56 protein-coding genes (2 of these 56 cut by a window edge) are annotated in these 55391 nt (G+C 68.4%); 18 read left to right on the plus strand and 38 right to left on the minus strand.

Annotated features, from left to right (window positions below; all coding sequences use genetic code 11):
* On the minus strand, positions 1–288 hold the 5' end (the start) of the coding sequence (locus MKD38_RS00805) for a ferritin-like domain-containing protein (protein WP_252674246.1). 567 nt of this gene lie to the left of the window's left edge; only the first 288 of its 855 coding nucleotides appear in the window; it begins with the start codon at positions 286–288; its stop codon lies beyond the left edge, outside the window.
* Between the two features lie 158 nt (positions 289–446).
* Between MKD38_RS00805 and MKD38_RS00810 the strand changes: the two genes are divergently transcribed.
* The 3 genes from MKD38_RS00810 (at position 447) to MKD38_RS00820 (ending at position 2588) form a co-directional block, all read left to right on the plus strand.
* A complete protein-coding gene (locus tag MKD38_RS00810) occupies positions 447–971 on the plus strand; it encodes a gamma carbonic anhydrase family protein (RefSeq protein WP_018006882.1) in 525 nt (174 codons plus the stop codon).
* Positions 972–1008: 37 nt separating this feature from the next.
* Positions 1009–2010 (plus strand): Hsp33 family molecular chaperone HslO, encoded by a 1002-nt coding sequence (gene hslO / locus MKD38_RS00815; protein WP_252674247.1) that lies wholly within the window; start codon positions 1009–1011, stop codon positions 2008–2010.
* A gap of 155 nt (positions 2011–2165) precedes the next feature.
* Entirely contained in the window at positions 2166–2588 is a 423-nt protein-coding gene (locus MKD38_RS00820; protein ID WP_252674248.1) for a hypothetical protein, read from the plus strand.
* A gap of 60 nt (positions 2589–2648) precedes the next feature.
* Here MKD38_RS00820 and ftsB read toward each other — a convergent pair whose 3' ends face one another.
* The 12 genes from ftsB to edd form a co-directional block, all read right to left on the minus strand.
* Positions 2649–2990, minus strand: a complete 342-nt coding sequence (gene ftsB / locus MKD38_RS00825) for a cell division protein FtsB (protein ID WP_025582264.1) — start codon at positions 2988–2990, stop codon at positions 2649–2651.
* A gap of 167 nt (positions 2991–3157) precedes the next feature.
* Positions 3158–4447, minus strand: coding sequence for a phosphopyruvate hydratase (gene eno / locus MKD38_RS00830; protein WP_252674249.1), 1290 nt, complete (start codon positions 4445–4447; stop codon positions 3158–3160).
* 116 nt (positions 4448–4563) lie between these two features.
* Positions 4564–4857, minus strand: coding sequence for a DUF1330 domain-containing protein (locus MKD38_RS00835; RefSeq protein ID WP_111519669.1), 294 nt, complete (start codon positions 4855–4857; stop codon positions 4564–4566).
* A gap of 91 nt (positions 4858–4948) precedes the next feature.
* Positions 4949–5818 (minus strand): 3-deoxy-8-phosphooctulonate synthase, encoded by an 870-nt coding sequence (gene kdsA / locus MKD38_RS00840; RefSeq protein ID WP_252674250.1) that lies wholly within the window; start codon positions 5816–5818, stop codon positions 4949–4951.
* Positions 5819–5845: 27 nt separating this feature from the next.
* Complete coding sequence (gene pyrG, locus MKD38_RS00845; protein ID WP_171517329.1) at positions 5846–7498, minus strand: CTP synthase; 1653 nt, start codon at positions 7496–7498, stop codon at positions 5846–5848.
* A gap of 128 nt (positions 7499–7626) precedes the next feature.
* The gene (locus MKD38_RS00850; protein WP_252674251.1) at positions 7627–8433 is read right to left on the minus strand and encodes an alpha/beta fold hydrolase; all 807 of its coding nucleotides are present in this window, start codon (positions 8431–8433) and stop codon (positions 7627–7629) included.
* A gap of 13 nt (positions 8434–8446) precedes the next feature.
* A complete protein-coding gene (locus MKD38_RS00855) occupies positions 8447–9268 on the minus strand; it encodes a proteasome-type protease (RefSeq protein WP_240074097.1) in 822 nt (273 codons plus the stop codon).
* A gap of 114 nt (positions 9269–9382) precedes the next feature.
* Positions 9383–10222 carry a transglutaminase family protein gene (locus tag MKD38_RS00860; RefSeq protein ID WP_252674252.1) on the minus strand — a complete coding sequence of 280 codons (840 nt, stop codon included), beginning with the start codon at positions 10220–10222 and terminating at the stop codon, positions 9383–9385.
* Between the two features lie 46 nt (positions 10223–10268).
* The gene (locus tag MKD38_RS00865; protein ID WP_252674253.1) at positions 10269–11240 is read right to left on the minus strand and encodes an alpha-E domain-containing protein; all 972 of its coding nucleotides are present in this window, start codon (positions 11238–11240) and stop codon (positions 10269–10271) included.
* Between the two features lie 22 nt (positions 11241–11262).
* Positions 11263–12738 (minus strand): circularly permuted type 2 ATP-grasp protein, encoded by a 1476-nt coding sequence (locus MKD38_RS00870; protein WP_252674254.1) that lies wholly within the window; start codon positions 12736–12738, stop codon positions 11263–11265.
* Positions 12739–13080: 342 nt separating this feature from the next.
* Positions 13081–13587: a gluconokinase gene (locus tag MKD38_RS00875; RefSeq protein WP_252674255.1), complete on the minus strand. Its 507-nt coding sequence runs from the start codon at positions 13585–13587 to the stop codon at positions 13081–13083.
* Between the two features lie 70 nt (positions 13588–13657).
* A complete protein-coding gene (gene edd, locus MKD38_RS00880) occupies positions 13658–15550 on the minus strand; it encodes a phosphogluconate dehydratase (RefSeq protein WP_252674256.1) in 1893 nt (630 codons plus the stop codon).
* A gap of 264 nt (positions 15551–15814) precedes the next feature.
* Between edd and MKD38_RS00885 the strand changes: the two genes are divergently transcribed.
* Positions 15815–16759 carry a MurR/RpiR family transcriptional regulator gene (locus MKD38_RS00885; RefSeq protein ID WP_252674257.1) on the plus strand — a complete coding sequence of 315 codons (945 nt, stop codon included), beginning with the start codon at positions 15815–15817 and terminating at the stop codon, positions 16757–16759.
* Between the two features lie 22 nt (positions 16760–16781).
* Here MKD38_RS00885 and MKD38_RS00890 read toward each other — a convergent pair whose 3' ends face one another.
* From MKD38_RS00890 to MKD38_RS00905, 4 genes are all read right to left on the minus strand, one after another.
* Complete coding sequence (locus MKD38_RS00890) at positions 16782–19211, minus strand: DNA internalization-related competence protein ComEC/Rec2 (protein ID WP_252674258.1); 2430 nt, start codon at positions 19209–19211, stop codon at positions 16782–16784.
* A 72-nt stretch (positions 19212–19283) separates the two neighbouring features.
* On the minus strand, positions 19284–20144 hold the full coding sequence (locus tag MKD38_RS00895) for a TatD family hydrolase (RefSeq protein ID WP_252674259.1): 861 nt from the start codon (positions 20142–20144) through the stop codon (positions 19284–19286).
* A 13-nt stretch (positions 20145–20157) separates the two neighbouring features.
* Positions 20158–20898 carry a lipoprotein-releasing ABC transporter ATP-binding protein LolD gene (lolD, locus tag MKD38_RS00900; RefSeq protein ID WP_252674260.1) on the minus strand — a complete coding sequence of 247 codons (741 nt, stop codon included), beginning with the start codon at positions 20896–20898 and terminating at the stop codon, positions 20158–20160.
* Positions 20891–22141 (minus strand): lipoprotein-releasing ABC transporter permease subunit, encoded by a 1251-nt coding sequence (locus tag MKD38_RS00905; RefSeq protein WP_252674261.1) that lies wholly within the window; start codon positions 22139–22141, stop codon positions 20891–20893. Before MKD38_RS00905 ends, lolD begins: the two co-directional genes overlap by 8 nt.
* A gap of 148 nt (positions 22142–22289) precedes the next feature.
* On the opposite strand from MKD38_RS00905, the gene MKD38_RS00910 reads away from it, so the two are divergent.
* Together MKD38_RS00910 and recJ are read left to right on the plus strand one after the other, a co-directional pair.
* Positions 22290–23417 (plus strand): hypothetical protein, encoded by a 1128-nt coding sequence (locus MKD38_RS00910; protein ID WP_252674262.1) that lies wholly within the window; start codon positions 22290–22292, stop codon positions 23415–23417.
* Between the two features lie 43 nt (positions 23418–23460).
* The gene (gene recJ, locus MKD38_RS00915) at positions 23461–25167 is read left to right on the plus strand and encodes a single-stranded-DNA-specific exonuclease RecJ (protein WP_252674263.1); all 1707 of its coding nucleotides are present in this window, start codon (positions 23461–23463) and stop codon (positions 25165–25167) included.
* A gap of 27 nt (positions 25168–25194) precedes the next feature.
* Here the strand turns inward: recJ and MKD38_RS00920 are convergent, their stop codons facing one another.
* Complete coding sequence (locus MKD38_RS00920; RefSeq protein ID WP_252674264.1) at positions 25195–25920, minus strand: M23 family metallopeptidase; 726 nt, start codon at positions 25918–25920, stop codon at positions 25195–25197.
* Between the two features lie 203 nt (positions 25921–26123).
* Between MKD38_RS00920 and prfB the strand changes: the two genes are divergently transcribed.
* From prfB to lysS, 3 genes are all read left to right on the plus strand, one after another.
* A protein-coding gene (prfB, locus tag MKD38_RS00925) for a peptide chain release factor 2 (protein WP_252674265.1) occupies positions 26124–27228 on the plus strand; the annotation gives its coding sequence in 2 pieces (ribosomal slippage) (positions 26124–26204 and positions 26206–27228; 1104 coding nt in all).
* A gap of 100 nt (positions 27229–27328) precedes the next feature.
* Positions 27329–28087, plus strand: coding sequence for an SDR family oxidoreductase (locus tag MKD38_RS00930; RefSeq protein ID WP_252674266.1), 759 nt, complete (start codon positions 27329–27331; stop codon positions 28085–28087).
* A gap of 48 nt (positions 28088–28135) precedes the next feature.
* Positions 28136–29689: a lysine--tRNA ligase gene (gene lysS / locus MKD38_RS00935; protein ID WP_252674267.1), complete on the plus strand. Its 1554-nt coding sequence runs from the start codon at positions 28136–28138 to the stop codon at positions 29687–29689.
* An 82-nt stretch (positions 29690–29771) separates the two neighbouring features.
* Here lysS and iscX read toward each other — a convergent pair whose 3' ends face one another.
* From iscX to uvrB, 14 genes are all read right to left on the minus strand, one after another.
* Positions 29772–29966: a Fe-S cluster assembly protein IscX gene (iscX, locus tag MKD38_RS00940; RefSeq protein WP_252674268.1), complete on the minus strand. Its 195-nt coding sequence runs from the start codon at positions 29964–29966 to the stop codon at positions 29772–29774.
* Between the two features lie 34 nt (positions 29967–30000).
* Positions 30001–30339 (minus strand): ISC system 2Fe-2S type ferredoxin, encoded by a 339-nt coding sequence (gene fdx, locus MKD38_RS00945; RefSeq protein ID WP_063238412.1) that lies wholly within the window; start codon positions 30337–30339, stop codon positions 30001–30003.
* Between the two features lie 40 nt (positions 30340–30379).
* The gene (hscA, locus tag MKD38_RS00950; RefSeq protein WP_252674269.1) at positions 30380–32245 is read right to left on the minus strand and encodes a Fe-S protein assembly chaperone HscA; all 1866 of its coding nucleotides are present in this window, start codon (positions 32243–32245) and stop codon (positions 30380–30382) included.
* A 108-nt stretch (positions 32246–32353) separates the two neighbouring features.
* Positions 32354–32872 carry a Fe-S protein assembly co-chaperone HscB gene (hscB, locus tag MKD38_RS00955; protein WP_252674270.1) on the minus strand — a complete coding sequence of 173 codons (519 nt, stop codon included), beginning with the start codon at positions 32870–32872 and terminating at the stop codon, positions 32354–32356.
* A gap of 55 nt (positions 32873–32927) precedes the next feature.
* On the minus strand, positions 32928–33152 hold the full coding sequence (locus tag MKD38_RS00960) for a DUF3565 domain-containing protein (RefSeq protein WP_252674271.1): 225 nt from the start codon (positions 33150–33152) through the stop codon (positions 32928–32930).
* A gap of 24 nt (positions 33153–33176) precedes the next feature.
* Positions 33177–33497, minus strand: a complete 321-nt coding sequence (iscA, locus tag MKD38_RS00965; protein ID WP_115706499.1) for an iron-sulfur cluster assembly protein IscA — start codon at positions 33495–33497, stop codon at positions 33177–33179.
* Positions 33498–33538: 41 nt separating this feature from the next.
* Positions 33539–33937 (minus strand): Fe-S cluster assembly scaffold IscU, encoded by a 399-nt coding sequence (iscU, locus tag MKD38_RS00970; RefSeq protein ID WP_252674272.1) that lies wholly within the window; start codon positions 33935–33937, stop codon positions 33539–33541.
* A gap of 74 nt (positions 33938–34011) precedes the next feature.
* Positions 34012–35235, minus strand: a complete 1224-nt coding sequence (locus MKD38_RS00975) for an IscS subfamily cysteine desulfurase (protein WP_371925613.1) — start codon at positions 35233–35235, stop codon at positions 34012–34014.
* Between the two features lie 52 nt (positions 35236–35287).
* Positions 35288–35842, minus strand: coding sequence for a Fe-S cluster assembly transcriptional regulator IscR (gene iscR, locus MKD38_RS00980; RefSeq protein ID WP_011614910.1), 555 nt, complete (start codon positions 35840–35842; stop codon positions 35288–35290).
* Positions 35843–35974: 132 nt separating this feature from the next.
* Positions 35975–38071 (minus strand): site-specific recombinase, encoded by a 2097-nt coding sequence (locus MKD38_RS00985; protein WP_252674274.1) that lies wholly within the window; start codon positions 38069–38071, stop codon positions 35975–35977.
* Between the two features lie 88 nt (positions 38072–38159).
* Positions 38160–38648, minus strand: coding sequence for a low molecular weight protein-tyrosine-phosphatase (locus tag MKD38_RS00990; RefSeq protein ID WP_240074079.1), 489 nt, complete (start codon positions 38646–38648; stop codon positions 38160–38162).
* A gap of 94 nt (positions 38649–38742) precedes the next feature.
* Complete coding sequence (locus MKD38_RS00995) at positions 38743–38985, minus strand: hypothetical protein (protein ID WP_115706495.1); 243 nt, start codon at positions 38983–38985, stop codon at positions 38743–38745.
* A 40-nt stretch (positions 38986–39025) separates the two neighbouring features.
* A complete protein-coding gene (locus MKD38_RS01000; protein WP_111519641.1) occupies positions 39026–39247 on the minus strand; it encodes a hypothetical protein in 222 nt (73 codons plus the stop codon).
* Positions 39248–39337: 90 nt separating this feature from the next.
* Positions 39338–41422 (minus strand): excinuclease ABC subunit UvrB, encoded by a 2085-nt coding sequence (gene uvrB / locus MKD38_RS01005; protein WP_252674275.1) that lies wholly within the window; start codon positions 41420–41422, stop codon positions 39338–39340.
* A gap of 172 nt (positions 41423–41594) precedes the next feature.
* Here uvrB and MKD38_RS01010 point away from each other — a divergent pair, with 172 nt between their 5' ends.
* Positions 41595–42791: an amino acid aminotransferase gene (locus MKD38_RS01010; protein ID WP_092313889.1), complete on the plus strand. Its 1197-nt coding sequence runs from the start codon at positions 41595–41597 to the stop codon at positions 42789–42791.
* Between the two features lie 309 nt (positions 42792–43100).
* Positions 43101–44369 (plus strand): polyhydroxyalkanoate depolymerase, encoded by a 1269-nt coding sequence (locus MKD38_RS01015; RefSeq protein WP_252674276.1) that lies wholly within the window; start codon positions 43101–43103, stop codon positions 44367–44369.
* Positions 44370–44419: 50 nt separating this feature from the next.
* Here the strand turns inward: MKD38_RS01015 and MKD38_RS01020 are convergent, their stop codons facing one another.
* Positions 44420–45055 carry a TetR/AcrR family transcriptional regulator gene (locus MKD38_RS01020; RefSeq protein ID WP_252674277.1) on the minus strand — a complete coding sequence of 212 codons (636 nt, stop codon included), beginning with the start codon at positions 45053–45055 and terminating at the stop codon, positions 44420–44422.
* 333 nt (positions 45056–45388) lie between these two features.
* On the opposite strand from MKD38_RS01020, the gene rsxB reads away from it, so the two are divergent.
* Together rsxB and nth are read left to right on the plus strand one after the other, a co-directional pair.
* Positions 45389–46210, plus strand: a complete 822-nt coding sequence (rsxB, locus tag MKD38_RS01025; protein ID WP_252674278.1) for an electron transport complex subunit RsxB — start codon at positions 45389–45391, stop codon at positions 46208–46210.
* The gene (gene nth, locus MKD38_RS01030; protein WP_252674279.1) at positions 46207–46851 is read left to right on the plus strand and encodes an endonuclease III; all 645 of its coding nucleotides are present in this window, start codon (positions 46207–46209) and stop codon (positions 46849–46851) included. The genes rsxB and nth overlap by 4 nt, the downstream gene beginning before the upstream one ends.
* Here nth and MKD38_RS01035 read toward each other — a convergent pair.
* On the minus strand, positions 46820–47497 hold the full coding sequence (locus MKD38_RS01035) for a TetR/AcrR family transcriptional regulator (RefSeq protein ID WP_252674280.1): 678 nt from the start codon (positions 47495–47497) through the stop codon (positions 46820–46822). The two genes, nth and MKD38_RS01035, sit on opposite strands and share 32 nt — an antisense overlap.
* Positions 47498–47582: 85 nt before the next feature.
* Here MKD38_RS01035 and MKD38_RS01040 point away from each other — a divergent pair, with 85 nt between their 5' ends.
* From MKD38_RS01040 to MKD38_RS01050, 3 genes are read left to right on the plus strand one after another with little or no spacing between them, the layout of a single operon-like run.
* On the plus strand, positions 47583–49136 hold the full coding sequence (locus MKD38_RS01040) for a flavin-containing monooxygenase (protein ID WP_252674281.1): 1554 nt from the start codon (positions 47583–47585) through the stop codon (positions 49134–49136).
* The gene (locus MKD38_RS01045; RefSeq protein ID WP_252674282.1) at positions 49133–50116 is read left to right on the plus strand and encodes an alpha/beta fold hydrolase; all 984 of its coding nucleotides are present in this window, start codon (positions 49133–49135) and stop codon (positions 50114–50116) included. The genes MKD38_RS01040 and MKD38_RS01045 overlap by 4 nt, the downstream gene beginning before the upstream one ends.
* Before the next feature lie 16 nt (positions 50117–50132).
* Entirely contained in the window at positions 50133–50858 is a 726-nt protein-coding gene (locus MKD38_RS01050) for a Coq4 family protein (protein WP_252674283.1), read from the plus strand.
* A gap of 77 nt (positions 50859–50935) precedes the next feature.
* Here MKD38_RS01050 and MKD38_RS01055 read toward each other — a convergent pair whose 3' ends face one another.
* Complete coding sequence (locus tag MKD38_RS01055; RefSeq protein WP_092313907.1) at positions 50936–51523, minus strand: malonic semialdehyde reductase; 588 nt, start codon at positions 51521–51523, stop codon at positions 50936–50938.
* Between the two features lie 88 nt (positions 51524–51611).
* Positions 51612–52550, minus strand: coding sequence for a DMT family transporter (locus MKD38_RS01060; RefSeq protein ID WP_252674284.1), 939 nt, complete (start codon positions 52548–52550; stop codon positions 51612–51614).
* Between the two features lie 100 nt (positions 52551–52650).
* Between MKD38_RS01060 and MKD38_RS01065 the strand changes: the two genes are divergently transcribed.
* On the plus strand, positions 52651–53082 hold the full coding sequence (locus MKD38_RS01065) for a DUF1841 family protein (protein ID WP_116330608.1): 432 nt from the start codon (positions 52651–52653) through the stop codon (positions 53080–53082).
* A 134-nt stretch (positions 53083–53216) separates the two neighbouring features.
* Entirely contained in the window at positions 53217–54512 is a 1296-nt protein-coding gene (locus MKD38_RS01070; protein ID WP_252674285.1) for a phospholipase A, read from the plus strand.
* A 20-nt stretch (positions 54513–54532) separates the two neighbouring features.
* On the opposite strand, the gene MKD38_RS01075 is transcribed toward MKD38_RS01070, so the two are convergent.
* Both MKD38_RS01075 and grpE read right to left on the minus strand, forming a co-directional pair.
* Positions 54533–54964, minus strand: a complete 432-nt coding sequence (locus tag MKD38_RS01075) for a thioredoxin family protein (protein WP_252674286.1) — start codon at positions 54962–54964, stop codon at positions 54533–54535.
* Between the two features lie 108 nt (positions 54965–55072).
* Positions 55073–55391: the 3' portion of a nucleotide exchange factor GrpE gene (grpE, locus tag MKD38_RS01080; protein ID WP_252674287.1), read on the minus strand. Its footprint extends 257 nt past the window's final position; 319 of the gene's 576 nt are visible here — the last part of the coding sequence; its start codon lies beyond the right edge, outside the window; the stop codon is at positions 55073–55075.

A 55391-nucleotide genomic window follows, 5' to 3' on the forward strand; every position in this document is an offset into this window, starting at 1 on the left:
CATCGCCGCGCGCCCGGCCGCGGTCTGCAGCGAGCGGCGCCGCTCGACGTGCTGGGGCGCCACCAGGGCGGGCCGCGCCGGTCGGCCAGGGATCGCGTGGGTGGCCTCGGCATGGATCGCCTCGCCCGCTTCCAGGGCGGCATCGGGCAACGTCATCACATGGCGATAAAGTGCGCGCGCCGCCACGGCCTTGTCGCGCGGATCCGTCCGGCACAGCACCGCCAGCGCCTGCCGGCGTGGCGAAGGAGACGGGTCAGGCGGCGCGGCGTCGGGTGTTTTTTCTGGCATGGGCGTAAAATCCGGGTCTGCCGCCATTGTAGGGCCTGGCCGGCGCCCGCCTGCCGCGCCAGCCGCGCAGCGCGGCGCCGCCCCGTTCCCCGGCACCGGCCCTTTAAAGTCCGGCGGCAACCCCCACTTCAACCAAAGCCATTCGTGCAGGAGACCTCATGGCGCTTTACCAGCTCGGCGACGTCAAGCCCAGTATCGACAGCGAAGCCTACGTGGCCCCCGAAGCCACCATCATCGGCAACGTGACCCTCAAGTCCCGCGCCAGCGCCTGGCCCGGTGTCGTGATCCGCGGCGACAACGAGCCGATCGTGGTCGGCGCGGACACCAATATCCAGGAGGGTTCGGTGCTGCATACCGACCCGGGCTGTCCGCTAACGCTGGGCGACAAGGTCTCGATCGGCCACCAGGCCATGCTGCACGGCTGCACCGTGGGCGAAGGCTCGCTGATCGGGATCCAGGCCGTGGTGCTGAACCGTGCCGTGATCGGCAAGGAATGCCTGGTGGGCGCCGGCGCCGTGGTGACCGAGGGCAAGGTGTTCCCGGACCGCTCGCTGATCCTGGGCGCGCCCGCCAAGGTGGTGCGCCAGCTGACCGATGCGGATGTCGCCAACCTTTACCGCAATGCCGAGACCTACGCCACGCGGCAGGCCCTGTACAAGCAACAGCTCAAGCGGATCGGCTGACGACCGCCGAGCCTCTACCGAAACCCGACCGATTATTGTGACCGATACCACCACCCCCGACACCCTGCAGAAATTCCTGTTCGACGCGGCCCCCGTGCGCGGCGAGCTGGTGCGCATGGAAGCCACCTGGCAAGAAGTGCTCGGCCGCCACAGCTACCCTGCCCCGGTGCGCCGGCTGCTGGGCGAGATGATGGCCGCCGCGGCGCTGCTGTCGGCCAACCTGAAGTTCAACGGGGCGCTGGTGATGCAGCTGCACGGCGACGGCCCGGTGCGCATGCTGGTGGTGGAATGCCTGTCCGACCTGTCGATGCGCGCCACCGCCAAGCTGGCCGAGGGCGCGCAGCTGGCCGACGATGCCACGCTGGCGCAGATGGTCAACGTACACGGCCACGGCCGCTTTGCCATCACGCTGGACCCGAAGGACAAGCTGCCGGGCCAGCAGCCGTACCAGGGCATCGTGCCGCTGGCCGATGCGCACGGCCCGCTGGGCTCGATCAGCGCCGTGCTGGAGCACTACATGCAGGCCTCCGAACAGCTCGACACGCGCCTGTGGCTGGCCGCGGACGATCATGTCGCCGCCGGCATGCTGCTGCAGAAGCTGCCGGCCTACGGCGGCACCGCCGAAGTCGGCGAGACCGGCGCGCCGCTGGCCAGCCACGCCAAGGCGCAGGACCTCGACACCTGGGATCGCGCGGTGCAGCTCGGCACCACGCTGAAGGCCGAAGAACTGCTGGCCGAGATGCCCGACACGCTGCTGCGCCGCCTGTTCTGGGAAGACCTGCAGGACGCCGGCCTGCGCGTGTTTGAGCCGCTGACGCCGCATTTTTACTGCAGCTGCTCGCGCCCGAAGGTGGCCGGCATGCTGCAATCGCTGGGCCACGCGGAGATCGAAAGCATCATCGCCGAGCGCGGTCAGGTCGAGATCCACTGCGACTTCTGCGGCCAGCGCTATGAGTTCGACCCGGTCGACTGCGCGCAGCTGTTCTCGGCCACGCCAGTCGCCACTGGCGCCGGCGCCGGCGCAACCCAGCACCACTGATCCGCCTTCGGCAGCGCCTGCGTGCGCTGCCGCACCGGCGCGGGCAATGCGGGGCAGGTGGCGGGCGGCGCGATGGAAACATCGGTGTTGCCGCCCGGTCCAACGGCTGTACGATGGCAGCATCCAGCTGCCGGCCAGCGAGCCTGAGAACCGCCATGTCCGCCCGAGCCAACCCTCCCCTGCCTGACTTCGCCTGCCGCGCCCGTTATCCGTGGCGCGGCGCGGCAGCATGCGCCGCGCTAGGCGCGCTGCTGCTGGCCGCCGGGTGCGCGCAGATCCCGCGCGACGCCAATGGCTCGCCGCCCACCGCGCGGCTGGCGCCGAATGCGCTGCCACCGGCGCCACTGAGCGCCGAAGACAACCAGAAGCTCGACGCGCTCAACCAGCAGGTGCTGCGCGACCAGGCCGCGGCGATCGCGCTGGACCAGCAGGCCGCGGCCGCGCGCGCGGCCTATGCCTATCCCAACACCAGCTGGAACCTGTTTTACGGGGGATGGGGTGGCGGCCACTGGGGCGGCGGCGTCAGCGTCGGCATGCCCGGCTGGGGCTGGGGCGGCTATCCGTACGGCTGGTGGTGAACGAGTTGCGGCTGGCTTGATGCAAGTAGAAGCAAGCCGCCGGCAGTCATGGTGAACGGCTTAGTGGCCACCCCGGCCGGCAACCGAATTCGGTGGCGGCGGGAGCGGCGGCGTGGCGCTGACCTTGGGCGCCGGCGCGACGAACTGCACGAAGACCTCGCCTTCGCGCACCATGCCCAGCTCATAGCGGGCGCGTTCCTCGATGGCGCCGGTACCGTCCTGAAGGTCGGCCACTTCGCCTTCCAGCTTGGCGTTGCGCAGCTTGAGCGTCTGGTTGCGGGCGCCCTGCTCGGTCAGCTGGCGGTTCAGATCCCACACGCGCAGCCAGCCGCCCTTGCCGAGCCAGAGCGGGTACTGGATGGCAAGCAGCAGCACGAACAACAGCAGCGAAATCAGGCGCATGAAAGGTGGCGGACAGGAATTTCCGCACAATGATCTGCGAACTCCGCCTGGAAGGCAATTGCCAGGCAGATTTCGATACAAAAACGGCGGCGGCCAGGAAGTCCCGACCGCCGCCATGCCATTCGCCCGCAGCCGCTCCCGCTGGCGCGGGAACGACGCGGCAAACCTCAGCGCAGGTTGTAGAACGCGCCCTTGCCCGGGTAGCTGGCGATATCGCCCAGGTCTTCCTCGATGCGCAGCAGCTGGTTGTACTTGGCCATGCGGTCCGAGCGCGACAGCGAGCCGGTCTTGATCTGGCCGGCGTTGGTGCCCACGGCGATGTCGGCAATGGTGCTGTCCTCGGTTTCGCCCGAGCGGTGCGAGATCACGGCGGTGTAGCCGGCGCGCTTGGCCATCTCGATGGCGGCGAAGGTCTCGGTCAGGGTGCCGATCTGGTTGATCTTGATCAGGATCGAGTTGCCGATGCCCTTCTCGATGCCTTCCTTCAGGATCTTGGTGTTGGTGACGAACAGGTCGTCGCCGACCAGCTGCACGCGCTTGCCGAGCTTGTCGGTCAGGGTCTTCCAGCCGTCCCAGTCGCCTTCGGCCATGCCGTCCTCGATCGACACGATCGGGAACTTGTCGCACAGGTTGGCCAGGTAGTCGGCGAACTGCGTCGAGCTCAGCTTCAGGCCTTCGCCTTCCAGCTGGTACACGGCTTCGCCTTCGTGGTAGAACTCGCTCGCGGCGCAGTCCAGCGCCAGCAGCACGTCCTCGCCGGCGCGATAGCCGGCCTTCTCGATGGCCTGCACGATGGTGTTCAGGCACTCCTCGTTGGACGAGAAGTTCGGGGCGAAGCCGCCTTCGTCGCCCACCGCGGTGGACATGCCCTTGTCGGCCAGGATTTTCTTCAGCGCGTGGAAGATCTCGGCGCCGCAGCGCAGCGCTTCGCGGAAGCTGGTCTGCGACACCGGCATGACCATGAATTCCTGGATGTCCAGGCTGTTGTTGGCATGCGCGCCGCCGTTGACGATGTTCATCATCGGCACCGGCAGCTGCATTGCGCCCGAACCGCCGAAGTAGCGGTACAGCGGCAGGCCGGCTTCTTCAGCGGCGGCCTTGGCGACAGCCATCGACACCGCCAGCATGGCGTTGGCGCCCAGGCGGCCCTTGTTCTCGGTGCCGTCGAGGTCGATCAGGGTGCGGTCCAGGAAGGCCTGCTCGGAGGCGTCCAGGCCCATGATGGCTTCGGAGATCTCGGTGTTGATATGCTCGACCGCCTTCAGCACGCCCTTGCCCAGGTAGCGGCCCTTGTCGCCGTCGCGCAGCTCGATGGCTTCGCGCGAACCGGTCGACGCGCCCGACGGCACCGCGGCGCGGCCCATCACGCCGGATTCCAGCAGCACGTCGCACTCGACCGTGGGATTGCCGCGCGAGTCGAGAACCTCGCGACCGATGATATCTACGATTGCACTCATGAATTCCTCTCTGACTGTTGATTCTTGCTGCTGCGGATCACTTCAACCTGCGCGCGTGTCAGGCGCGTGTCATGTGCGCAAGTCCTGCGCGCATGACGGCTGCCGGGGCTGCCGGCTCAGGCGGCGCCTTCGACCACGATCATATTCATCTTCGCCGCATGCTCGCGCGACTTGCGCGCGGCGCGGTAGGCCTCGCCGTCGTGGAAGGCCTTGGCGGCGTCATAGCTGGGGAATTTCAGCACCACCACGCGCGTCGGCGCCCAGTCGCCCTCGAGCGGCTCGGTCTTGCCGCCGCGCACCAGCACCTCGGCGCCATGGATCTGCATGGCCTTGCTCGAAAGCACCTTGTATTGCTCGTACTGCTGGGGGTCGGTCACGTCGACGTAGGCGATGATAAAGCCCGCGGCCATGGAGAATCTCCCGATTTTTTGTATTGTCTTTCGATATGGTTTGTCACCGCCGGCATCCGTGACCGGCGCGGCGGCGACAAGCCGGGCTGGCTCAGGCGCAGGCCGGCCAGCCGAAGTTGTCTTCCAGGAAGCCGGCGCGCTTGACCAGCGTGTCGAGTTCCTTGAGCACGGACAGCAGTTCCTTCATGCGCGACAGCGGCACCGCGTTGGGGCCGTCGGACATGGCCTTGCTCGGATCCGGATGCGTCTCCATGAACAGGCCCGCGACGCCGGTGGCAACCGCGGCACGCGACAGCACCGGCACGAACTCGCGCTGGCCGCCGGAGCTGGTGCCCTGCCCGCCGGGCAGCTGCACCGAGTGGGTGGCGTCGAACACCACCGGGGCGCCGGTCTCGCGCATGATCGCCAACGAGCGCATGTCCGACACCAGGTTGTTGTAGCCGAACGAAACGCCGCGCTCGCAGGCCATGAAGACGTCGTCGGGCAGACCGGCTTCGCGTGCGGCATCGCGCGCCTTGTCGATCACGTTCTTCATGTCGTGCGGCGCCAGGAACTGGCCCTTCTTGACATTCACCGGCTTGCCGCTCTGCGCGCAGGCACGGATGAAATCGGTCTGGCGGCACAGGAACGCGGGCGTCTGCAGCACGTCGACCACGGCGGCGACGGGCTTGATCTCGTCGATCTCATGGATGTCGGTCAGCACCGGCACGCCGATCTCGCGCTTGACGTGGGCCAGGATCTCCAGGCCCTTCTCCATGCCAAGGCCGCGGAACGACTTGCCCGACGAGCGGTTGGCCTTGTCGAACGACGACTTGTAGATGAACGGGATGCCGAGCTCGGTGGTGATGGCCTTGAGCTCGCCCGCGGTATCCAGCGCCATCTGCTCGGACTCGATCACGCACGGACCGGCGATCAGGAAGAACGGCTGGTCGAGGCCGGCCTCGAATCCACAGAGTTTCATGACTGTCTCTCCTGCTTGCGCCGGGCCTTACGCGCCCTTGCGCTGCTGGCTGGCCAGCGCGGCTTCGACGTAGGCCTTGAACAGCGGGTGGCCGTCGCGCGGGGTCGAGGTGAATTCGGGGTGGAACTGCACGCCGACGAACCACGGGTGCATCGACTCGGGCAGCTCCATCATTTCCGGCAGGTTCTCGGTCGGCGTGCGCGCCGAGATCACCATGCCGGCCTTTTCCAGCGTCGGCACGTAGTGGTTGTTGACCTCGTAGCGGTGGCGGTGGCGCTCGTTGACCTCGGCGCCATAGATGGCGTTGGCCTTGGTGCCTTCCTTGACCGGCACGCGCTGCGCGCCCAGGCGCATGGTGCCGCCCAGGTCGGAATCGGCCGAGCGCTGCTCGACCTTGCCTTCGCGGTCGACCCACTCGGTGATCAGCGCGACCACCGGGTGTTCGGTTTCCAGGTTGAACTCGGTCGAGTTGGCGTCGGCCATGCCGGCCAGGTGGCGCGCAAACTCGATCACCGCCAGCTGCATGCCCAGGCAGATGCCCAGGTAGGGGATCTTGTTCTCGCGGGCGTACTGGATCGCGCGGATCTTGCCTTCGGTGCCGCGCTTGCCGAAGCCGCCCGGCACCAGGATCGCGTCCAGCGGGGCCAGCACTTCGAGGTGGCCCGATTCCAGTTCCTCGGAATCGATGTACTCGATATTGACGCGCGTGGCGGTGTGCATGCCGGCGTGGCGCAGCGCCTCGATCAGCGACTTGTACGACTCGGTCAGGTCGACATACTTGCCGACCATGCCGATGGTGATTTCATGCTCGGGATTTTCCTGGGCGTTGACCAGCTTTTGCCACATCGACAGGTCGGCCGGCTTCGGATCCAGGCGCAGCTCCTCGCAGATCAGGCGGTCCAGGCCCTGCTCGTTGAGCATCTGCGGGATCTTGTAGATGCTGTCCGCATCCCACACCGAGATCACGGCGTCTTGCGGGATATTGGCGAACAGCGAGATCTTGGCGCGCTCGTCGTCCGGGATCGGGCGGTCGGCGCGGCACAGCAGCGCGGTCGGCGAGATGCCGATTTCGCGCAGCTTCTGCACCGAGTGCTGGGTCGGCTTGGTCTTCAGCTCGCCGGCGCTGGCAATGAACGGCACCAGCGTCAGGTGCACGAAGGCGCAGTGGTTGCGGCCCATGCGCAGGCTCATCTGGCGCGCGGCTTCCAGGAACGGCAACGACTCGATGTCACCCACGGTGCCGCCGATTTCCACCAGCGCCACGTCGGCCTTGCCGTCGTGCGACGCGGCCGCGCCCTTCTCGACGAAGGCCTGGATCTCGTTGGTGATATGCGGGATCACCTGCACGGTCTTGCCCAGGTATTCGCCGCGGCGCTCCTTGCGGATCACCGATTCGTAGATCTGGCCGGTGGTGAAGTTGTTCGACTTGCGCATCTTGGCCGAGACGAAACGCTCGTAGTGGCCGAGATCGAGGTCGGTTTCCGCACCGTCTTCCGTGACAAACACCTCGCCATGCTGGAAAGGGCTCATCGTGCCGGGATCGACGTTGATGTAGGGATCGAGCTTGAGGAGGGTGACTTTGAGACCGCGCGACTCAAGAATGGCCGCGAGCGAGGCAGCAGCGATGCCCTTGCCGAGAGAAGAGACGACGCCACCGGTGACGAAGACGAATTTGGTCATAAACCGAGCTTGCCGGGGAAATCGGGATTATACATGAGAGCCCGTTCCCCGCCGACCCGGAAATTGTGACAGCAGCCCGTCCCCGGCGCGCCGCGCGCCCCGTTGGGGCGCATGCGCCGCACGCCCGCTCAGCGCCCCTGCTCGCGCATCGCGCCGATCAGTTCGCGCACCAGTTGCGCGGTCTGCTGCGGCCGTTCCATCGGGTACAGGTGGCCGCCCTCGATAAAGCGCAGGTTGGGCCCGACCAGCCGCCGCGTCGCCCCCAGGCCGCACTGCCGCAACTCGCGCGAGCGCGTGCCGGCGACGAAGCCGACCGGCACCGGCGCGCCGCGCGCGACCTTGCGTCCGAGGCTGGTCGGCAGCGTGCGGTAGATCCAGTATTCGACCTCGCGGTCGAAGCGCAGCCGGCGCTCGCTGTCCTTGCCGGTGGGCTCGGTGCCGTGGATGGCATAGTCGCGTAGCACTTCCTGATCCCACACCGCGAAGTTGGGCTTGGCGCGGAAGTGTTCCCACACCGCCTCGGCGTCCGGCCAATGCGTGCGCCGGTTCCTGGTCACCGCCGCCGGGCCGGGCTTCTCATCGATGCCCAGCATCTGGGCGGTTTTCAACAGCGACGCGCGCCAGCCGGCGATGATCGGCGAGTCCAGCATGACCACGCCGCGCACCCGCTCCGGGCGGCGCAGTGCCGCCATCAGCGACAGGAAGCCGCCCAGCGAATGGCCCACCAGCCACACCGGCTGGCGGTACTGGCGGTCGATGTCGCCCAGCAACTCTTCCACCAGGTGCGGCCAGCCGCGTGTCACCGGGAATTCCGGCTTGTGGCCGTAGCGGTCCACGGCGCGGAACTCGAACTCGCCGTCGAGTTCGCCGAACAGCTTGCGGTAGGTCGTTACCGGGAAGCCGTTGGCGTGGGAAAAATGGATGATCTCGCGCATATCCGCCGTCGCCTCAGTCCGGCTTGCGCGGATGGACGCGCCTGGCCCGCACCGGCTGGGCCCAGCGGTCGGCCTCGCCGGAGCGCGCCAGCGAGAATTCCGCGGGCGCGGCCGGATCCCACTCCGGGTTATGGATCTCGCCGAAGACCTGGCGCAGGCGATGACCCCAGGTGTCGCGGATCATGCGGAAATAGGCGTTGCGCTCGTCGATATTGACAAAGCGGGTCACCTGCAGCGAATCGGCTTCATAGACCAGCAGGTCCAGCGGCAGGCCCACCGAGATATTCGACTTCAGCGTCGAATCCATCGAGATCAGCGCGCACTTGGCCCCTTCCGCCAGCGGCAGCGACGGATGCACGACGCGGTCGACGATGGGCTTGCCGTACTTGGCCTCGCCGATCTGGAAGTAGCAGTTCTCGGGCGTGGCTTCGACGAAATTGCCAGCCGCGTAGATATTGAACAGCCGCACCCGCTCGCCGCGCACCTGGCCGCCGAAGACCAGGCTGACATTGAACTCGATGCCGGCGTCGCGCAGCGCGTGGGCGTCGCGCCGGTGCACCTGGCGCACCGCCTCGCCGACGATCGAGGCGGCCTCGAACATGTCGCGCGCGGTCCACAACGAACGCTTCTCGTCATGGTCCTCGATCAGGATCTGGCGCACCGACTGGCTGATGGCCAGGTTGCCGGCGGTCATCAGCACCATCACCCGGTCGCCAGGCTCCTCGAACACGGTCATCTTGCGCGCGGTGGAGATGGCGTCTACCCCGGCATTGGTGCGGGAGTCGGACAGGAATACCAGGCCGGCATCCAGCCGCATGGCTACACAATACGTCATGGTTTGTCTTGATGTTCTTGGTGGCGGCCGGCATGGGCCGGCAGTGGCCTGCATCACTCTGGATTCTAGCGCCCGTGCACCGGCACCGCGCCACGTCTGGAAGCAAGCACCTAATCAGTTAGAAAGTGGCGTGATTGTTACATTGACTTCCAGCGTCTCGCCGGCGCCGCCGTCCAGAATGCCCCGCACTGGTGCCGCCGACGCGTAATCGCGCCCCACCGCCAGCCGGATATGGCGCTCGTCGGTCAGGCAGCCGTGCGTGATGTCGATGCTGCACCAGATTTCGCCGGCCGGGTCCAGGCATATGTCGGCCCAGGCATGGCTGGCCAGTTCAGTGGCGGCCGGGTCGTAGAAATATCCGCTGACATAGCGCGCCGGGATGCCCAGCGCCCGGCACGCCGCCACCATCACCTGCGCCTGGTCCTGGCACACTCCGCTGCCCAGCGCGAAGGCCTCCGCCGCCGAAGTGCCGACATCGGTGGTGTTGGGCTTGTAGCGCACGCGCTCGCCGATGCCGCGCGCCAGCGCCAGCAGCGCATCGATATCATGCCCGGCCGCCAGGAATGGCGCGGCAAACGCCCGCATCGGCGCCGGCGCCGAGGTCAGCGGCGTGCTGCCGAGGAAGTACAGCGGCGAGACCCGCGCCTCGCCGTCCGGCGGCGCATCGCAGAACGCATGGTGCCCGTCGCGGTCGAGCTCGCCATGCGGCGGCAGCACTTCAACCTCGCCGCTGGCTTCGATGGCGATGGTGCTGGCGGGCCCGGCCACCGTGAAGTTGTGCACGATGTTGCCGAAGCCGTCGCGCGCCGCCGACGGGTTGCCGGGCGTCGACAGCTGCCAGTAGTCCACGGTCTGCAGCGGGCCCGAGCGCGGCTGCAGACGCACTTCGTGCACGCTGCGCCGCACCGGTTCGGTGTAGCGGTAGACGGTATGGTGGTGGATCTTGTATTTCACGGTATCAGGGCGCGGCGGCGGCACGGGGGACTGCCGGCGGCCCGGCTCAGGCTGCCTGCAACGGCACCAGGAAGTCCCGGCTGATGCCGTTGCCGAGGTCGCCGATGCGCTCCAGGAAGCTGGTCAGGTACGCATGCAGGCCGACGGCAAAGATATCGTCGATGCGCGCGTACTTCAGGTCGGCGTGGAGTTTACCAGCCTGCCGCTCGGTTTCCGCCGAATGCTGGTTGCGCACCGTATGCAGGATGGCCACCACCTCGTCCATGCTCGACACCAGCGAACGCGGCATGTCCGGGCGCAGAATCAACAGTTCGGCCACGCGCTGCGGCGTGATCACCGCGCGATAGACCTTGCGGTAGACCTCGAAGCCCGACACCGAGCGCAGGATCGCCGCCCAGTGGTAGAAATCGTTGTGGGCGCCCTGGTCGGGATTGGCCTCGCGCTCCTCGCCCTCCCGGCCGTTAGACGCCTGGAACTTGACGTCGAGAATGCGCGCGGTATTGTCGGCGCGCTCCAGGAAGGTGCCCAGGCGCATGAAGTGGAAGGCATCGTCCTTGAGCATGGTGCCGAACTGCACCCCGCGCGCCAGGTGCGAGCGGAACTTGACCCATTCGAAGAAGCGCGCCGGATCTTCCTTCAGCACGCCATCGGCAATCAGGCGCTGCACCTCCAGCCAGGTGGTGTTGACGGTTTCCCAGACCTCGGTGGTGAGCGAGCCGCGCACCGCGCGCGCGTTCTCGCGCGCCGCGCGCAGGCAACTCATGATCGACGAGGCATTGGTCATGTCGCGCACCATGAAGTCGATCACGTCGTCGCGCGACAGCAGGCCGTACTTGTGGTCGAAGACCTCGGTCAGCTCAGAGATATCGAGCATGGCCCACCAGCCCTGCTCGGCCACTTCGGCCGACTGCGGCAGCAGCGAGGTCTGGTAGTTGACGTCGAGCATGCGCGCGGTATTCTCCGCGCGCTCGGTGTAGCGGGCCATCCAGAACAGGTGGTCGGCGGTGCGGCTCAGCATGCGGGCTCTCCCGAATCGGCGTTCATCGTTCCAGCACCCAGGTGTCCTTGGTGCCGCCACCCTGCGAGGAATTCACCACCAGCGAGCCCTCGCGCAGCGCCACGCGCGTCAGCCCGCCCGGCACCATGCGCACCTCCTTGCCCGACAGCACGAACGGGCGCAGGTCGATATGGCGCGGCGCGATACCGGCGTCGACATAGGTCGGGCAGGTCGACAGCGCCAGCGTGGGCTGTGCGATGTACTGCTCCGGCCTGGAGCGGACCACCTCGCGGAAGGCATCGATCTCGGCGCGCGTCGCTGCCGGCCCGACCAGCATGCCGTAGCCGCCGGCGCCGTGGGTTTCCTTGACCACCAGTTCGGACATATGGTCGAGCACGTACTGCAGGTCCTCGGCGCGCCGGCACATATAGGTCGGCACGTTGCTCAGGATGGCCTCTTCACCCAGGTAGAAGCGGATCATGTCCGGCACATACGGATAGATCGACTTGTCGTCGGCGACGCCGGTGCCGATCGCATTGCAGATGGTCACGTTGCCGGCGCGGTAGACCGACAGCAGGCCCGCGGCGCCGAGCGCGGAATCGGGGCGGAACGCGAGCGGGTCGAGGAAGTCATCGTCGACGCGCCGGTAGATCACGTCGATGCGTTGCGGGCCCTGCGTGGTGCGCATGAACAGGTGGTTGTCCTCGACGAAGAGATCGCTGCCTTCGACCAGCTCCACCCCCATCTGCTGCGCCAGGAAGGCGTGCTCGAAGTACGCCGAGTTGTACATGCCCGGCGTCAGCACCACCACGGTGGGATCGGCGATCGCCTGCGGCGAGACCCCGCGCAGCATGTCGAGCAGCAGGTCGGGATAGTGCGCCACCGGCGCCACGCGGTTGCGCGCGAACAGGTCCGGGAACAAGCGCATCATCATCTTGCGGTTCTCGAGCATGTACGACACGCCGGACGGGACGCGCAGGTTGTCTTCCAGCACGTAGAACTCGCCCTCGCCGGCACGCACCACGTCGATGCCGGCGACATGCGCATAGACGTCGTGCGGCACGTTGACGCCCAGCATCTCGGGCCGGTACTGGGCGTTGTTGTAGATCTGGTCGGGCGGGATCACGCCGGCGCGGATGATGTCCTGGCCGTGGTAGATATCGTGGATAAAGCGGTTCAGCGCGGCCACGCGCTGGCGCAGACCCTTTTCCAGCAGCGCCCATTCGCTCGCCGGGAATATGCGCGGGACCACGTCGAACGGAATGGTGCGCTCGGTGCCGCTGTTGGCTTCGTCCTTGTCGCCGTAGACGGCAAAGGTGATGCCCACGCGCCGGAACACCAGGTCGGCCTCGGCGCGCTTGTTGGCCATGGTGCTTTCGGTCTGCCGCCCCAGCCATTCGGCGAAATGCCGGTAGTGCGGGCGTACCGCCCCTTCAGGCAAGGCCTGTCCCGCATGGATCAGCGCCGGCGCACTGCCGTCGCGCCAGTCCAGCATCTCGTCGAAGTACCGCGCCGCCATGATGGCCGCTCCTCCATGTCGCGGGCGCCGCTGCCGGCCGCCCTGGTTGCCCTGGCTGTCTTGCCCTGCCGCGCGGCCGCGCCGGTTGGCGCAAGCCGCGGTGATGCCGTCGAGTCACCGGCCCTTCCAGCATACCCGTGCCGGCGAAAGCCGCAAGGTGGCCGACGGGCCGCCCGTGCCACCGCTCCCGCGCCGCATCGGCACCGAAACCAGGCTAGCAAGATGCCTGCCAGCGCACGCAAAAACGGCCGCCGGCGAGGCCGGCAGCCGTGGTTGCGAACCATGGAAAAAGCGGGATGCTCGCCCTGGACCATGCCCCTCCGTGGGCACGTTGGCGCAAGGTCAGCGCGCCGCGCCTGCCCCCTGCCGCACGGTGGCCTGCAGGATGGTGTCGACCAGCGCTTCGGGTGACTGGCGGATATCGAGCGCCAGCGCGTCGCCGGGTTCTTCGAGCGTATTGAACTGGCTTTGCAGCAGCTCGGGGTTGAAGAAATGCTCGGTGCGCGCGGACAGGCGCTGGCCGATCAGTTCGGCATCCCCCTTCATGAACACGAAGGTCACGCCGCCGTCGGGCGGAGTCAGGCGGTCGCGGTAGGCCTGGCGCAGCGCCGAGCAGGTGAACACATGGGTGCGGCCTTCGGCTCGGGCGGTGTCGATGGCCGCGCGCATCGCCGCCAGCCAGGGCCAGCGGTCATCGTCGGTCAGCGGGATGCCGGCGTGCATCTTGGCCTTGTTGGCGTCGCTGTGGAAGTCGTCGGCGTCATGGAAGCCGCAGCCCAGCCGCTGCGCCAGCAGCTGGCCGACCGTGGTCTTGCCGCTGCCGGAAACGCCCATCAGGATATAGATCATGTCTGCTCCGTCGGTCTTGGTATCGGATGGTGGGACCATCCTTGTCGGTTGATTGCCTGTCCTGGTCCGGTTATTGTGCGACGGATCGCAACTCGGCGGTACGGCCGTCGGCGCCGGCCGCTGCGGCATCCAGTTCGGACAGGTCGAGTGCGCTGCCGCCCTCTTCCGCGACCCGTGCGTGGCGCCGGAACAGGCCGAACAGGCCGCGCCCCAGGCTGAACTGCGCGAACGGATCGGCAGGCGCGCGTGCCGGCGCCCGCGCCGCGAATTCGGCCTCGTCGCCCAGCCATTGCAGCGTGCCGGCGACGGCGTCGACGCGGATGCGATCGCCATCACGCACGCGCGCCAGCGCGCCGCCTGCCAGCGCCTCGGGGCCGACGTGGATCACCGCCGGCACCTTGCCCGAGGCGCCGGACATGCGCCCGTCGGTCACCAGCGCCACCTTGTGGCCGCCGTCCTGCAGCGCGCCCAGCACCGGGGTCAGCCGGTGCAGCTCCGGCATGCCGTTGGCATTCGGCCCCTGGAAACGCACCACCGCGATCAGGTCGCCTCCCAGTTCGCCAGCGTCGAACGCCGCCTGCAGCGCCTCCTGCGAATCGAACACCCGCACCGGGGCCTCGACCACACGGTGCTCGGGCGCCACGGCCGACACCTTGATCACGCCGCGACCCAGGTTGCCCTGCATCAGCCGCAGGCCGCCCTCGGCGGAGAACGGCGCGGCGGCCGTCGCCAGCACCTGCGGGTCGCCGCTCCGCGCGGCGCCGTCGCGCCAGTGCAGCACGCCGTCCGTCATCACCGGTTCCTGCGCGTAACGGGCCAGGCCCGGGCCCGCCACGGTCTGCACGTCCTCGTGCAGCAGGCCGGCCTGCAGCAGCTCGCGGATCACGAAGCCGGCGCCGCCGGCGGCATGGAAGTGGTTCACATCGGCCGAGCCATTGGGATAGACGCGCGCCAGCAGCGGCGTGATGCGCGACAGCAGGTCGAAATCGTTCCAGTCGATGACGATGCCGGCGGCGCGCGCCATCGCCACCAGGTGGATGGTGTGGTTAGTCGAGCCGCCCGTGGCCAGCAGGCCGACCATGGCATTGGCGATGGCGCGTTCGTCGACGATGCGCGCCAGTGGCAGGTAGTGATCGCCGCGCGCGCGCAGCGCAATCGCGCGCTGCGCCGCCGCGGCCGTCAGCGCATCGCGCAGGCCGCTGTCGGGGTGGACGAAGGCCGCGCCCGGCAGGTGCAGGCCCATGATTTCCATCAGGAACTGGTTGCTGTTGGCGGTGCCGTAGAAGGTGCAGGTGCCGGCGCCGTGATAGGCCTGGCATTCGGCTTCCAGCAGCGCATCGCGCCCGACCTGCCCGGTGGCGTAGAGCTGGCGCACGCGCGCCTTTTCCTTGTTGGGCAGCCCGCTGGCCATCGGGCCCGCGGGCACGAACACCATCGGCAGGTGGCCGAACTGCAGCGCGCCCATCAGCAGGCCCGGCACGATCTTGTCGCACACCCCCAGCATCAGCGCCGCATCGAAGGTGTTGTGCGACAGCGCCACCGCGGTGCCCATGGCAATCGCATCGCGCGAGAACAGCGACAGCTCCATGCCGGCGTTGCCCTGCGTGATGCCGTCGCACATCGCCGGCACCCCGCCCGCCACCTGCGCCACCGCGCCGACCGCGCGCGCGGCCTCGCGGATCACGGCGGGATAGCGCTCGTAGGGCTGGTGCGCCGACAGCATGTCGTTGTACGAGGTCACGATGCCCAGGTTGGGCGCATGCTCGACGCGCAGCTTCAGCTTGTCGCTGGCCGGCAGCGCGGCAAAGCCGTGCGCCAGGTTGGCGCAGGACATGCCGTGCAGCGGCCCCAGCTCCGCCTGCGCTCGGTCGCAGCGGGCAAGGTAGGCGGCACGGCTGGCGCGGCTGCGCGCAACGATGCGGTCGGTAACGGCCTGAAGCTCGGCATGGACGGCGGAAGGCATGGCGTGACGGTCCTTGTGGGCGGAATGAGGCGTAGCGAGGGGCGCCGCAGCGCCGCTATCGTCTGTAGATTTTCTACAGATTGGCCGCCATTATACCCAGCGCCTGCCGCCCGTCGACCCGCAAGCGTAGCAAAATCACGCAGAAAATTCTGTAATCAGGACAAACCCGGAGAGCCAGCCTGGCCTCATCTCAGGCAAGATTCGGCGCCAATCGATGTAGAATCTCTACATATCCTTTCCACGCCGACACCGCCGCCTGCCGCCATGCGCGACCGCATCCTTGCCGTCTACGACACCCTTCGTCCTTCAGAACGCCGCCTGGCCGACTATGTCGCCCGCCACGGCGCCGCCGTGATCCGGCTGTCGATGCCGGAACTGGCCGAGCGCGCCGGGGTATCGCAACCCACCATCGCGCGCTTCTGTGCGGCGCTGGGCTACGACGGCTTCCGCGAATTCAAGCTGCAGTTCGCGCAGAACGTCGGCGGCGGCACCCCTTTCGTGCACCAGGATGTCGCCGCCGACGACCGCCCGGCGGACATCGCCGGCAAGGTGTTCGACCGCACCATCGCCACGCTGATGAGCGTGCGCAACGCGCTGTCGGCCGACCAGATCGAGCATGGCATCCAGCTGCTCGCCGGCGCGCGGCGCATCGAGTTCTATGGCTGCGGCAACTCCGGCATTGTCGCGCTGGACCTGCAGCACAAGTTCTTCCGCCTGGGCATGCCGACCGTCGCCTATGCCGACCCGCACGTGTTCAGCATGTCGGCGGCGCTGCTGGCGCCGGGCGACGTGGCCGTGCTGGTCTCCAACAGCGGCCGCACCTGGGACATGCTGACCGCCGCCACGCTGGCACGCGGCAGCGGCGCGAGCGTGCTGGCGCTGACCCACAGCGGCTCGCCGCTGGCCCGGCTGGCCGATGTCTGCGTGTTCTCGGACGTCGAGGAAGACAGCGAGGTCTACACGCCGATGACCTCGCGCATCAGCCACCTGGTACTGGGCGACGTGCTCGCTGCCGGCGTTGCGCTGGCGCGCGCTGACACCGTCGCGCCGCGCCTGCAGCGCGCCAAGGCGCATCTGCGCGAGCGGCGCATCGCCGGTGCGGAGCCTGCGCCGGCACGCAGCCGGGGCCGCACCGCGGCGACGAAGCCCGCCATGCCTGCCCAACCTGTACCGCCCGCGGCGCGCCCCGGCCGCCGCAAACCCGGTTGACCGCCCGCGGCACCGGCGCGCCCTAGCGCGGCGCCGGCGGCCGTTCCCGCCAGTAGCGCGGCTCGGCCTGCCGGAACATCGACAGCGCGTGACCCGCGCGCGTCGTGTCCATGGTCACCGCGCCGGTTTCGTCGGTGCGATAGCGCAGGATGCCCGCGCGGCCAAAGCGCTCCCAGACTTCGGCGTTCGGATGGCGATAGCGGTTGCCATAGCCAAGTTGGAACACCGCAGCCGCGGGCCCGACCGCCTCGATCCAGTCCGCGCCGGACGACGTAATGCTGCCGTGATGCGCCACCACCAGCACGTCGGCGCGCAAGGCCCCGGCTGGCAAGCGCCCGATCAACGCACGCTCCTGCGCCAGGCCGATATCGCCGGTCAGCAGCAGACTGTGCGCGGCAGTGTCCACGCGCAGCACGCAACTGCGCGCATTGCTGGCGATGGCGGCCTGCTGCGACTGCTCAGGCAACGGGTGCAGCACGGCAAAGCGCACGCCGTCCCACTCCCATCGCTGTCCCGCTGCGCATGGGCTCCATTCGGCTGGACCGGCCCCAGGATGGTGAGCTCCCAGCAGCGGGTGGCCAGCAGGCGCACCGGTGCTACGTGCCACCACGTCGACCGTTCCCACAATGTCCGCCACGCCGCCGGCATGATCGATGTCTTCATGGCTGACCATCAGGTGGTCGAGCCGCGCCACCCCCTCGGCGCGCAATAGCGGCACCACTACCTGCGCGCCCGCGCTGGAACCGCTGGCATAGCCTGGCCCCGCGTCGTACAGCAGTGCGTGCGTGCGCGTGCGCACCAGCACCGCCGTGCCCTGCCCGACGTCGAACATCACCGCGCGGAACTGGCCGTCGGCCACCGGCGGGCCGCGCGCCACCAGCATCGGCAGCATCAGCAGTCCGCCATGCCGGCGCAGGCGCGCCGAAGCCACGGGCGCCACCAGCAGCGCCACGCCGAGCGCGGCCAGCAGCAGCGCCACCGGCCCCGCGCTGGCGGCCTCCCACATCGCCCCGGGCAGCATGGCAAACCATTGCAGCACGGCAGCCAGTCCCTGCATGGCAAAGTGGGCGAGCGCCATGACCGGCACGGCCAGCCACAGCGGCAGCGCGGCGCCCAGCAGCGCCAGCGGCGTCACCAGCAGGCTGACCACGGGAATCGCCAGCGCATTGGCGAACGGCGACACCACCGAGACCTGGCCGAACAGCAGCAGCGTCAGCGGCACCAGCCCGATGGTCACGGCCCACTGGGTGCGCGCTGCCGCGGCAAGCGCGGCCCGCAGCCGTTGCCAGCGCCCTGCGATCGCAGCGTCGCGTCCCGGCCGGGCAGCGAAGAAGATCACCGCGACGGCACCGAAGGACAGCCAGAAGCCGGGCAGCATCACCGCCCACGGATCCAGCAGCAGCGCCACCAGCGCCGCCCACGCCAGCACCACCGACGCCGGCGGCGCGCGTGCTCCCCACACCGCAACCGCCGCGACGCAGAGCATGGCGACGGTGCGCAGCGCCGGGATCTGCATGCCGGCCAGCATGCCGTAGCCCAGCGCGGTGGCCACTGCCATCACCAGCGCGGCTTGCCGCGCCGGCAGCCACAAGGGCAGCGGCCGGCGCAGGCAGCGGCCGCAGCCGAACGAGTGGCGCCACAACAGTCCGGCAAGCGACGCAGCCATGCCGGCCACCATGGTGATATGCAGCCCCGAAATGGCCACCAGGTGGCTCACCCCGGTGCGCCGGAACAACTGCCAGTCTTCCGCCTCGATGCCGCGCTGGTCGCCGATCACCAGCGCGACCAGCACCGCGCCATAGCGCGCTCCGGCCGGCAGCGCGGCGCGCAAGTGGTCGCGCACGGCGGCGCGCCAGGCTTCGATGCGCCAGGCCAGCCGCTCGCCGGCAGCCTCCTGCGGCGGACCCTGGGCGCGGCGCACGTAGCCGGTCGCGCCATAGCCTTGCGCCAGCAGCCAGTAGGCGTAATCGAAGCCGGACGGATTGGCGAGCCCGCGCGGGCGCCGCAGGCGCAGCGTCAGCGTGAAGCGTTGCCCTGGGCTCAACGCTGGCGGCGCGTCGCGCCAGCTGAGGATGACCCGGCCCGGCAGCGGCGGGGCCGAACCGGCTGACTGCTCGACAGTGAACGCGAAGCGTGTGCCGGTGGCGGTTTGGGTGGGCAGGCCCGAGACCACCCCGCGCACGTCGAGGTCGCGCGCTTCCAGCGCCATGGGCAGCCATTCGCGCAGGCGCAGTTCGGCGCGCCAGGCGGCCCAGCAGTACGCCATGGCAAAGGCCAGCGCCACCAGTACCAGGCCTTGCAGCATGGCAGGCAGGCGCCTGCCCCACAGGGCCACGATGGCGCACAAGGCCAGCAGCGCGGCGCCCAGGCGCAGTCCGTGCGCCTGCGGCAGCGTCGACTGCTGCTGCAGGGTCCAGGATCCGGCTACGAATGCCACCACGAAGCGACGCACGGCACCTCCTCCGATGATCTTGCATGACCTGGAGTTGTACCCGCGCGCAGGCGCGGCAAGCTTGTCAGCCTGTCAAGAAGGCGTGGAAGTTGTGTGACCGCCAGCGAGCGGAGGCGCCATGGTGTCGGCGAACGCCGCCAGCCGCGGCAGCGCCGCCACGGCATTGCGCCAGGTCGCCTGCGCCAGCGTCAGGGCATCGATGCCACGCAGTTCCGCCATCACGCGCGCCACGCCCGCCACCTCGGCCGGCGTATTGCGCGCCTTGTGCTGTTCGCCGAACTGGTCATCCGACAGCCAGGCCGGCGCGATGTCCGGCGCATCGGTTTCCAGCACCAGCGCCTCCAGCGGCAGCTCCGTCGCCAGCCGGCGGATCTGGCGCGCGCGGCTGAAGGTGACATTGCCGCCGAAGCCCAGCTTCAGGCCCTGCTCGACGAAGCGCCGCGCCTGTTCGTGGCTGCCGTTGAAGGCATGGGCGATGCCGCGTTTGACGCCGAGCTTGCGCAGCTGCGCGCCGACCTGGTCCTGCGACTTGCGCACGTGCAGCAGCACCGGCAGGTCGAACTCGCGCGCGATCTTCAGTTGTTCGACGTAAAGCCAGGTCTGGTGGTCCGCATCCAGCCCCGCGACGAAGAAGTCGAGCCCGATCTCGCCGATGCCGACGAAGCGCGGGTCGCCCATGCTGGCGGCGACCTGGCGCCGCAGCGTGTCGAGCTCGGGCTGGCCCGCGCCAGGCGAGCACAGCGGATGGATGCCCAGCGCATAGACGCAGCGCGCGTCGCGCTGCGCCAGCGCGCGCACGGTGTCGAAGTTCCACGCCGCCACCGCCGGCACCACGATGCCGCGCACGCCGGCGGCCTCGGCCGCGTCGGTGACCTGCTCGCGGTCCGCGTCGAACTCGCCGGCGTCGAGGTGGCAATGGGTGTCGATCCACATGGCCGCGGGCGCTTCAGCGTTCCTGGTGCAGGTGGCCGTCGCGCAGCCGCAGCACGCGGTCGCAGCGGCCGGCCAGGTCGAGGTCGTGGGTGACGATGACGAAGCTGGTGCCGAGCGTGCGCGACAGTTCCAGCATCAGGTCGTAGACGCCGCCGGCGGTGTGGTCGTCGAGATTGCCGGTGGGCTCGTCGGCCAGCACGCATGCCGGCTGGCCCACCAGTGCGCGCGCAATGGCGACGCGCTGGCGCTCGCCGCCGGACAGCTCGCCCGGCCGGTGCCGCGAGCGCCCGCCCAGCCCGACGCGCTCCAGCATCGCCTGCGCCACCTCGCGCGCGGCGGACTGGGTCAGGCCACGGATGCGCAGCGGCATCGCCACGTTGTCGAGCGCGGTGAATTCCGGCAGCAGGTGGTGGAACTGGTAGACAAAGCCCAGCGAGCGGTTGCGCACCACGTTGCGCTCGCGCTCGCGCAGCGCGGTGAAGGGCTTGCCGTGCAGCGCGACACGGCCGGAATCGGGCTCGTCGAGCCCGCCCAGCACATGCAGCAGCGTGCTCTTGCCCGAGCCCGAGGCGCCCACGATGGCCACCTTCTCACCCGCGTTGACGCGCACGTCAACGCCGCGCAGCACGTCGACGTCGAGCTCGCCCTGGCGGAAGCGCTTGGTCAGGCCCTCGGCCACCAGCACCGGCGCACCGGTGCGCGGCTGGCCCGGCGCGGGCGTGGAAGTATCGGCTTGCAGCACGGCTTCACTCATAGCGCAACGCCTCCGCCGGGTTGACGCGGGCGGCGCGCCAGCTGGGATAGAGCGTGGCCAGCGTGGCCAGCACGAAAGAGATGATGCCGATGGTGGCGATGTCGTTCACGCGGGGATCGGAAGGCAGTTGACTGATGAAATAGATGTCGCGCGGCAGGAACTGCACGTGCAGCAGCCGCTCGATGAAGGGCACGATCACGTCGATATTGGTGGCGATCAGCGTGCCGCCGGCCACCCCCAGCAGCGTGCCGATAAAGCCGATGGCCACGCCCTGAACGATGAAGATCTTCATGATCGAGCCCGGCTGCGCGCCCATGGTGCGCAGGATGGCGATGTCGGCCTGCTTGTCGGTGACGGTCATCACCAGCGTCGACACCAGGTTGAACGCGGCCACCGCGATGATCAGCGTCAGGATGATGAACATCATCCGCTTCTCGGTCTGCACCGCGGCAAACCAGTTGCGGTTCTGCTTCGACCAGTCGCGCAGGTAAAGCTCGCCCGACATGGTGCCGGCCAGCTCCTGCGCCACCAGCGGCGCGCGCTGCATGTCCTGCAGCTTCAGGCGCACTCCGGTGGGACCGCTCAGGCGGAACAGGGTCTCGGCATCCTGCAGGTTGACCAGCGCCAGCGCGCTGTCGAACTCGAAGTGTCCGGAGGAAAACACGCCCACCACGGTGAACTGCTTGAGCCGCGGCAGCACGCCCGCCGGCGTGATGGTGCCCTGCGGCGCCAGCAGCGTGATCTTGTCGCCGACCTGGACGCCCATGGCATTGGCCAGCTCGTTGCCCAGCGCGATGCCGAAGCTGCCCGGCACCAGCGCCGCCATGCTGCCGGCGCGGAACTGGCTGCCGATCTCCGACACCTTGGGCTCCTGCGACGGCTCCACGCCGCGCAGCAGCACGCCGCGCACCGCATCGTCGCGGGTCACCATGGCCTGCGCCGCCACGTAGGGCGCGGCCCCGACCACCTCCTTGTTCTGCAGGGCCTCGGCCGCGGTCCTCTGCCAGTCCGGCAGCGCCGACGGGCCGATCACCTCGATATGCGCCAGCACCGACAGCATGCGGTCGCGCACTTCCTTCTGGAACCCGTTCATCACCGACAGCACCACGATCAGCGCGGCCACGCCGAGTGCGATGCCCAGCATCGAGATCATCGAGATAAACGAAATGAAGGTGTTGCGGCTGGCGCGCTTGCTTGCGCGGGTATATCGCCAGCCGATCTGCCACTCGTAGGGAAATTTCAAGAGGATTCCTGTTGTTTCGGAAAAGCGCCAGTGCCCGTCGGGGCGCCGCCGGCGGCACGCAGGCGAGCCGTGGCGGGCGGCGCCGCGCTCACGTTGCGGTCCAGTTCGGGCTGGCGCGAGCCAGCCGGGAGTTTACAATCTCGCCACCATGATGACGCACCTGACCCTGATTGTGCCCTTTTCCGTCCCGCCCGGCGCCGGCGACGACGGCCGCGACGACGTCGTGCCCGGCGCGCTGCTGCGGCAATTGGAGCTGCCAGCGCTCGGAAAGTTGCTGACCCGGGCCGCGCCCGGTCCGCGCGAGCGGCACGATGACCCGTTCCTGCGCAGCCTGCCGCAGGAACGCTGGCTGGCCGGCAAGGCCGGGCTGGACACGGTGCGGGTGCCGCTGGCGCCCTATATGCGGCTGGCCGACAGCGCCGGCGCGGCCACGGCCACCCCGGCGGGCACCCCGGCCGCCGACGGCCAGTCCTGGGCGTGCCTGCAGCCGGTGCACATCCATGCCGCGCGCGACCACCTGGTGCTGATGCCGCCGGGCCAGCTCGGCCTGCGGCCGCAGGAAGCCACCGCGCTGCGCGAGGCCATCGACGCGCTGCTGCAGGAATCCGGCATCGCGCTGGAAACGCCCTGCCCGCAGCGCTGGTACCTGCCCGAGGCCGTGTTCGGCCCGCTCGAGGCGACCACGCCGCTGCGCGCGGCGGGCCGCAATATCGACATCTGGATGCAGGCCGGCGAACGCGCGCGCGACTGGCGCCGGCTGCAGAACGAAATCCAGATGACGTGGTTCGACCACCGCGTCAACCAGGCCCGCGAGGCCGCCGGCGAGGTCCCGGTCAATTCGGTCTGGCTGTACGGCGGCGGCGCGCTGCAACCGGTGCCGCGGCTGGCCGACACGGTGCTGAGCAACGACCCGTTCCTGAGCGGCCTGGCGCTGGCCGCCGGCAGCCGCGTGCTGCCGGTGCCGGCGGGCCTGGCCGGCGCGGCCGCGCTCGAGGGCCCGGTGCTGGCCTTGCTCGACAGCGCCACCGAGGCGCATATCGCCGAGGACTGGGGGCTGTGGCTGGACCGCATGCACGCGCTCGATGCGGACTGGTTCGGTCCGGCGCTGGAAGCGCTGGCGGCCGGCCGGATCGGCGCCATCACGCTGGTGCTGGGGGGCGAGAACCACTTTGCCGAGTTCACCGTGCGGCGCGCCGACCTGCGCAAGTTCTGGCGCGGCATGGGCCAGCGCGGCGACTGGCGCGCGCTGCTGTCCGACCTCGCCCTCGCCGCCTGAAGCCTGAAGCCATCGCTCCCTACACCCCACTGCCGCCCCGCCCATGACCCGGATCGCCATCCGCCAATATTCTCCCGAACACGCCAGCGCGCTGGCCGCCGCCGGCCTGCACCCGACCCTGGCGCGCATCCTGGCCGCGCGCGGCGTGGCCCGCGCCGCCGAGCTCGCCACCGATTTGCCCGAACTGGTGCCGCCCGCGGCCATGAAGGGCATCGACCACGCCGCGGCCTACCTGGCCGACGCCATCGCTGCCGGCAAGCGCCTGCTGATCGTTGCCGACTATGACTGCGACGGCGCCACCGCGTGCGCGGTGGGCGTGCGCGGGCTGCGCATGCTGGGCGCGCGGGTCGAGTACATCGTGCCCAATCGCTTCGAGTACGGCTATGGCCTGACGCCGGAGATCGTCGCGCTGGCGGCGAAGCAGAATCCGGACGTGATCGTCACGGTCGACAACGGCATTGCCAGCGTCGATGGCGTCGCCGCGGCCAATGCGCTGGGCATCGACGTGGTGGTGACGGACCACCACCTGCCCGGTTCGGAACTGCCGCAGGCCGCGGTGATCGTCAACCCGAACCAGCCGGGCTGCGCATTCCCCAGCAAGAACCTGGCGGGGGTGGGCGTGATGTTCTACGTGCTGCTGGCGCTGCGCGCCGAGCTGCGCCGCCGCGGCGTGTACACCCCGCAGAGCCAGCCGCCGCTGCAGACACTGCTGGACCTGGTGGCGCTGGGCACCGTGGCCGACGTGGTCAAGCTGGACACCAACAACCGCATCCTGGTCGCGCAGGGCCTGCGCCGCATGCGCGCCGGCCGGATGCAGCCCGGCGTGGCCGCGCTGTTCCGTGCCGCCGGCCGCGAGGCCGCGCGCGCCAATACTTTCGACCTTGGCTTCGGCCTGGGCCCGCGCCTGAATGCGGCCGGCCGGCTGGCCGACATGTCGCTGGGCATCGAGTGCCTGCTGACCGACGATGCCAACCGCGCCTGGGAAATCGCCCAGGAGCTGGACAGCATGAACCGCGAGCGCCGCGACATCGAGGCCGGCATGCAGCAGGAGGCGCTGCAGATCCTGGAGCAGCCCATGGCCGGACTGGCGGGGCCGGACGCGTCGGGGCGTTTTACCGTCAGCGTGTTCAACGATACCTGGCACCAGGGCGTGATCGGCATCGTGGCGTCGCGGCTGAAGGACAAGTTCCACCGCCCCACCATCACCTTCGCGCCAGGCGACGACACCACCGTCAAGGGCTCGGGCCGCTCGATCCCGGGCTTCCACCTGCGCGATGCGCTCGACCTGGTGTCCAAGCGCCACCCCGGCATGCTGCTCAAGTTCGGCGGCCACGCCATGGCGGCGGGGCTGACCGTGCGCGCCGAGCGCTTTGCCGAATTCCAGGAAGCCTTCGAGGCGGTCGGGCGCGAATGGCTGACCGACGACCAGCTGGCGCGCGTGATCGAGACCGACGGCGATATCGAAGAGCAGTGCTTCAGCCCGGAGTTCGTCACCCTGCTCGAGCAGCAGGTGTGGGGCCAGGGCTTCCCGGCACCGACCTTCTGCGGCGAGTTCGATGTGCTGCGCCAGAGCGTGCTCAAGGGCAAGCACCTGAAGCTGCAGCTCGGGCGCGGCAGCCAGCGCTTCGACGCGATCTGGTTCAACCATGCCGACTCGCTCGGCGCCAGCGCGCAGGTGGCGTACCGGCTCGACAACAACACCTTCAACGGCGTCACCCGCGTGCAGCTGGTGATCGAGCACGCGCAGTAGCGTGCCCGGGGGCGCAGTGCGCCCCGCTCAGCCGCGCGACGGCAGGTAGCTGGCCGGGTTCACCGGCTTGCCGTTGCCGCGCACTTCGAAGTGCAGCTCGCTCGGGCTCGCGCCCATGCGGCCCACGTCCTGCCCCGCCGACACCTGCGTGCCCTCGCTGACCAGCGGCTGGTCCAGGTTGCCGTACACCGTGAGCCAGTCGTCGTTGTGCTTGACGATCACCAGCATGCCGTAGCCGCGCAGGTTGCCGACGTGGATGGCGCGGCCGGCGGCAGCGGCGCGCACCGTGCCGTTGGCCGGCACGGCGATGCTCAGGCCCTTGCTGGCGGGCGGGGAGAAGCCGGCCGTGACGCGGCCGTCGGCCGGCCACTGCAGGCGGATGCTGCTGGCCGGCGGCCGGGATGCCGCGGCGCTGTCGACACGCGGCGTATCGGTCACGGCCTGGCCGGTGCCGGTCGACGCGGTCGCGCTGCCGGCCGCGGCGCCGGGCGGCCGCACCCGGATCAGCTGCCCCACCTCGATCTGGCTCGGGCTGGTGATGTCGCTGTTCCAGCGGGTCAGATCGCGCACGCTGCGGCGGTGCTTGCGGGCGATCGAATACAACGTGTCGCCCCGCTCGACGCGGTAGAAGCCGTCCGGCGCGGGGCCGGTGTCCATGGTGCCGCAGCCCGCGGCGACCATAGCCGTGGCCGCCAGCAGCAGGCCCAGCGCGCGGCGCCGGCCTGGCTCGATGTCATGTCTGGTTTGCGTCATTCGTCCCTGTTCGTTGTCTTGCCGGGGGCGGCTTGCAAACGCGTATTATCGCCGCGTGCGCTGCCCGACACCGCCGGATAGACCGTTGCGGGCGTATTCCGTTCGCCGTGCGCGGCCCGCGAACCGGCCCGCATCGCCGAATCCGCGCCCGGATCACGGCCCCGATCCGCTATAATTCGAGGTTTTCGAAGCGCAGGAACATCATGGAAGCAGAACGCCTCAACGCCATCTCCGGTGCCATCTCCGATCTCCGTTCCCGGACGGAAGATCTACGGGGGTATCTTTGACTACGATGTCAAAGTAGGAAGGCTGGACGAAGTCAACGGCCTGCTGGAAGACCCCGACGTCTGGAACAACCCCAAGCGGGCCCAGGACCTCGGCAAGGAAAAGAAGATGCTCGAGGGCGTGGTCGGCGTCCTGGGCAAGCTCACCGATGACCTCGTCGGTGCGGAAGAGCTGTTCGAGCTCGCCAGGGAAGAAGGCGATGACGACACGCTCGAGTCGATCGAGGCCGACGTCAAGGGCTTCGAGGCGGTGGTGGCGGACATGGAATTCCGCCGCATGTTCGCCGGCGAGATGGACCAGGCCAACGCCTTTATCGACATCCAGGCCGGCGCCGGCGGCACCGAAGCGTGCGACTGGGCCTCGATGCTGCTGCGCCAGTACCTGAAGTACTGCGAGCGCAAGGGCTTCAAGGCCGAGGTGCTGGAAGAGTCCGAGGGCGACGTGGCCGGCATCAAGAGCGCGACCATCAAGATCGAGGGCGAATACGCCTTCGGCTACCTGCGCACCGAAACCGGCGTGCACCGCCTGGTGCGCAAGTCGCCGTTCGATTCGTCGGGCGGGCGCCATACCTCGTTCTCGTCGGTGTTCGTCTACCCCGAGGTGGACGACTCGTTCGAAGTGGAAGTCAACCCGGCGGACCTGCGCGTGGATACCTACCGCGCCTCGGGCGCCGGCGGCCAGCACATCAACAAGACCGATTCGGCCGTGCGTATCACGCACATCCCGACCGGCATTGTGGTGCAGTGCCAGAACGACCGCTCGCAGCACCGCAACCGCGCCGAAGCCATGTCGATGCTGAAGTCGCGCCTGTACGAGCACGAGATGCGCAAGCGCCAGGCCGAGGCCGACAAGCTCGAGGCCGGCAAGACCGACGTGGGCTGGGGCCACCAGATCCGCTCCTACGTGCTGGACCAGAGCCGCATCAAGGACCTGCGCACCAACGTGGAAATGTCCAACACCCAGAAGGTGCTGGACGGCGACCTGGACCCGTTCATCGAGGCCAGCCTCAAGCAGGGACTTTAAGACCGTACCCGCCGCCGGCCGGCGGCGGCACAGCAACCCATCCATCGCTGTACCGCCGCCCGCGCCATGCCGGCACGACGGCCTTTCCGACCGGGGCACCATGAGCGAAGCCAATCACCTGTACATCATCACCGGCGCCTCGCGCGGGCTGGGCGCGGCACTGACCAACGCCCTGCTGGTGCCGGGCAACCGCCTGATCTGCGTCGCGCGCAGCCGCAACACCGAGCTCGAACGCATCGCCACGCTCAGCGGCGTGCCGGTGGCCTGGCACCTGCAGGACCTGGCGCAGGCCGGCCCTGCGGCGACCTGGCTGGCCAGCGTGCTCGACACGCTCGACCTGCCGCCGACCAGCGCCACGCTGATCCTGAACGCCGGCGTGGTCGAGCCGATCGGGCCGATCGCGGCGCTGCAGGAAAAATCGCTGGTGCCGCACCTGCTGACCAACCTGGCGGCGCCGATGACCATGACCGCGGCGTTCCTGGAGCGCACCGAGAAATTCGGCTGCCCGCGCAAGGTGCTGGCGATCTCCTCCGGCGCGGCACGGCGCCCGATCGAAGGCTGGAGCGCCTACTGCGCCGGCAAGGCCGGGCTCGACATGTTCATGCGCTCGGTCAACGCCGAATACGCCCAGGCCGAGGCGCCGCGCACCGTGCGCGCGGTGGCGCTGGCGCCGGGCGTGATCGATACCGGCATGCAGGCCACCATCCGCAATGCCGATTTTGCCCAGGTGCAGCGCTTCCGCGAACTCAAGGCCACCCGGCAGCTCGCCTCGGCCGAGGAAACCGCCGGCCGCATCGTCGCCTACCTGCACCGCCCGGATTTCGGCAGCACCGAGCTGGACGATCTCCGCAACTACTGAAGCCATACTGAACCCGCGCGCTGCCCGGCGCGCGACCGACACGACATCATGACCGAACCGAACCGCGCCCAGGCCCCGGCGCAGAACAAGGCCGCCGCCGACACGCCCGCCGTCGACGAAAACAAGATCATCGCGGAGCGGCGCGAGAAACTGGCCGCGCTGCGCCAGCAAGGCGTGGCCTTCCCCAACGATTTCCGCCCGACCCACCAGGCCGCCGCGCTGCAGGCGCAGTACACCGACACCGAGCAGGCCACGCTCGAGGCCGCGCCGGTCGAGGTCGCCATCGCCGGGCGCATGATGCTCAAGCGCGTGATGGGCAAGGCCAGCTTCGCCACGGTGCAGGACGGCAGCGGCCAGATCCAGTTCTACATCACCCGCGACAAGGTCGGCGAAGAGGTCTACGCGGCCTTCAAGCACTGGGACCTGGGCGACATCATCAGCGCCCGCGGCGAGCTGTTCCGCACCAACAAGGGCGAACTGTCGGTGCAGGTGCGCGAGCTGCGCCTGCTGTCCAAGTCGCTGCGCCCGCTGCCGGACAAGTTCCACGGCCTGGCCGACCAGGAAATGAAGTACCGCCAGCGCTATGTCGACCTGATCGTGTCGCCGGAAACGCGCAACACCTTCCGCGCGCGCACCGACGCGATCTCGTCGCTGCGCCGCCATATGGCCGACGCCGGCTTCATGGAAGTGGAAACGCCGATGCTGCACCCGATCCCGGGCGGCGCCGCGGCCAAGCCCTTCATCACGCACCACAATGCGCTGGACATGCAGATGTTCCTGCGCATCGCGCCCGAGCTGTACCTGAAGCGCCTGATCGTGGGCGGCTTCGAGCGCGTGTTCGAGATCAACCGCAACTTCCGCAACGAGGGGGTGAGCCCGCGCCACAACCCCGAGTTCACCATGATGGAGTTCTACGCGGCCTACACGGACTACCGCTGGCTGATGGACTTCACCGAGGACCTGATCCGCAAGGCCGCGATCGACGCCCGCGGCAGCGCCGTGCTGACCTACCAGGAGCGCGAGCTGGACCTGTCCAGGCCGTTCCACCGCCTGACCATCTGCCAGGCGATCCAGAAGTTCGCGCCGCAGTACACCGACGCGCAGCTGGCCGATGCCGAATTCCTGCGCACCGAGCTGAAGAAGTTCGGCGTCAACACCAACGCGCCGCAGTTCCTCAATGCCGGGCTGGGCACGCTGCAGCTGGTGCTGTTCGAGGAAACCGCCGAGAGCCAGCTGTGGGAGCCGACCTTTATCGTCGACTACCCGGTCGAGGTCTCGCCGCTGGCACGCGCGTCGGACACGGTGCCGGGCATCACCGAGCGCTTCGAGCTGTTCATCACTGGCCGCGAGATCGCCAACGGCTTCTCCGAGCTGAACGACGCCGAGGACCAGGCCGACCGCTTCCGCAAGCAGGTCGAGCAGAAGGACGCCGGCGACGAGGAAGCGATGTACTTCGACGCCGACTACATCCGCGCGCTGGAATACGGCATGCCGCCGACGGGCGGCTGCGGCATCGGCATCGACCGGCTGGTGATGCTGCTGACTGACAGCCCGAATATCCGTGACGTGATTCTGTTCCCGCATCTGCGCCGGGAAGACTGATGGCGATCAGGGCTGTGTAGCAGCTCCAAAGAAAAAGGCCGGCATTCAAGCCGGCCTTTTTATCATTCCTGACATCAGGAATTCATTCCGCTTCCTCGATCCACGCCTGCTGGATCGCCTCCAGGATCTTCTCGCCCGAACGCGCCGGATCGTCGGCAAAGCCGTCGAGTTCCAGCACCCAGCGGCGCAGGTCGGTAAAGCGCACGCCGGACGGATCGACATCCGGGAACTTGTCGTACAGGGCTTCGGCGATGGCGTAGGTATCGGTCCACTTCATGGGCTTGTTCTCCGCAGGGATCGGTGCCGTCGGCTCAGTGGCCTTCCTTGGCGTGGTTGATGGTGTACTTGGGAATCTCGACGGTCAGGTCGTCCTCGTCGACGATGGCCTGGCACGACAGGCGCGAGTTGGGCTCCAGGCCCCAGGCCTTGTCGAGCAAATCCTCTTCCTTCTCCTCGGCCTCGTTGAGCGAGTCGAAGCCCTCGCGCACGATCACATGGCACGTGGTGCAGGCACAGGACTTTTCGCACGCGTGCTCGAGATCGATACCGTGGGAGAGCAGCGAGTCGAGTACGCTGACGCCCTTCTCGGCCTCGATCACCTTCCCTTCCGGGCAGTATTCGACGTGGGGCAAAACAATGATCTGTGGCATGTCGTTTCCTGGGTTCTGTAGTGCGGTGCAGAGGTGGTGATCAGCCCAGCTCCTGCACCTTGCGCCCCGCCAGTGCGCTTTTGATCGAGCGGTCCATGCGGCGCGCCGCAAATTCGTCGGTACCGTGCGAGAGCTGCTCCACCGCGGCGCGGATGGCGAGATGGTCATCGCCGGTGGCAATCTCGCGCACCGTCGCCATCAGCGCTTCCACCGCGGCGCGCTCGTCGGCGGACAGCAGGTCGCCATCGGTTTCCAGCGCGCGCTGGGTGGCCTCGACCAGGCGGTCCGCTTCCACGCGCTCTTCAGCCAGCGCGCGGCTCTTCATGTCGTGCTCGGCCTCGCGGAAGCTGTCCTGCAGCATGCGCGCGATATCGTCGTCGGCCAGCCCATACGACGGCTTGACCGTGACCGAGGCTTCCACGCCCGAGTGCGTCTCGCGCGCGGTCACCGACAGCAGACCGTCGGCGTCCACCTGGTAGGTCACGCGGATGCGCGCCGCGCCCGCCACCATCGGCGGGATGCCGCGCAACTCGAAGCGCGCCAGCGAACGGCAGTCGCTGGCCAGCTCGCGCTCGCCCTGCAGCACATGGATCGCCATCGCGGTCTGGCCATCCTTGAAGGTGGTGAATTCCTGCGCGCGCGCCACCGGGATGGTGCTGTTGCGCGGGATGATCTTCTCGACCAGGCCGCCCATGGTCTCCACGCCCAGCGACAGCGGGATCACGTCGAGCAGCAGCCAGTCTTCGCCCGGGGCATGGTTGCCGGCCAGCAGGTTGGCCTGCATCGCGGCGCCCAGCGCCACCACGCGGTCCGGATCGAGGTTAGTGAGCGGAGTCTGGCCGAAGAAATCGCCCACCGCCTTGCGGATCGACGGCATGCGCGTGGCGCCGCCGACCAGCACCACGCCCTTGACGTCTTCGGGCGTCACGCCGGCGTCGCGCAGCGCCTTGCGCACCGGCGCCAGGGTCTTCTGCACCAGATGCGCGGTGATCTGCTCGAAGGTCTCGTCGGTCAGCGTCAGGTGCACGATCTCGCCGGAGTCGAGCACGGCATCGATCACGGTGCTGTCCGCTTCCGACAATGCCTCCTTGGCGGCGCGCGCACGCACCATCAGCAGGCGCATGTCCTGTGCCGACAGCGGCTGCAGGCCGGCCTGCTCGACGATCCAGCACAGCAGGCGCTGGTCGAAGTCATCGCCGCCCAGCGCCGAATCGCCGCCGGTGGCCAGCACCTCGAACACACCCTGGGTCAGCTTGAGCACCGAGATGTCGAAGGTGCCGCCACCGAGGTCATAGACGGCATAGATGCCTTCGGCGGCGTTGTCGAGGCCGTAGGCAATGGCCGCGGCGGTGGGCTCGTTGAGCAGGCGCAGCACTTCCAGCCCGGCCAGGCGTGCGGCGTCCTTGGTCGCCTGGCGCTGGGCCTCGTCGAAATACGCCGGCACCGTGATGACGGCGCCGACCAGGTCGTCGCCGAGGCTGTCTTCCGCGCGCTGGCGCAGCGTGGCCAGGATCTCGGCCGAGATCTCGACCGGGCTCTTCACGCCGGCCGCGGTCTTGATCTGCACCATGCCGGGCGCATCGACGAAGTCGTACGGGCTGTGCTCGATATTGGCGACGTCGCGCAGGCCGCGGCCCATGAAGCGCTTGACCGAGACGATGGTGTTCTTGGGGTCGCGCACCGCTTCGTCCTGGGCCCGGTAGCCGATATGCGCGGTACGGTCCGGCAGGTAGCGCACCACCGACGGCAGCAGCGCGCGGCCGCGCTCGTCGGCCAGCACTTCGGGAATGCTGCTGCGCACCGCGGCCACCAGCGAGTTGGTGGTGCCGAGGTCGATGCCGACGGCAAGGCGGCGTTGGTGGGGCGCCGGCGACATGCCGGGTTCGGAAATCTGGAGCAGTGCCATGGTAATTCTTCGCTGTCTTGTACGGCAGGGGAAACCGCCATGCGGGGCGGCATGCGTGCGGTTTTCAGGCCGGGCGCCATTGTGTCATGGCCCCGGCGATCTTGCCGGTCAGTCTTCCAGCCGGTCGATGGCCTCGCTGGTATCGTGCTCGATCTTCTCGATAAACATCAGTTGCCGCACCGCGCCGCCGGCCGCGTCGTTGTCGCCGGCATCGAGCAGCGCGCCCAATGCCGCGTGGCGCTCGCGCTTTTCCAGGCGCAGTTCACGCAGCAGCGCATCGAGGCGGTCCACGTCGCGCGCTTCCACCGCGTCCTGCAGCGCCTCGCGCCATTCCATCTGCTGCATCAGGAAAGCCGGCGACATGGCGGTGTTGTTCTCCGCCTGCACGTCGACGCCGCGCAGCTTGAGCAGGTAGGTCGCGCGCCGCAGCGGCTGGCGCAGCGTGCGGTAGGCTTCGTTGGCATGCGCGGCCCACTGCATCGCCACGCGCCGCTCGGCATCGCCGGCCTTGGCGAAGCGGTCCGGATGCGCCTGCGACTGTACGGTGCGGTACGCCGCGTCCAGCGCGGCCTCGTCGACGCCGTACTGCACCGGCAGGCCGAACAGCGCAAAAAAATCGTCTTTCAACTGCTTCCCCAAGAAAAAAGAGCGGCCGCGCCGCCCTTCGTCCGTGCTGCCCCCGCTACCGCGCGGGCTGGCTGGCCCACTCGGCCGGCGGCTCGTTGCGGTAGCACTTCAGGCAATTCACCCGCGTGCCGATCATGGCGGCGCGTCCGGCCTCGCTCTGCGTCCACGGCCGCGACTGCCACGGCGGGTCATGCCGCACGTGCTGGCCATGGCCGCAGTCGAGTTCAGCCACCCAGTGGCCTTCCTCGTCCCGGCGGAAGCCGACGATGCTGCGCTCCACCGGCCCGGCCCGCGTCAGCGCGCGTCAGACCGTGAACGACTCGCCGCAGCCGCACTCGTCCTTGACGTTGGGATTGTTGAAGCGGAAGCCTTCATTCAACCCTTCGCGCGCGTAGTCGAGTTCGGTGCCGTCGATATACGGCAGGCTCTTGGCGTCGACGATGACCTTGATGCCGTGCGATTCGAACACCTGGTCTTCCGGCAGCAGGTCGTCGACGTATTCCAGCTTGTAGGCCAGGCCCGAGCAGCCGGTGGTCTTCACGCCCAGGCGCAGGCCCACGCCCTTGCCGCGACGTTCCAGGTAGCGCGCCACATGCTTGGCGGCCTTCTCGGTCATGGTGATCATCGTTGCGTTCCTTCGTCGATGCCGTGGTCAGTGCGACAGGATCAGGCGGCGGCCTGCTCGGCGCCGTGCTTCTTCTTGTAGTCTTCGACGGCGGCCTTGATCGCGTCTTCGGCCAGGATCGAGCAGTGGATCTTCACCGGCGGCAGCGCCAGTTCCTCGGCGATCTGGGTGTTCTTGATCTCCAGCGCCTGGTCCACGGTCTTGCCCTTGACCCATTCGGTCACCAGCGACGACGATGCGATGGCCGAGCCGCAGCCGTAGGTCTTGAACTTGGCGTCTTCGATCACGCCAGCCTCGTTGACCTTGATCTGCAGCTTCATCACGTCGCCGCAAGCCGGGGCACCGACCATGCCGGTGCCGACCGCATCGTCGTTCTTGTCGAACGAGCCGACGTTGCGGGGGTTTTCATAGTGGTCGAGAACCTTCGTGCTGTATGACATTTGGCTTACCTCTTGCGTATCTTTTACGGGGGTCTTGCTGTTATTTTGGCGGGATCCGGCGGGTACTCATGCGCTCAGTGCGCGGCCCACTGGATCGAATTCAGGTCGACGCCGTCCTTGAACATTTCCCACAGCGGCGACAGGTCGCGCAGCTTGCCGATCTTGCTCTTGAGCAGCTCGACGGTGTAGTCGATTTCCTGCTCGGTGGTGAAGCGGCCGACCGTGAAGCGGATCGAGCTGTGCGCCAGCTCGTCGTTGCGGCCCAGCGCGCGCAGCACATACGACGGCTCCAGCGAGGCCGAGGTGCAGGCCGAGCCCGACGACACCGCCACGTCCTTGATCGCCATGATCAGCGACTCGCCTTCGACGAAGTTGAAGCTGACGTTCAGGTTGTGCGGCACGCGGTGTTCCAGGTCACCGTTCAGGTAGACCTCTTCCATGTCCGACAGCCCGTTCCACAGGCGGTCGCGCAGCATGCGGATGCGTTCGTTTTCCGTCGCCATCTCTTCGCGGGCGATGCGGAAGGCTTCGCCCATGCCGACGATCTGGTGCGTGGCCAGCGTGCCCGAGCGCATGCCGCGCTCATGGCCGCCGCCGTGCATCTGCGCCTCGATGCGCACACGCGGCTTGCGGCGCACGTACAGCGCGCCGACGCCCTTGGGGCCGTAGGTCTTGTGGGCCGAGAACGACATCAGGTCGCACTTCAGCTTGTTCAGGTCGATCGCCACCTTGCCGGTCGCCTGCGCGGCGTCGCAATGGAAAATGATGCCCTTCTCGCGGCAGATCGCGCCGATCTGCTCGACGTCCTGGATCACGCCGATCTCGTTGTTGACCAGCATCACCGACACCAGGATGGTGTCCGGGCGCAGCGCCCGCCTGAACACTTCCATGTCGAGCAGGCCGTTGTCCTTCACGTCCAGGTAGGTCACTTCAAAGCCCTGGCGCTCCAGCTCGCGCGTGGTGTCGAGCACGGCCTTGTGCTCGGTCTTCACGGTGATGATGTGCTTGCCCTTGCCCGAATAGAAATTCGCGGCGCCCTTGATCGCCAGGTTGTTCGATTCGGTCGCCCCCGAGGTCCACACGATTTCGCGCGGGTCCGCGCCGACCAGAGCGGCCACCTGCTCGCGTGCTTCTTCCACCGCGCGCTCCGCTTCCCAGCCGTACGCATGGCTGCGCGAGGCGGGATTGCCGAACTGCTCGCGCAGGTACGGAATCATCTTGTCCGCCACGCGCGGGTCCACCGGCGTGGTGGCCGAGTAATCCATGTAGATGGGGAAATGTGGGGTGCTCATCGTTATGACTGCCTTGTAAGGGACCGCTGATCGCTGTGTTGCTGTCTTGCCGGCGCGCTCAGGACTGCGCCAGGCTGAAAACTGAATTCACCATTCTGGCCCGGACCGGTTTTTCCTGCTTGTCGGCCTTGCCGCGCGCGGCGGCGGCGACCGGCTGCGCGGCGTCTTCGCGCATGTCGTGCAGCACGGCGGGCTGGCGCTCGCGCTGCTGGTCCACCAGGTTCTTGAGGGAAACCGAGTCGAGGTACTCGACCATCTTCTGGTTCAGCGTGGCCCACAGTTCGTGGGTCATGCAACGCCCCGAGCCGTCATCTCCGTTACAATTGCCCTTGCCGCCGCACTGGGTGGCATCCAGGGGCTCGTCCACGGCGATGATGATGTCGGCCACGGTGACGTCCTCGGCCTTGCGCGCCAGGCTGTAGCCGCCGCCCGGGCCGCGCACGCTTTCGACGATCTCGTGCCGGCGCAGCTTGCCGAACAGTTGCTCCAGATACGACAGCGAGATTTTCTGCCGCTGGCTGATGCCGGCGAGCGTGACCGGTCCCTGGTCCTGGCGCATGGCCAGGTCGATCATCGCAGTGACCGCGAAGCGGCCTTTGGTGGTCAGTCTCATGGTGCAGGGCTCTGGGGTGAAGCGTGGGGGTGAAGCTAATACTTGATCGTTTCCGTCAAGTATAAAGGTACCCGACTAATTCAGTCAACTACCCCTGCCGCACCGCACCACCTGCACCGCACCACCCCGCCCTCAGGCCTGGCGCCCCCCTGCAGCCGCCGGCGCAGGTGCCACGCGCGGCGGCACCAGCAGCGACAGCGGCTGTTTCAGGATGCGCCGCCGCACGGCCGCGCTCAGCTCGGCGCGATCGATGCGCCGCAAGTTGCGTGACCGCAGCGCCATATTGAATGCCAGCGCAAAGCTGACCGCGACGTTCAGCATGCCCATCAGCGCAATGCCCGCCACTGCCAGCCACAACGCCGGCATGCGCAGTGCGTCCCAGCCCAGCACGCCAATCGCCGCACCCACCGACCCGGTCGACAGCGTCACATGCCGCACTTCCATATGCGGGCCGAAAAAGCTCAGGATCTCCGGCCCCAGCCCCAGCAGCAGTCCCAGCGACACGTTGGCGACGATGCCCGACAGGTTGCGTTTCCAGAAGTCCGCCACCCGGGTGGCGCCGTGCGGGCCCAGCACGTACTGCAGGCGCCGGTGGTAGGCCATCACGTCGTGCACGCGGTGCAGCGCGAACCAGTTGTCGGCCCAGCCCGCGAACAGGCTCGACAGCCACAGCAGCACGCCGGTGAAGGCGGCGTACAGCGGCGTCGGTCCCAGGATCGAGAAGGACTCGATGGTGGCGATCGCCTTGGCCGGCGTGATCAGGTTGGTGCCCAGCAGCCGGTGCGCCAGCCACTGCACGCCCAGCGCCACCGGGAACACCACCGCCAGGTTGCCGGCAATGGCCGCCGCGTTGGATCGGATCATGGCGACGGTGTCGTCGACAAAGATCTCGCGCCCCTCCGGCCGCCCCGCGTTATCGAGCCGGTGCGCCAGCGCCGGCCCGGTCATGGCCGGCTGCTTGGTCGCCAGCGTGAAGTGCGCGAAATGGATGGCGAGGAAGCTGCCGGCATAGTTGAGCGAGGCCAGCACGCCCTCGCTGAACTTGTCCAGGTGCAGCCCGTAGATCAGGAACTTCAGGTACACCGTGGCCACCGAGACCAGGCCGCCGCCCGCCGCGGCGCGCACCAGCTCGGCATATTCGCGGCGGTCGCGGGTGATGTAGTGCTCGCCGGTCTCGGCCGAGCGCTCCACCACCTTGCGCGCCAGCTGTGCGAACGAGGTGCCGGCCAGATGCGCAATGCTGCGCCGCGCCTGGGTCGAGCGGATCAGCTCGGCCACCAGGTGCGCCGGCATGCCGGGACGGCCCGGCTCGACCCACGCCGCAAGCAGCAGCTCGATGCGGCTGAGCTGCACCTTCATGCGCTCGATCTGGAACACCACCTCGACCGACACGCCGTTTTCCTCCAGATCTTCGTACACCTGGCGGGCGGCGGCGTGGCAGCCGTCGAGCAGCGCGCGGAAGTAGTTCAGGCGATGGCCGAAGCTGTTGTCGTCACGGCGCAGGCCGTCCTCGCGCAAGGCCTGGATGGCCTCGTCCAGGCGAAAGAACGGGGTCTCCTCGACACGCCCCGCCAGCCGCGAGCGGATCGCCTGGCTCAGCCCGGTGGCGCGCACCTGGCTGACCAGCACCGCGATGCTGGTGGCCAGGGTCTGGCCGAGCGCCTCGCGATAGCGCGCCAGCCCAGCCGCCTCCCCCTCGGCGTGGCCGGTTTCCAGCACGCGGGCCACCCTCGCCATCAGCGCAGCGTCGATGGCATCGACCCACTCGGCATCGTCGTCGCCGACGAACACCAGCGCAAACAGCGCGGCCATGTCGCTGCGGTTCGGCGGCGGCGGCAAAAAACGGCTCTGCAGCCGGCTCACCATCTCGCTGAAGAAGCCGGGATGCTGGGCCACGCCGGTATCGCAGAACAGGCCGGTGGGGTCGTTCTCGCGCAGCAGGCTGCGCACCGTCTGCGCAAAGCGCGCGGCCCAGTCCGGATGCCGCTCCAGCACCTGCAGCAGGTAGCGCAGGCGCACGTGCTCCGGATGGCGACGCGGCGCGCCGTCTTCCTGGCTGTCGGCATCGGCACCGAGGCCGCCGTCGCGGCGGATCCAGAAGGCCAGTTCGATCAGCCAGCCGTTGCGCTCGGCCAGCGGCGCCTCCGGATCGGCCGCACTCAGGATGGCGTCGAGCTGCAGGCTGGCATTGCGCGACTCGCGCCATTTGCGAAACAGTTTGCGAAGCATGGATTCTCGTCGGGATCGGGCCGCCGGCCGCGGGCGCAGGACGCCGCGCGGTGGGGGGAGGCCGGGAAAGACCGGGCAGCGGACCGGCTCAGCCGGCCGGATGCTGCAGGCGCTGGCGCAGTTCGGCCACCAGGCCGTCGCAGGCATCCTCGATGTAGTCGAGCACGCGCTCGAAGCCATCGCCTTCGCCGTAATACGGGTCCGGCACTTCGTCGGCGTGGTGGCGGGTGGCGAAGCTCATCAACAGCCGCACCTTGTCGCCGGCATCCGGGCGCAGCCGCAGCAGGCCGGCCAGGTTCTCGCGGTCCATCGCCAGGATCAGGTCGAAGCGGTCGAAGTCGGGCACGCCGACCTTGCGCGCGCGCAGCGCCGACAGGTCGTAGCCGCGCTGCAGCGCATGGCGCTGGGTGCGCGGATCGGGGGCGCGGCCGAGGTGGTATTCATGGGTGCCGGCCGAATCCAGCTCCACCAGCGCCGCCAGTCCGGCGGCATCGAGCTTGGCGCGCAGCACGCCCTCCGCCGTCGGGGAACGGCAGATATTCCCCATGCAACACATCAGGATGGCGTATGGCTTCATCGGATCAAGGCTTGGCTGGGTGGCATGGAGGCGCGATTCTACCTGCCGCCCTTTCCGCCGGCCCCGCGTGTCGCAGCGCTGGGCGGTGGCGGCGCTAGGCGAGCTGCCTGGCCAGCCGCTCGCCGTGCGCAAACCCCGCCACCTGCGCGGCCTCGGCCGACTTGTAGTGATCGGTGATGCGCGAGCTGTCGGTCAGCGTGCCGGCGGCCCGGATGTTGGTGCCGGGGCGGCACACGCGCACGGTGTACGACCATTCGCTTTGTGAGCGCTGCCTGACCTGCACTTGCACTTCGTGGGTTTCATAGACCTTCTTTTTCCATTCGCCGATGTCGGTCATTGTGGTTTCTCCACGGGAAATGGGGGTACCCGCCGGCGCGCTAGCTGACCTCGCCCGCGTCGATCGCGCGCATCGCGCCGGCCTCCGCCAGCGCGATCGCGGCCTCAGGCGTGGGCGCGTCGCCGGCAATTGCCTCGAAGCTCGGGCCGGTCGGTTCGCCGAACGCGTCGGCGATGCGCATCTGTGCAGCAAAGCCGCCGGCGGCATTCGGGACCGCGGTGACGACCACCGCGTAGCCGCCGTATTCAAACTGGCGTTCCATCGTGCCTCCTTCGCCGCGGTCCGTTGCCCGGCTCCGCTGGCGCTGCCGAGGATTTCACTATAGGCGAAGCGCGCCCGGCGTTGCGGCGTATCAGGCAGGCGGCAGCGCGCTCTCGCCGCTGGCGCCGAACACCTGCGCCTTGAGCTTGGCCAGCTGGTCGCGCACCTGCGCGGCCTGTTCGAACTCCAGGTTGCGCGCATGGTCGAGCATGAGCTTCTCCAGCCGCTTGATCTCCTTCGAGACCTGCTTTTCGCTCATCTCCTCGTAGCGGGCTTGCTCCTGCGCCGCCTGCAACTCGGCCCGGGCGTCGCTGACGTTGTAGACGCCGTCGATAATGTCCTTGATGCGCTTGACCACGCCGCGCGGCGTGATGCCGTTGGCTTCGTTGAAGGCGATCTGCTTGGCGCGGCGGCGCTCGGTCTCGTCGATGGCCTTTTTCATCGAGTCGGTCATGCGGTCCGCGTACAGGATGGCGGTGCCGTTGACGTTGCGGGCGGCGCGGCCGATGGTCTGGATCAGCGAGCGCTCGGCACGCAGGAAGCCTTCCTTGTCCGCGTCGAGGATCGCCACCAGCGATACCTCGGGGATGTCCAGCCCCTCGCGCAGCAGGTTGATCCCCACCAGCACGTCGAAGGTGCCCAGGCGCAGGTCGCGGATGATCTCGACGCGCTCGACGGTATCGATATCCGAGTGCAGGTAGCGCACCTTGACGCCGTTCTCGGTCAGGAACTCGGTCAGCTGCTCGGCCATGCGCTTGGTCAGCGTGGTCACCAGCACGCGCTCGCCGGCGCCGACGCGGGCGTGGATCTCGGACAACAGGTCATCCACCTGCGTGGTCGCCGGACGCACCATGATGATCGGGTCGACCAGGCCGGTCGGCCGCACCACCTGCTCCACCACCTGGCCGGCGTGCTCCTGTTCGAACTGCGCCGGCGTCGCGGAGACGAACATCACCTGGCGCATCTTGCGCTCGAACTCGTCGAACTTGAGCGGCCGGTTGTCCAGCGCCGACGGCAGCCGGAAGCCATACTCCACCAGCGTGGTCTTGCGCGCGCGATCGCCGTTGTACATGCCGTTGAGCTGGCCGATCAGCACGTGCGACTCGTCCAGGAACATCAGCGCGTCGGGCGGCAGGTAGTCGACCAGCGTCGGCGGCGGGTCGCCGGGGCGTGCGCCGGACAGGTGCCGCGAATAGTTCTCGATGCCCTTGCAGAAGCCCAGCTCGGACAGCATCTCGAGGTCGAAGCGGGTGCGCTGCTCGAGCCGCTGCGCCTCCACCAGCCGGTTTTCCTTGTGGAAGAACTCAAGCCGCTCGCGCAGCTCGGCCTTGATCGCCTCGATCGCGCGCAGCACGGTCTCGCGCGGGGTCACGTAGTGGCTCGACGGGTAGACCGTGAAGCGCGGGATCTTCTGCCGCACCCGCCCTGTCAGCGGATCGAAGAAATGCAGCGACTCGACTTCATCGTCGAACATCTCCAGCCGCACCGCCATCTCGGCGTGCTCGGCCGGGAAGATGTCGATGGTGTCGCCGCGCACGCGGAAGGTGCCGCGCTGGAAGTCGGTCTCGTTGCGGGTGTACTGCATTGCGATCAGGCGCGCGATCACGTCGCGCTGGCTGATCTTGTCGCCGGCCCGCAGCGTCAGGATCATCTGGTGGTATTCGGTCGGGTTGCCGATACCGTAGATTGCCGACACGGTCGCGACGATGACGGTGTCGCGGCGCTCCAGCAGGCTCTTGGTCGCCGACAGCCGCATCTGCTCGATATGCTCGTTGATCGACGAGTCCTTCTCGATAAACAGGTCGCGCTGCGGGACGTAGGCCTCGGGCTGGTAGTAGTCGTAGTAGCTGACGAAGTACTCGACGGCATTGCGCGGGAAGAACTCGCGGAATTCCGCGTAGAGCTGCGCCGCCAGCGTCTTGTTGGGCGCGAACACGATGGCCGGCCGCCCCATGCGGGCGATCACGTTGGCCATGGTGAAGGTCTTGCCCGAACCGGTGACGCCCAGCAGGGTCTGGAACGACAGGCCGTCTTCCACCCCCTCCACCAGCTGCCGGATTGCCTCGGGCTGGTCGCCGGCGGGCGGGAACGGCTGGTACAACTGGAACGGGGAGCCGGGAAATGTGACGAATTTGTCTTCGTCCAGGGCCGGCGCGGCTTCGGCAAGGTTCGTCATAGGGGCGTGACTAGGGAAATACCTGAGGAAAACGGGCGGATTACGCTAGAATCTTGGGGTTGTCAGCCCCCGCTTCAAGCCAAGAAGAGCGCGGCCGGGCCTGCCAGCCTCCAGCGCAGTACGGAGCATTCTACGCCTTCCGTTTTTCACATAGCCGACCACGAGATTCCAAATGAGTTTGTTTTCTGCCGTCGAGATGGCCCCGCGCGACCCGATCCTGGGCCTCAACGAAGCCTTCAATGCCGACACCCGCGCGACCAAGGTCAACCTGGGCGTTGGCGTGTACTTCACCGACGAAGGGAAAATCCCGCTGCTGCGTGCCGTCCAGGAGGCAGAAAAAGCCCGTCTGACCACCGCCACCCCGCGCGGCTACCTGCCCATCGAAGGCATCGCGGCCTATGACCAGGCGGTGCAGACGCTGCTGTTCGGCAAGGAATCGCCGCTGATCACGGAAGGCCGCGTGGTGACGGCCCAGGCACTCGGCGGCACCGGCGCGCTGAAGATCGGCGCCGACTTCCTGAAGCGCCTGTACCCGGACGCCAAGGTCGCCATCAGCGACCCGAGCTGGGAAAACCACCGCGCGCTGTTCGAATCCGCCGGCTTCCCGGTGGTCAACTACGCCTACTACGACGCCCCCAGCCACGGCCTGAACTTCGCCGGCATGGTGGAATCGCTGAAGTCGTTCCCGGCCAACACCATCGTCGTGCTGCACGCGTGCTGCCACAACCCGACCGGCGTCGACCTGTCGCCCGAGCAGTGGCAGCAGGTGGTGGAACTGGTCAAGGAACGCAACCTGATCCCGTTCCTGGACATGGCCTACCAGGGCTTTGCCGACGGCATCGACGCCGATGGCGCCGCGGTGCGCCTGTTCGCTGACTCGGGCCTGCCGTTCTTCGTGTCGAGCTCGTTCTCGAAGAGCTTCTCGCTGTACGGAGAGCGCGTCGGCGCGCTGTCGATCGTCACCACCAGCAAGGAAGAGGCGCAGCGCGTGATGTCGCAGGTCAAGCGCGTGATCCGCACCAACTACTCCAACCCGCCGACCCACGGCGGCACCGTGGTCGCGACCGTGCTGAACAGCCCGGAACTGCGCGCCATGTGGGAAGAAGAACTGGCCGAAATGCGTGACCGCATCAAGCTGATGCGCCACGCGCTGGTCGACAAGCTGGCTGCCAAGGGCGTGCCGGGCGACTTCTCCTTCGTCAAGGCCCAGCGCGGCATGTTCTCGTACTCGGGCCTGACTTCGGCCCAGGTCGACCGCCTGCGCAACGAGCACGGCATCTACGCCGTCGGCACCGGCCGCATCTGCGTGGCGGCGCTGAACAGCCGCAACATCGATGCGGTGGTCGACGCAATCGCGGCGGTGATGTAACACCGGCATCAGTTGCCGCGCCGCAACGGCCGGTAACTGGCGTGCGCATCACAATGCAATAGCAAAAAAGCGGCTTCGGCCGCTTTTTGCATTTGTTTGCGATGTTTGTAGGACGTTGTCACGGAAAAATCAGGCCTATGCCTATTGTGTTCCGCGCATGGGGAAGTACTTTAAGGTATATGCTGCAAAGCAAGATCGTTAGCACGGTCGTTCGGTTCAGGCATAATCGGCGCCACACGATCCAAGGTGTATTGTCAGTACATTGTTACTTGGTGGTACGCATTCTCAGTAAGACCAGGCAGAAACGGCATGCTCTATCAATTGCATGAGTTCCAGCGCTCGATCCTGCACCCGCTGACCGCGTGGGCCCAGGCGACCGCCAAGACCTTCACCAACCCCCTCAGCCCGATGTCGCTGGTACCTGGCGCGCCCCGCCTGGCCGCCGGCTACGAACTGCTGTACCGGCTCGGCAAGGAATACGAAAAACCGGCGTTCGATATCAAGTCGGTGCGCTCCAACGGACGCGACATCCCTATCGTCGAGCAGACCGTGCTGGAGAAGCCTTTCTGCAAGCTGCTGCGCTTCAAGCGCTATGCCGACGACCCCGAGACCATCAAGCTGCTCAAGGACGAGCCGGTGGTGCTGGTGGCCGCGCCGCTGTCGGGCCACCATGCCACGCTGCTGCGCGACACCGTGCGCACGCTGCTGCAGGACCACAAGGTCTACGTGACCGACTGGATCGACGCGCGCATGGTGCCGGTCGAGGATGGTGCCTTCCACCTGTCGGACTACATCTATTACATCCAGGAATTCATCCGCCATATCGGCGCCGAGAACCTGCACGTGATCTCGGTATGCCAGCCCACGGTACCGGTGCTGGCGGCCATTTCGCTGATGGCGTCGGCCGGCGAGAAGACGCCGCGCACCATGACCATGATGGGCGGCCCGATCGACGCGCGCAAAAGCCCGACCGCGGTCAACTCGCTGGCGACCAACAAGTCCTACGAGTGGTTCGAGAACAACGTCATCTACACCGTGCCGGCCAACTACGCGGGCCACGGCCGCCGTGTCTACCCGGGCTTCCTGCAGCATGCCGGCTTCGTCGCGATGAACCCGGACCGGCACCTGTCGTCGCACTATGACTACTACCTGAGCCTGGTCGAGGGCGATGCCGACGACGCCGAGGCGCACGTGCGCTTCTACGACGAATACAACGCGGTGCTCGACATGGCCGCCGAGTACTACCTCGACACCATTCGCGAGGTGTTCCAGGAATTCCGCCTGGCCAACGGCACCTGGGCCATCGACGGCAAGCCGGTGCGCCCGCAGGACATCAAGAGCACGGCGCTGATGACCGTCGAGGGCGAGCTCGACGATATCTCCGGCGCAGGCCAGACCGCCGCCGCGCACGACCTGTGCGCCGGCATCCCGAAAAACCGCAAGCAGCATTTGAACGCGGAGCGTTGCGGCCACTACGGGATCTTTTCGGGCCGGCGCTGGCGCGAGGACATCTACCCGCAGCTGCGCGACTTTATCCGCAAATACCACCAGGCCCCGGTGACCGTGGCCAGCAAGTAAAAAAACGCCCGCGCAAGCGGGCGTTTGTGTATGGCAGCGCCGCCGGCGGCTCAGGGCTTCTTCAGGTAGCTCAGCAGCATGTCGGTGTGCAGCTCGGCAAAGCGCTCGTGCTCCTGCTGCGACGCCACGTCGCGGCCGATCACGGCGCTGATGGTGTAGCGGTTCGACAGCACGTAGTAGCCCAGCGCGGAAATCGTCAGGTAGAACTGCGGCACGTCGATCTGGTCGCGGAACAGTCCCTGCTGCTGGCCGCGCCGGATCACGTCGGCGAGCACGTCGACGACCGGGTTGATCAGCTGCTGCAGTTGCGACGATTTCTTCAGGTGCCGCGCCTCGTGCAGGTTCTCGCTGTTGACCAGGCGGATGAACTCGGGGTGCTCGTAGTACCAGTCCCAGACGAAGCGGGCCAGCGTGCGCACGCCCTCGACCGGGTCTTCGTCGACCAGGTGCAGTTGCTCTTCGGCGGCGCGGAAGTTGGCGTATTGCTTCTCCAGCACCGCCAGGAACAGGCCCTCCTTGCTGCCGTAGTAGTAATACAGCATGCGCTCGTTGGTTTCCGCGCGCCGGGCAATCTGGTCGACGCGGGCGCCGGCCAGACCACCCTTGGCGAATTCCTCGGTGGCCGCAGCGAGGATGCGTCGGCGCGTCCCTTCCGGGTCGCGTTTTGTCTTGGGCTCTGTTGACATGAGGTGTGGTCGATCGTTGCGCGGATTATGGCACAGGCCGGAATGCGGCAATCCGGCCGCGCGACGCGCATCATCGCCGTTTCTGTCCGCCGGCGAAATCGGGGATAATCCTTGCGGCGCGAAAAACCGCAGGGTCCGCAGAGACCCCGGTGCCGCAGGGGCCGCCAGCACATTGTCCGCCCCGGAAGGGCCGCCGTTATGTCGCCAACCGCTCACAGCATCGCGCAAATATCGTGCTTTGCCCGTGGCCGCGCCGCGCTGGTGCGGCTGCCGGTGCGGCTGCTGGCGCGCTATTTTGACCCCGCTCTTGTCCCCTAATTGCTGTCCGTTGTCGTGAATCCCGCCGTCAAGTCCCTCGCCGACCGTCTCGAGGCGCTGCTGCCGCAGACCCAGTGCACCAAGTGCGGCTTCAGCGGCTGCCGCCCTTATGCCGAGGCCATGGCCAGCGGCGCAGCCGCCTGCAACCGCTGCCCGCCCGGCGGCGCGCAGGGCATCGCGCGCCTGGCCGCGCTGCTCGGCACCGAACCGCTGCCGCTCGATCCGGAGCGCGGCAGCGAGCAGCCGCGCGCGGTCGCCCGCATCGACGAGAGCCTGTGCATCGGCTGCACGCTCTGCATCCAGGCCTGCCCGGTCGACGCCATCGCCGGCGCCGCCAAGCAGATGCATACCGTGGTCCCCGAGTTGTGCACCGGTTGCGACCTGTGCGTGCCGCCCTGTCCGGTCGACTGCATCGACATGGTCCCCGTCACCGGCACGCGCACCGGCTGGGACGCGTGGTCGCAGGCGCAGGCCGATGCCGCGCAGGCGCGCTACCTGGCGCGCAACGCGCGGCTGGTGCGCGAGCGCGAGGAAAACGATGCGCGCCTGGCCGCCAAGGCCGCCGCCAAGCTCGCCGCGGTGCAGGCCGAAGCGCCCGAGAACGACGCCGAGCGCGCCGCGCAGGAACGCAAGCGCGCCATCATCCAGGCCGCGATCGAACGCGCGCGGCAGAAGCAGCAGGCTGCGCGGCCGCGCAATACCGACAACGTGTCGGCCGCGGTGCAGGCGCAGATCGATGCCGCCGAAGCGCGGCGCGCGCGCGCCGGGCTGGCGCCGCGGCAGGACGATCCCCATCCCGCGCAGGACCCGGACAACGACCCGAAAAAAGCATCATGAACGCTGCCAAGTGCCGTGCCATCTTCGAGACGCTGCGCGAAGTCAATCCGGCCCCGGCCACGGAACTCGAGTACAGCTCGCCGTTCGAGCTGCTGATCGCCGTGCTGCTGTCGGCGCAGGCCACCGACGTGGGCGTGAACAAGGCCACGCGTCGGCTGTTCCCGGTCGCGCATACCCCGCGGCAGATGCTGGAGCTTGGCGAAGCCGGCCTGAGCGAGTACATCAAGACCATCGGCCTCTACAAGACCAAGGCCAGGCATGTGATCGAGACCTGCCGCATCCTGGTCGAGCGCCATGGCGGCAAGGTGCCGGCGCAGCGTGAAGCGCTGGAAGCGCTGCCCGGCGTGGGGCGCAAGACCGCCAACGTGGTGCTCAACACCGCGTTCGGCCAACCGACCATCGCAGTCGACACGCATATCTTCCGGGTCTCCAACCGTACCGGCCTGGCGCCGGGCAAGAACGTCGACATCGTCGAGCAGAAGCTGCTCAAGTGCGTGCCGCATGAATTCCTGCACGACGCCCATCACTGGCTGATCCTGCACGGCCGCTACGTGTGCAAGGCGCGCAAGCCGGAATGCTGGCACTGCGCGATCGAAACGCTGTGCGAGTTCAGGGAGAAAACCCCGGCGCCACAGCTGTAGCCGCGGCCGGCTCGGGCGCCGGGTCGGGCAAATGCGCCAGCACCAGCGCCAGCTGCAGCGCGGTGCGCGCGACCACGTCGACATCGGGACTGTAGCCGTGGCGGATCCAGCGCACGGCAAGGTGGACCACGCCGCCCGCCACGCCCGCCGTCAGCAGCGGGTCACGCTCGCGCCCCGGCGGCAGCAGCGCCTGCGCCAGCAGCCCGCCAAATTCATCCAGCGAATCGGCCAGCGCGCCGTCAACCAGCTTGCTGACGCCGCGGATTTCCACCAGGAACACCCGCGCCGAGCGCGGTTCCCGCTGCAGCGCGCCGAAATAGGCGCGCAACATCGCCAGCGCCCGTTGCGCGCCGTCGTGGCCGGCGGCCTCGCCCGCCTGCACCAGGGTGTGCAGCAGGCGGTGCGTCACCGTTTGAAACGATGCCAGCAGCAAGGCCTCGCTGTTGGCGAAGGACTCGTAGAAATAGCGTTCGGTCAGGCCTGCGGCCTCGCACACGGCCTTGACGGTGGCGTTCTGGTAACCGCGCTCGCCGTAGACCTGCACGGCCGCGGCAATCAGTTGCGCGCGACGCTGGGCACGGCGCTCTTCGGCTTCGGCGCCGCGATAGCGGCGCGCGGGAGTCAGCTCGGGGGTCATGCGCGCCATTATGACATTCCCTATTGTCAGAAAACTTGCCGGATCCCTTCTGACAATCTATGTTGTCAGAAGTGTCACTGACCGGATGCCTCCCATGCGCGATGCCAGTTCCGATGACGCAGTTCTCGATGTGCTGATCGTGGGCGCCGGCCTGTCCGGCATCGGTGCGGCGCGCCAGTTGCAACGGCGCTGCCCCGGCAAGCGCTACGCCATCCTCGAGGCGCGCGACGCCATCGGCGGCACCTGGGACCTGTTCCGCTACCCCGGCATCCGCTCCGACTCGGACATGTACACGCTGGGCTATCGCTTCAAGCCCTGGCGCGGCGCCAAGGCCATCGCCGACGGCCCGTCGATCCGCGCCTATATCGGCGAGACCGCCGCGGAAGCCGGCATCACGCGCCAGATCCGCTTCGGCCACCGCGTGGTCAGCGCGGCATGGCACAGCGCCGACGCGTGCTGGACCGTCGAAGCCGAACGCGGCACCGACGGCAGCCAGGTGCGGCTGCGCGCGCGCCTGCTCTATGTCTGCGCCGGCTATTACAGCTATGCCGAGGCGCATCGTCCCGCGTTCGACGGCGAGGACCGTTTTCGCGGCCGCATCGTGCATCCGCAGTTCTGGGACGAGTCGCTGGACTACGCCGGCAAGCGCGTGGTGGTGATCGGCAGCGGTGCCACCGCGGTCACGCTGGTGCCGGCGATGGCCGGCCGCGCGGCGCACGTGACCATGCTGCAGCGCTCGCCCAGCTATATCGTGTCGCGCCCCGGCGAGGACGCCATCGCGCGCACCCTGCGGCGCGTGCTGCCGGAGCGGCTGGCCTACAGCGCCACACGCTGGAAGAACGTGCTGCTCGGCATGACCTTCTTCCAGCTGGCACGGCGCCGGCCGGAACGCGTCAAGGCGCGCCTGGTCGGCATGGCGGCGGCGCAGCTGCCGGCGGGCTTCAACGTGGCGACGCATTTCACGCCACGCTACAAGCCCTGGGACCAGCGCCTGTGCCTGGTGCCCGACGGCGACCTGTTCCGCGCGCTGCGCGAGGGCCGCGCCTCGGTGGTCACCGACACCATCCAGCGCTTCACCGAAAACGGCATCGAGCTGGCCAGCGGCAAGTCGCTCGACGCGGATATTGTGGTCACGGCCACCGGGCTCAAGCTGAACATGCTGGGCGACATTGCGCTCACGGTCGACGGCCAGCCGCGCCGCCCCGCCGACTGCCTGGCCTACAAGGGCATGATGCTCAGCGACGTGCCCAACCTGGTGCTGGCGTTCGGCTACACCAACGCTTCGTGGACCCTCAAGGCCGACCTGACCGCCGAGTACGTCTGCCGCCTGCTGCGCCACATGGACCGCCATGGCCACCGCATCGCGGTGCCGCGCGCGCCCGCCGCGGTGCAGCCGACGCCGTTCCTGGATTTCACCTCGGGCTATGTGCAGCGCGCCGCCGGCGTGCTGCCGCGCCAGGGCGACCGCAAGCCGTGGCGCGTGCACCAGAACTACCTGAAAGACCTGCTGACGATACGGCACGGCCGCATCGCCGATGGCGTGCTGCAGTTCGGCGCGCCACCGGCGCTGCGTGAGCCGCGCAACGCGCAGGAGGCAACCGGCGCCAGCACCGTCGCGGCCGTCGCCGCCAGCGAGGTACAGCCATGACCGTCGCGCTCATTGCGCTGGCCGTGCTGCTGGTCCTGCTACTGCTGTCAGGCGCCGCGCTATGGCTGTACACGTGGCGCACCGCCCGGCGCATCGAAGCCGCGATGCCGCCGCCCGGCCGCTTTGTCGACGTGCCCGGCGCGCGGCTGCATGTGGTGGAGCGCGGGCAAGGCCCGGCGCTGCTGCTGGTGCACGGCCTGGCGGGCCAGCTCGAGAACTTCGGCTACGGCATGATCGCGCCGCTGGCGGAGAGCTTCCGCGTCATCGCCGTCGACCGCCCCGGCGCCGGCCATTCCACGCGCACGCCCGGCAGCGCCGCCGACCTGCCCGCGCAGGCCGACGCGCTCGCCGCGCTGTGCGACCGGCTGGGCCTGGACCAGCCGTTGGTGGTGGGCCATTCGCTGGGCGGCGCGATTGCGCTGGCGCTGGCGATCCGGCATCCGGAACGTGTCGGCGGCCTGGCGCTGATCGCGCCGCTGACGCATCCGCCCAGGGAGATCTCGCCGGTGTTCCGGGCCATGACCGTGCCGCGCGCATGGCAACGCCGGCTGCTGGCCTGGATCCTGGTGGTGCCGATGTCGATCCGCCATCGCGCCGAGGTCATGGACATCGTGTTCGGCCCCGACCCGGTGCCGGACGACTTCCCGACCCGCGGCGGCGGCCTGCTGGCCCTGCGCCCGCGCCACTTCCTGGCGGCGTCCGAGGACCTGATCGGCGCCGCGCACAGCCTGCCGGCGCTGCTGCGCGACTACGGCACGCTGCGCGTGCCGGTCAGCGTGCTGTACGGCCGCGACGACCGCATCCTCGACTTCGCCGAGCATGGCGAAGCGCTGGTGGCCAGGGTGCCGGGCGCCACGCTGACCCTGGTCAGCGGCGGGCATATGCTGCCGGTGACCGCCATCGCCACCAGCGTCGACTTCGTGCGCGCCGCCGCCGCGCGCATGCAGGTATCCGCGCCGCGGCCGCCTCAATTCGCTTGATCCTGAGAGACCGCCCATGGCCACCACGACAGGTTCCAACCCCTACAAGCAGGATCTCTTCGCCGCGTTGCGCGCCGTGCGCAAGCTGATGGCGAACGGCAACGACACCGAGCAGGTATTCCGCATCATGCGCGCGCTCAACGGCCCGTCGATGCCGCGCAACTTCAGCCGCCTGCTGGCTACGCACGACGGGCGCCGCATGGTCTACCAGCGCATCGAACTGGCCGAGCGCCTGTCCGATCCCGCTTATGTGGCCGGCTTCGCGCCGGGCACGGTCGGCGCCGCCTATCGCGCCTTCCTCGAACGGACCGGATACAGCGCGGACGGGCTGGCCAGGGTGTCGAACCTCGACCAGGAGCCGGTGCTCGAGGACGCCTACCTGTGGTTCGGCCGGCGCACGCGCGACATCCACGACATCTGGCACGTGCTGACCGGCTACCGCGCCGACGAAAGCCTGGGCGAAGCCGCGCTGGTGGCGTTCAGCTATGCGCAGACCGGCGGCAGGGGCTGGGCCATCATCGCCATCGCGGCGTCGCTGAAGAGCCTGCGCGTGACCGGCAGCCTGGCCTTTGCGCGCGCCGTGCTGGAGGGCTACCGGCTGGGCCGTCGCGCCGGCTGGCTGCTGGGCGAGGATTACGAGCAGCTGCTGGACGAACCGATCGACGCGGCGCGCGCACGGCTCGGCATCGGCGCGCCGCGGCGCTACCTGGCCTGCAATCCCATGCAGGAATGGACCGCCTGATCGCTGCGCCAGGCAAGGCCTAAGAAAAAAAGCGACCACCACGGGTCGCTTTTTTTGTTCGCGGGTAAGCCGCGCGCTCAGACGATGCGGCAGGCTTCGTCGAACGACAGGCGCGGGCCGCGCGGATACAGCTTGTCGGCGACGCCATAGCCCAGGTTGCACAGGAAGTTGACCTGCCACTTGCCGTCCGGGAAGAATGCCGCGTTGACCTTGTCGGCGTCGAAGCCGCCCATCGGGCCGCAGTCCAGGCCCAGCGCGCGCGCCGCGAGGATAAAGTAGCCGCCCTGCAGCGAGCTGTTCATCAGCGCGTCGCGGGCGATCTTGGCGTCGTTGCCGGCGTACCAGGAGCGGGCGTCGGCGTGCGGGAACAGCTTGGGCAGCTGGTCGTGGAAGGCGGTGTCGAAGGCGATGATCGCGGTCACCGGCGCCGAGCGGGTCTTGTCGACGTTGCCGGCCGAGACGCAGTCCACCAGGCGCGCCTTCTCGGCGGCGCTCTTGACGAACACGATGCGCGCGGGGCTGCTGTTGGCAGCGGTCGGGCCGAACTTCATCGCTTCATAGATCTGGTGCAGCACGGCGTCGTCCACATGGCGGTCCTGCCACACGTTGTGCGTGCGGGCTTCGGTGAACAGTTGCGCCAGCGCGGCGTGGTCGATCTGGGACATGCGCGTCCTTTCTGTACGGGAGGTGAAAGAAGGCGCGATTGTACCCAAGCGCCGGCGCGCCCCACGACAGCGCCTTTGAGCAACCCGTTCAATTCCCTTGCATGTCGGCCCGCGCCGGCGCCGGCGCGCTGCCGCGGCGGGTCAGCCACAGCACTCCCGCCAGGATCAGGCCGCCGCCCAGCGCCTGCGCCGCGCCGATCTGCTCGCCCAGCAGCAGGGCCGCCAGCACCACGGTGACCACCGGCTCCAGCGTCGACAGCATCGACGCCTGCGCCGCGCCCAGCCGCTGCAGCCCGGCAAAGAAGGTCAGGATCGCCAGCACGGTCGACAGCAGCGCGATCCCCGCCAGCGCCAGCCAGCCGCCGGCATCGGCCGGGAACTGCGGCGGCGTGCCCGCGCCCGCGCGCAGCACGCAGACAGCGCCGTAGACCAGTGCCGCCGCGGTGCAGATCACGGTGGTGGTGGCGATCGGATTGACGCCGGCGGTCAGGCGCGCGCCGACGATGATGTAGACGGAATAGATCACCGCCGCCGCCAGCCCCAGCGCGATTCCCAGCGGCGAGCCCGCGCCGCCGCCGACGGTCAGCCCGGCACCCACCGAGCACAGCACCAGCGCCACCACCGCGGCGGTGGTCAGCCGCTCTTTCAGGAAGATGGCGGCGAGGATGGTCACGAACAGCGGGTACAGGTACAGCAGCAGCGCCACCAGGCTGGCCTGCGCATGGTTGAGCGCGCTGAAGAAGCAGAACGACTGGCCGACATAGCCGATGCCCCCCATCGCCGCCAGCGCCAGCACGCGCCGCCATGGCGGCAGCGCGATGCCGCGCGTGCGCATCACCCACGCCAGCGCCGCCGCGGCCAGCATGAAGCGCACCAGCAGCAGCCCGTACACGTCCGCGCCGGCGGCGTAGGCAAAGCGCGCGAAGATGGCCATGGCGCCGAAGGCGCTGGCCGAGACCGCGATCAGCAGCACGCCGGCCAGCTTGTCGCGGGCAGCGGTCGGGGCGGTGGGGGCGGAAGCGCTCATCGGGCAGGCAGGGAGTCGGCGATCCCGCATTCTACTTGGCGCCATCGCCACGGTCGGGCCGCCGGCAAGGGTTGCCCCCGTCGTCTACAATGGCGCCACCATGTTCAATCCCTCACGAGAAGAAGTCCGCCGGTTCTTCTGCGATGCCTGGCAGAAGCAGATCGCAGGCGGCGTGCTGACCCCGCTGGAAGCCATTGCCGTCGACTGGATCGGCGAGCACCCCGAGTACCACGAGTTGCTGCGCGACACCGAAGGCGCGCTGGCGCAGGACTACACCCCCGAGCAAGGACAGACCAATCCCTTCCTGCACCTGGCGATGCACCTGTCGATTTCGGAGCAGGTCTCGGTCGACCAGCCGCGCGGCATCCGCCAGGCTTACGAGGCGCTGGCGCGCCGGCTCGATTCCCCGCACGAAGCCCAGCACCAGGTGATGGAATGCCTGGGCGAGATGCTGTGGCAGGCCCAGCGCAGCGGCCAGCCGCCCGACGGCGACCACTACGTCGACTGCGTCAAGCGCCGCGCCAACCGCTGACGTGGCCCCTCCGGTGCGCGCCAAAAGTGCAGCGTACAATTCCTCACAAGCCGTTGCGGGCATGCGTGATAGGCTTTGGGCTCCGAGTTTTCCCCTAGTTACGTTGCCATCACCCGGCAACGTCGCGCATCTTCATGCCCCCTACTGCTTTTTTCTCGCGGCAGCGCCTGGCGCCAGCCAGCCGTGCCGTCGCCCCGCTCTGCCTGTCGCTGATGCTGGCCTGGCCGCTGGCCGGCCATGCCGGCGTGGCGCTGCTGCAGCCGCCACGCGTGATCGACGGCAACCAGCCGCTGACGCTGACCCTGGTGGTGTCGGCCGACACTGCCACGCGCCGCTACCGTATTCCCGACACGCTCGAAGTGACCGCCTCCGGCGAGATGCAGGCGCCGGTGCGGCTGGTGCTGTGGCGCGAAGTCTCAGGCCCCGCCGTGGTCAACCTGCGCCGCGGCGAGCATCGCGCCATCCGCTACACGGTGACGCTGCCGCCGGTGCTGCGCGGCCTGGTGCGGCTGGATGCCACCGGCATCGACGCCGCGCCGGTGCTGGTCACGCTGAACCGGCTGCCGCAGCCGGGCGAGGTGGCCATGTCGACGCCGCCGGTGGCCAGCCAGGCTCCGGCCACGGTGGACAGCCCTGAATCCGCCGACAGCGCGCCCGTCCCGGTGACGGGGATCACCACGGCCGCGGCCACGGCCCCCGCCCCGGCCGACCTGCGCGACAGCGCCCGTCTGTCGTTCCACGACCCGATGTACTTCATGGTCGGCGCGCACGGCGGCGCCAACGCCAAGTTCCAGTTCAGCTTCAAGTACCGCATTTTCGAGGGCGAGGATCCTGCCTCGAAGCGCCTGTTCGACAACCTCTACTTCAGCTACACCCAGTTCTCGCTGTGGGACCTGAACGAAGATTCGGCGCCGTTCCGCGACACCAACTACCGGCCCAGCCTGTTCTACTACCTGTCGGATACCGGCGTGCGCAACAGCGTGATCAGCCGGATGTCGCTGGCCACCGGCCTGGAGCATGAATCCAACGGCCGCAACGGCGTGGAGTCGCGCAGCATCAACACGGTGTTCGTCAAGCCGACCTTCTATTTCGGCGACCAGAACGACTGGCACTGGCGCGTCGCGCCCAAGCTCTACGCCTATGTGGAAAAGGCCGACAACCCGGACATCGCCCACTACCGCGGCTTCATGGACCTGGGTATCGCCTATGGGCGGCCGGACTCATGGGAATTCTCGGCGACGCTGCGCAAGGGCACGCGCAAGTGGTATGGCAGCGTCGACGCGCAGCTGACCTACCCGATGGCGCGGCTGATCCCCGGCACCGCGGGGTACCTGATGGCGGGATATTTCGTCGGCTATGGCGAGAGCCTGCTCGACTACAACCACAAGCTGCCGTGGCAGTTCCGCATCGGCTACGCGCTGACGCGCTGATGCGCTGATGCCGGGCGGCGCTAGCCCACCAGCGGCTTGCCGCTGGCCTTCAGGCGCGCATTGGCCACGGCCGCGGCAAACTGCCCGTGGCCATGCCAGCCGGTGGCCCGGCCCAGCTTCTTGCCGTTCTGGAAGAACATGAACACCGGGATGCCATGCAGGCCGAAGCGCCGCCCCAGCGTCGGGTGCGCATAGACGTTGGCATGCAGCCAGTGCAGTTCCAGCGCGCGCACCGGCCCGGGATTGGCCAGCATCGCCTTCTTGGCCATTTCGCAGTTGAAGCAGTCCACGCCCCAGAAGAACACGCACACCAGCGCGTCGCCGGCCGCGGCGATGGCGCCGTCGATGGTGGCGTCGTCGACCTCGCGCATGGCAAAGGCATCAAAGGCGCGGTGGTCGAGATGCGGGGCCGCGGACGGGTCCGGCGCGCCGGCTTGCGGTTCGGTGCTCATGGTTCGCTCCTGATGCGGTGCGCCCCGGATGAGCGCGCTGCCAATGACGAACGCCCGGGCCGGCAGGCACCGGGCGTCGGGCCGTGACGGGACGGCAGGGGCGGCGGCTTACTTCGGCGCCGCCACCGTGACCAGGGCCGGGCGCAGCACGCGGTCGGCAATGGTGTAGCCGCGCTGGAGCACGGTGACCACGGTATTGGGCTCCTGCTCCGCCGGCACCATCGAGATGGCCTGGTGGCGGTGCGGGTCGAACTTCTCGCCTACCGGGTTGAGTTCGACGATCTTGCCGCGCTCGAAGGCGGCGGCCAGCTGGCGCGCGGTCAGTTCCACGCCTTCGCGCAGCTTGGCGATATCGCCGGAGCCATCGGCCAGCGCGGCCTGCAGGCTGTCCATGACCGGCAGCAGGTTGTCGGCAAAGTTCTCGATG

The organism is Cupriavidus sp. WGlv3 (genome assembly GCF_023952475.1).
GTDB classification, from domain to species: Bacteria; Pseudomonadota; Gammaproteobacteria; order Burkholderiales; family Burkholderiaceae; genus Cupriavidus; species Cupriavidus phytorum.

What these genes read in the sequence shown, in the direction of transcription:
- nth (WP_252674279.1), top strand. Translation starts at nt 46,207, where the DNA reads ATGAACGCTGCCAAGTGCCGTGCCATCTTCGAGACGCTGCGCGAAGTC.
- iscX (WP_252674268.1), bottom strand. Translation starts at nt 29,966, where the DNA reads ATGAAGTGGACCGATACCTACGCCATCGCCGAAGCCCTGTACGACAAG.
- hscA (WP_252674269.1), bottom strand. Translation starts at nt 32,245, where the DNA reads ATGGCACTGCTCCAGATTTCCGAACCCGGCATGTCGCCGGCGCCCCAC.
- MKD38_RS01060 (WP_252674284.1), bottom strand. Translation starts at nt 52,550, where the DNA reads ATGAGCGCTTCCGCCCCCACCGCCCCGACCGCTGCCCGCGACAAGCTG.
- MKD38_RS01065 (WP_116330608.1), top strand. Translation starts at nt 52,651, where the DNA reads ATGTTCAATCCCTCACGAGAAGAAGTCCGCCGGTTCTTCTGCGATGCC.
- MKD38_RS01055 (WP_092313907.1), bottom strand. Translation starts at nt 51,523, where the DNA reads ATGTCCCAGATCGACCACGCCGCGCTGGCGCAACTGTTCACCGAAGCC.
- MKD38_RS01020 (WP_252674277.1), bottom strand. Translation starts at nt 45,055, where the DNA reads ATGTCAACAGAGCCCAAGACAAAACGCGACCCGGAAGGGACGCGCCGA.
- recJ (WP_252674263.1), top strand. Translation starts at nt 23,461, where the DNA reads ATGACCCGGATCGCCATCCGCCAATATTCTCCCGAACACGCCAGCGCG.
- MKD38_RS01050 (WP_252674283.1), top strand. Translation starts at nt 50,133, where the DNA reads ATGGCCACCACGACAGGTTCCAACCCCTACAAGCAGGATCTCTTCGCC.
- MKD38_RS01040 (WP_252674281.1), top strand. Translation starts at nt 47,583, where the DNA reads ATGCGCGATGCCAGTTCCGATGACGCAGTTCTCGATGTGCTGATCGTG.
- MKD38_RS00820 (WP_252674248.1), top strand. Translation starts at nt 2,166, where the DNA reads ATGTCCGCCCGAGCCAACCCTCCCCTGCCTGACTTCGCCTGCCGCGCC.
- MKD38_RS00930 (WP_252674266.1), top strand. Translation starts at nt 27,329, where the DNA reads ATGAGCGAAGCCAATCACCTGTACATCATCACCGGCGCCTCGCGCGGG.
- MKD38_RS00910 (WP_252674262.1), top strand. Translation starts at nt 22,290, where the DNA reads ATGATGACGCACCTGACCCTGATTGTGCCCTTTTCCGTCCCGCCCGGC.
- MKD38_RS00835 (WP_111519669.1), bottom strand. Translation starts at nt 4,857, where the DNA reads ATGGCCGCGGGCTTTATCATCGCCTACGTCGACGTGACCGACCCCCAG.
- kdsA (WP_252674250.1), bottom strand. Translation starts at nt 5,818, where the DNA reads ATGAAACTCTGTGGATTCGAGGCCGGCCTCGACCAGCCGTTCTTCCTG.
- MKD38_RS01070 (WP_252674285.1), top strand. Translation starts at nt 53,217, where the DNA reads ATGCCCCCTACTGCTTTTTTCTCGCGGCAGCGCCTGGCGCCAGCCAGC.
- uvrB (WP_252674275.1), bottom strand. Translation starts at nt 41,422, where the DNA reads ATGACGAACCTTGCCGAAGCCGCGCCGGCCCTGGACGAAGACAAATTC.
- MKD38_RS01010 (WP_092313889.1), top strand. Translation starts at nt 41,595, where the DNA reads ATGAGTTTGTTTTCTGCCGTCGAGATGGCCCCGCGCGACCCGATCCTG.
- MKD38_RS01045 (WP_252674282.1), top strand. Translation starts at nt 49,133, where the DNA reads ATGACCGTCGCGCTCATTGCGCTGGCCGTGCTGCTGGTCCTGCTACTG.
- MKD38_RS00920 (WP_252674264.1), bottom strand. Translation starts at nt 25,920, where the DNA reads ATGACGCAAACCAGACATGACATCGAGCCAGGCCGGCGCCGCGCGCTG.
- MKD38_RS01015 (WP_252674276.1), top strand. Translation starts at nt 43,101, where the DNA reads ATGCTCTATCAATTGCATGAGTTCCAGCGCTCGATCCTGCACCCGCTG.
- MKD38_RS00895 (WP_252674259.1), bottom strand. Translation starts at nt 20,144, where the DNA reads ATGTGGATCGACACCCATTGCCACCTCGACGCCGGCGAGTTCGACGCG.
- edd (WP_252674256.1), bottom strand. Translation starts at nt 15,550, where the DNA reads ATGCCTTCCGCCGTCCATGCCGAGCTTCAGGCCGTTACCGACCGCATC.
- MKD38_RS01035 (WP_252674280.1), bottom strand. Translation starts at nt 47,497, where the DNA reads ATGGCGCGCATGACCCCCGAGCTGACTCCCGCGCGCCGCTATCGCGGC.
- eno (WP_252674249.1), bottom strand. Translation starts at nt 4,447, where the DNA reads ATGAGTGCAATCGTAGATATCATCGGTCGCGAGGTTCTCGACTCGCGC.
- ftsB (WP_025582264.1), bottom strand. Translation starts at nt 2,990, where the DNA reads ATGCGCCTGATTTCGCTGCTGTTGTTCGTGCTGCTGCTTGCCATCCAG.
- MKD38_RS00865 (WP_252674253.1), bottom strand. Translation starts at nt 11,240, where the DNA reads ATGCTGAGCCGCACCGCCGACCACCTGTTCTGGATGGCCCGCTACACC.
- MKD38_RS01075 (WP_252674286.1), bottom strand. Translation starts at nt 54,964, where the DNA reads ATGAGCACCGAACCGCAAGCCGGCGCGCCGGACCCGTCCGCGGCCCCG.
- iscR (WP_011614910.1), bottom strand. Translation starts at nt 35,842, where the DNA reads ATGAGACTGACCACCAAAGGCCGCTTCGCGGTCACTGCGATGATCGAC.
- iscA (WP_115706499.1), bottom strand. Translation starts at nt 33,497, where the DNA reads ATGATCACCATGACCGAGAAGGCCGCCAAGCATGTGGCGCGCTACCTG.
- MKD38_RS00850 (WP_252674251.1), bottom strand. Translation starts at nt 8,433, where the DNA reads ATGCGCGAGATCATCCATTTTTCCCACGCCAACGGCTTCCCGGTAACG.
- MKD38_RS00990 (WP_240074079.1), bottom strand. Translation starts at nt 38,648, where the DNA reads ATGAAGCCATACGCCATCCTGATGTGTTGCATGGGGAATATCTGCCGT.
- MKD38_RS00985 (WP_252674274.1), bottom strand. Translation starts at nt 38,071, where the DNA reads ATGCTTCGCAAACTGTTTCGCAAATGGCGCGAGTCGCGCAATGCCAGC.
- pyrG (WP_171517329.1), bottom strand. Translation starts at nt 7,498, where the DNA reads ATGACCAAATTCGTCTTCGTCACCGGTGGCGTCGTCTCTTCTCTCGGC.
- MKD38_RS00995 (WP_115706495.1), bottom strand. Translation starts at nt 38,985, where the DNA reads ATGACCGACATCGGCGAATGGAAAAAGAAGGTCTATGAAACCCACGAA.
- MKD38_RS01000 (WP_111519641.1), bottom strand. Translation starts at nt 39,247, where the DNA reads ATGGAACGCCAGTTTGAATACGGCGGCTACGCGGTGGTCGTCACCGCG.
- iscU (WP_252674272.1), bottom strand. Translation starts at nt 33,937, where the DNA reads ATGTCATACAGCACGAAGGTTCTCGACCACTATGAAAACCCCCGCAAC.
- MKD38_RS00855 (WP_240074097.1), bottom strand. Translation starts at nt 9,268, where the DNA reads ATGACGTATTGTGTAGCCATGCGGCTGGATGCCGGCCTGGTATTCCTG.
- lysS (WP_252674267.1), top strand. Translation starts at nt 28,136, where the DNA reads ATGACCGAACCGAACCGCGCCCAGGCCCCGGCGCAGAACAAGGCCGCC.
- MKD38_RS00810 (WP_018006882.1), top strand. Translation starts at nt 447, where the DNA reads ATGGCGCTTTACCAGCTCGGCGACGTCAAGCCCAGTATCGACAGCGAA.
- MKD38_RS00885 (WP_252674257.1), top strand. Translation starts at nt 15,815, where the DNA reads ATGCGCGACCGCATCCTTGCCGTCTACGACACCCTTCGTCCTTCAGAA.
- fdx (WP_063238412.1), bottom strand. Translation starts at nt 30,339, where the DNA reads ATGCCACAGATCATTGTTTTGCCCCACGTCGAATACTGCCCGGAAGGG.
- lolD (WP_252674260.1), bottom strand. Translation starts at nt 20,898, where the DNA reads ATGAGTGAAGCCGTGCTGCAAGCCGATACTTCCACGCCCGCGCCGGGC.
- MKD38_RS00875 (WP_252674255.1), bottom strand. Translation starts at nt 13,587, where the DNA reads ATGATCTATATCCTGATGGGCGTTTCCGGCAGCGGCAAGACCACGGTC.
- MKD38_RS00870 (WP_252674254.1), bottom strand. Translation starts at nt 12,738, where the DNA reads ATGGCGGCGCGGTACTTCGACGAGATGCTGGACTGGCGCGACGGCAGT.